The following is a 57,671-nucleotide window of genomic DNA, read 5'->3' as shown; positions in this document are numbered from 1 at the left end:
AAGCACCTGCATTATCTTCCGAACCGTCAATGCCGTCCGTGTCGGCGGCGAGCGCGTGGATATTGTCATAGCCATCGATATCGAGTGCGAAAGACAGCAAGAACTCGCTGTTGCGCCCTCCTTTGCCCCCCTTGCCGCGAATGGTAACGGTCGTTTCACCGCCTGATAGAATGACCACCGGCTTCTGGAAGGGGCGGTCACGGTCGGCCACCTCACGGGCAATTGCCGCATGAACATGCGCTACTTCCCGCGCCTCGCCTTCCATCGCATCGGACAGGATCACCGCTTCGACGCCATGGCGCGCGGCTTCCTTCACCGCCGCTTCCAGCGAAACGGCGGCGGAAGCGATGACGCGCACTTCATTATTTGCAAAAACCCTATCACCCGGCTTCGGCGCATGGGCGGCTTCACTCCTGATGTGGGCAAGTGCTGCCTCTGGCAGATCGAGCCGATAGCGTTCGATGATTTTCAAAGCCTCATCGCGGTCTGTCTCGTCCGGCACGGTCGGGCCGGAAGCCACAAAAGCCGGATTGTCGCCCGGAATATCCGAGACAACGAGCGAGAACACCTTTGCCGGATGGGCGGCTGCAGCAAGCCTGCCGCCCTTGATGGTGGACAGGTGCTTGCGGACTGCATTCATCGCCGAAATCGGCGCACCGGAAGCAAGCAGCACCTTGTTGACGGCGATCTCGTCCTCAAGCGTCAACCCTTCCGGCGGCGACGGTAGCAAGGCAGACCCACCACCGGAAACAAGCGCCACCACGAGATCATCTTCCGTCAGGTTCGACACTGCATCGAACAGCCGCTTCGAGGCGGCAAGCCCCGCCTCGTCGGGAACCGGATGCGCCGCCTCGATGATCTCTATGCGCTCGCAGGGTGTGCCATAGCCATAGCGTGTCACCACAAGGCCTTCGAGCGGAGCGTCCCACGCCCTTTCGAAAGCGGCCGCCATCTGTGCCGAGCCCTTGCCCGCACCGATGACAATCGTCCGTCCCTTCGGTTTGGCCGGAAGATTGGCGCGGATCACCAGTTCAGGATCGGCAGCCGCAACCGCGGCATCGAAAAGGTTGGTCAGAAACTTCTTGGGATCGGTGATGGCTGTCATGAGATTCCCGATATTGATTATTGTTGGGCGGCACTATTCCCCGCCCGAGGTGTAAAATCAATGGAGCCGGCCACTTCCTCCAAGCAGCCAGCTCCACCCTCTCCCTCCAGAGAAATCAGATTCCCGAATTAGGCGACGTCGTGGTTCGCCATCCGCTCCAGAGCGCGCACCAGCCCCGAATGGTCGAGACCATCATCGCCATGCGCAGCGCATGAATTGAACAGTTCCTGTGCCGTGGCCGTGTTCGGCAGCGAAACACCGAGCGCCTTTGCGCCCTGCAGTGCAAGGTTCAAATCCTTCTGGTGCAGCGAGATACGGAAACCAGGATCGAAAGTGCGTTTGATCATGCGTTCGCCATGCACTTCGAGAATGCGGGACGATGCAAAGCCGCCCATCAGGGCTTCACGCACCTTCGCCGGGTCGGCCCCTGCCTTGGAAGCAAAAACCAGCGCTTCGGCTACGGCCTCAATGTTGAGCGCGACGATGATCTGGTTTGCGACCTTGGTGGTCTGGCCATCGCCGCAATCGCCGACGAGCGTGATGTTCTTGCCCATGAGCTTCAAGAGCGGCAGAGCGCGGTCGAACGATTCCTGCGAGCCGCCAGCCATGATGGAGAGGCTGGCATTCTTCGCGCCGACCTCGCCGCCGGAAACCGGCGCATCGACATATTCACCGCCGGTTGCGCGGACCTTCTTTGCGAACTCTTTTGTCTCGATAGGGGAAATCGAGCTCATGTCGATGAGCAGCTTGCCTTTGCCAAGACCACCGATTGCGCCACCTTCACCGAAGATGACTTCGGCCACCTGCGGCGTGTCCGGAAGCATGAGGATGATGGTGTCGCACTCTTCGGCAACAGCCTTCGGCGTTTCCAGAATTTGCAGACCGTTATCGATCAGCTCCTGACGCGGTGGAGGATTGAACCGGGAGGTGAAAAGCTGATGTCCCGCATCCTGCAAATGACGCGCCATCGGCGTGCCCATGATCCCCAGTCCGATGAAGCCTATCTTGGCCATGTCGTTTACTCCCTAATCAAACCTATGCAGTCAGCCGTTCGGCTTCGTATGAAAGTTTTTCCTCACGCATTATCCAACGCAAAACCGCTTCGCACTTTTGCTGGAAATGCTTTGAACCAGCCCAGACCTTCCTCAGTGGTGGTCTTCGGCTTGTATTCGCAGCCGATCCAGCCCTTGTATCCGGCGTTTTTCAGTGCTTCGAACACGTTCGGATAATTAATCTCACCGGTGCCCGGCTCGTTGCGGCCCGGATTGTCGGCAAGCTGGATATGGGCAATCAGCGGCTTGTAACGTTCATAAGTCGCAACCAGTTCGCCGCGTGTCCGCTGCTGATGGTAGAGGTCGTACTGGATGAACAGGTTGTTGCTGCCCACTTCATCGATGATCGAAACCGCCTGCTCCACCGTGTTGAGGTAGAAGCCCGGAATGTCATAGTGGTTGATCGGCTCGATCAGCAGGCGAATGCCGTGCTTGCCCAGTTCCTTTGCGGCCAGACGCAAATTGCTGACGAAAGTGGCGCGCAAGACGTCTGGGTCCACGCCCTGCGGGGCAATCCCCGAAAGACAGTTGACCTGCGAACAGTTGAGCGTCGTGGCATAATCGATGGCATCGGCCACACCGCGTCGGAAATCATCGACGCGATCCGGCAGAACCGCAATGCCACGCTCGCCGCCAGCCCAATTGCCCGCAGGCAGATTGTGCAGGACCTGCGCCAGATTATGCTTGGTCAGCGCCGCCTTCAGCTCATGCCGGTTGAACTCATAGGGGAAGAGATATTCCACCCCGGTGAACCCGGCTTTTGCGGCCAGCGCAAAGCGATCCATGAAAGGCGCTTCATTGAAAAGCATTGTGAGATTGGCTGCAAATCTCGGCATTTTCGCCTCCTTATAATTCTCTATTTGCGCAATTGCGGACAAAACCGGGAATTGCTCTTAATCCAACAACGCTGCGATAGCTGTCGGCGCATCTTCGCCACGTTCGGCCAGTTCCTCGAATTCGACAACCTGATCGATGTCGACACCCATGGAAATATTGGTAACGCGTTCCAGGATGAATTCCAGAACCACCGGCACCTGATGCTCAGCCATGAGCGCTTTTGCCTGTTCAAAACTTTCGGCAAACTGGTTGGGGCTGCGAACCCGGATCGCCTTGCAGCCGAGGCCTTCGGCGACGGCCACGTGATCGACGCCGTAACCCTTTTCCGCATCGCCATCGGCATTGATGTTATCGAAGGCGAGACTGACCTCGAAATCCATGTTGAAGCCGCGTTGTGCCTGCCGGATGAGGCCGAGATAGGAATTGTTCACGACCACATGAATGTAGGGCAGCTTGTGTTGTGCGCCGACCGCCAGTTCCTCGATCATGAACTGGAAATCATAGTCACCGGAAAGTGCAACAATCGGACGGTCTGGATCGGCAGCACGCACGCCGAGCGCTGCTGGCAGCGTCCAGCCGAGCGGACCGGCCTGACCGCAATTGATCCAGTTGCGTGGGCGATAGACATGCAGGAACTGCGCGCCTGCAATCTGGCTGAGGCCAATGGTCGTGACATAGCAGGTATCGCGACCGAACGCCTTGTTCATCTCTTCGTAAACGCGCTGCGGCTTGAGCGGCGTCTGGTCGAAATGCGTCTTGCGCAGCATGGTGCGCTTGCGTTCGCCACATTCCTTGGCCCAGTCCGACCAGTCGCGCAGCTTGCCTGCAGACTTCCATTCGGTCGCAACGTCCAGCAGCAGCTTCAGCGCCTTGCCTGCATCCGAAACGATACCGAAATCCGGTGCGAAGACGCGACCGATCTGCGTCGGCTCAATGTCGATATGGATGAACTTGCGGTCCTTCCTGTAGGTATCGACATTGCCGGTATGACGGTTCGCCCAGCGGTTGCCGATGCCGATCACGACATCGGAGGCCAGCAGATTGGCATTGCCATAGCGGTGCGAGGTCTGGAGACCGCACATGCCCGCCATCAGGCGATGGTCGTCTGGAATGACGCCCCAGCCCATCAGGGTCGGGATGACCGGAATGCCGGTGATTTCAGCGAATTCGACCAGAAGATCCGACGCATCGGCATTGATGATGCCGCCGCCCGCGACGATCAGCGGACGTTCCGCCTCGTTCAGCATGGCCAGCGCCTTTTCGGCCTGCGCCCGCGTGGCAGCAGGCTTGTAGGCTTCCATCGGCTGATAAGTGTCGATGTCGAATTCGATTTCGGCAAGCTGGACATCAATCGGCAGGTCGATCAGAACCGGGCCGGGACGACCCGACTTCATGATGTGGAACGCCTTCTGAAAGACATAAGGCACCAGTGCCGGTTCCATGACCGTGACCGCCCACTTGGTGACGGGCGCTGCGATCTTGGCGATATCGACCGCTTGAAAATCTTCCTTGTCCAGACGTGCACGTGGTGCCTGACCCGTGATGCAGAGGATCGGGATCGAGTCGGCTGACGCCGAATAGAGACCCGTAATCATATCCGTTCCGGCGGGGCCGGAAGTGCCGATGCACAGACCGATATTGCCATGCTTTGCCCGCGTATAGCCTTCGGCCATATGCGAAGCGCCCTCGACATGACGCGCCAATATGTGGCGGATCGAACCGCGCGCTTTCATCGCTGAATAAAACGGATTGATCGCTGCGCCCGGCACACCGAAGGCACAATTGATCCCTTCTCTTTCCAGCACAAGCACGGCTGCATCGACTGCACGCATTCTGGCCATGGCCCATCCTCCTCAAGCGGCGTCCGTTCCTGCGGAACGGCTATTGCCGCTTTGTTTCTTTTTCTCACGCATTTCCAGACGCAAAAGGCTTACGCACCTTTGCTGGAAACGCTTTGTGGAATTCATCTCCATTTACAAATGCTAATATCAAAAAATGGAAATGCATACCATTATATGGAAATAAAGATTTTCAACGGAATGGAGATAATCCGCCGCGCCCTTTCCGAGTGGCAATGGATGCGATAGTGATAATTCCTGAGTTTAGGTGGGATTCGGAGACGGTGATGGAACAGGAAAAGGGAAAGCGGGGCCGCAAGGCGGCAGAAAACGCCGCGCCCTCATCTGTGCAGGTTCTGGACCGAAGCCTGAAGCTGCTGGCGCTGATTGCCGAAAATGACGGCTCGACACTGACCGACCTTGCCGATGAAAGCGGCATGGCGCCTTCCACCGTGCACCGGCTTCTATCGTCGCTTGCCAATCATGGTATGGTTTCTCACGATCTGGAAAGTGGAGACTGGACCATCGGCGTCAAGGCTTTCGAGATCGGCAATGCCTTCCGCCGCTTTCGCAAGCTCGGCATTCTGGCGCGGCCCTATCTCAAGACATTGATGGAAACGACAGGCGAAACCGCCAATATCGGCGTCGAGGATGGCGGCGATGTGGTGTTCATTTCGCAGATAGAAAGCCATGCTCCGATGCGCGCCTTTTTCCGGCCCGGACGGCGCGGCCCCATTCATGCATCCGGCATCGGCAAGGCCATATTGTCCACTTGGTCGGACAAGGAAATCGCGCACGCTCTCTCGGGCCGCACGCTTGAACATTTCACGCAGCGCACCCTTGATACGCTGCCCGCGCTATTGAAAGACATTCAGGCAACCCGCACCCGCGGCTGGTCTATCGATGATGAGGAACACACACTCGGCATGTGCTGCATCGCCGCTCCCATCTTCAACGAATATAGCGAGGCGATTGCCGGCATTTCCGTTTCCGGTCCTGCCGTGCGCCTGCCGAAGAAGAAGCTCGAGGAATTCGGGCCGCTGATCCGCGCAACCGCCGATGAGCTGACCCGCGCCATAGGCGGCAAGCGACCGGAAGAGTTTTAACAAAAAGACCCGCAGCAGATCGCTCCGCCACGGGTCATCCTCCTCCAAGGATTGGGTATCAGGCCAGTTCAGCCTTGAGCGGCTTGCCAGCCACATAGGTTTCGACAATGGCGCGGTCATCGCCCAGCGTCTGCAGCAGAAACAGCTCCTGCTCCAGCGTCGCGCCAGCCGCCATGCGCAGCCGCATCGGCGACGTGGCGGACGAATCCAGCACTACGATATCGGCTTCCGTACCCTCGTCGAGCGTGCCGATCCTGTCTTCCATGGAGAGGGCGCGGGCGTTGCCGAGCGTCATCATATAGAAGGACTGGAACGGGTTCAGGCGCTGTTCGCGGAGCTGGAGGACCTTGTAGCCCTCATCCATGGTACGCAGCATGGAGAAACTTGTGCCCCCGCCGACATCGGTCGCCACCGCCATGCGCACGCCCGATGCCTTCAACCGGTCGCGGTCGAAGAGGCCTGAACCAAGAAACAGGTTGGAGGTCGGGCAGAAGACGGCAATCGAACCGGTTTCCGCCATGACACGCACTTCGCGTTCTTCCAGATGGATGGAATGGCCGAGCAAGGTCTTGTCGCCCAGAAGGCCGTAATGCTCGTAGATGCCGAGATAGTCCGGCGCATCCGGATAAAGCGACTTGGTGAAGGTGATCTCGTCGTGATTTTCGGAAAGATGCGTCTGGATGTAGCTGCCGGGATGCTCACGGACAAGCGCCTGGCTTGCCTCAAGCTGCTCCGGCGTGGATGTAATGGCAAAGCGCGGCGTGATCACATAATCAAGGCGACCCTTGCCTTGCCAGCGCGCAATCAGCGCCTTCGTATCGTCATAGCCCGACTGTGCCGTGTCGCAGAGTGCAGGCGGCGCATTGCGATCCATCATCACCTTGCCGCCAAGCATGCGCATGTTGCGATGCTGCGAAGCACGGAAATAGGCATCGACACTCTGCGGATGCACGGAGCAATAAGCAACCGCCGTGGTGGTACCGTGGCGGATCAGCTCGTCAAGAAAGCGCTCCGCAATGAATTCGGCATGCTGCTCGTCGGCGAATTTCTGTTCCGCGACGAATGTATAGGTGTTGAGCCACTCCAGCAGATTGGCTGCATAGGAAGCAACTACCTGTGTCTGCGGATAGTGGATATGCGTGTCGATGAAGCCCGGCAGGATCAGGTGCGGGCGGTGGTCGGCGACGTTGACGTCGCTGCCCGCCTCGGCACGGACTTCGGCATAGTCTCCGAGGCGCAGGATACGGCCATCTTCGACAAGAACTGCGCCGTCTTCGATATAGCGATAAGCAGCATTGTCATCGAGGCTTTGCGGTTCGTTACGAAAGGTTAGCACGCGGCCGCGAATTAGAAGCTTGGTCATCGAATTGGTCCTTATTTCGGGCCTTGCGTGGCAGACTGGTACCAGGAAGCAAGAAGCTGGCGCTCTTCCTCGCTCACGCCGGTGACATTGGCAGGCGGCATGGCATGCGAGCGACCGGCCTGCAAATAGATTTCACGCGCATGTGCGGCAATATCCCGGTCGGTGTCCAGCACGACGCCCTTCGGTGGCGCAATGATGCCTTCCCAGCCTGGTTCCTTGGCGTGGCACATGGCGCAACGCCCAAGAACGGTATCCCGCACTTTTTCAAAGTGCGGGTCCGAGATGAAAGATTGCTGCAATGCCGAGACCTTCTGTTCCTCCGGCTCACCGGTCAGAACCTTCGGCACCGTAGAGAGCCAGATGATGATGATGAACAGGATCACCGTTACCAGCCAGGTCCAGGTTGGGCTGCCCTTGCGGGCATGCTGCGTGTTGAACCAGTGACGGATCGTGACCCCCATCAGGAATACCAGCGAAGCGATGATCCAGTTGAACTCGGTCCCGAAAGCCAGCGGATAGTGGTTCGACAGCATCAGGAACAGAACAGGCAGCGTGAGATAGTTGTTATGCGTCGAACGTTGCTTGGCGATCTTGCCGTATTTCGGGTCCGGCTTGCGGCCTGCGATCAGATCCGCCACCACGATCTTCTGGTTCGGAATGATGATCATGAACACGTTGGCAGACATGATCGTTGCTGTGAAGGCACCGAGATGCAGGAAAGCTGCACGTCCTGTAAACAGGTGTGTATAGCCCCAGGCCACCACTACAAGGATACAGTAGAGAATGACCATCAGGAGCGTATCGCTCTTGCCGAGCATCAGCTTGCAGATCGTGTTGTAGGCAATCCAGCCAAAGGCCAGCGAGGCAATAGAAATGCCGATGGCGACCGGTACGGAAACATCGAGAACATTCGGATCGATCAGGTAAAGATCAGCCCCGGCATAGTAGACAATGCAGAGCAGCGTGAAACCCGACAGCCAGGTGGCATAGGATTCCCATTTGAACCAGGTCAGGTGTTCCGGCATTTCGGCGGGCGCAACCAGATATTTCTGGATGTGATAGAAGCCACCACCATGGACCTGCCATTCCTCGCCATGCGCACCTTCCGGCAAGCCGGGACGCTGGCGCAAGCCCAGATCAAGCGCAATGAAGTAAAAGGACGAGCCGATCCACGCAATCGCGGTAATCACATGCAGCCACCGCGCTGCGAAGCCTAGCCAGTCCCAGGCTACGGCAAAATCATACATCAGGGACTCCCATTTCTTAGCCCGTTTCTTGGGCCAATTCTTAGCCCATTGTTCGTTGTTGCATTATGTGCCAAAGGAATCAGGTTCAGGGAACGTCACATCACGACCAGCACTTTCAAAAAAATCTAGACAATCGTGGAGGGGACGTATGTCATATCTTGATAATCTGCGCGTTTTTGTGCGCGTTGTCGAATTGGGAAATCTATCTGCGGCGGGTCGCGATCAGCGCGCATCGCCGGCAGTTGCAAGCAATCGAATCAAGGAGTTGGAGAAGCATCTGGGGGTCAGGCTCTTCAACCGGACGACGCGCAAGCTTACACCGACCGAACATGGTCGCGTATTCTATGACGGAGCATTGAAAATCCTCGAAGCCGTGGATGAGGCGGAAGCGGCCGTAGCGGAATTGGCGAAGAATCCGAAGGGATCGATTCGCATCACCGCCCCGCTTGGCTTCGGGAGACGGCTGATTGCATCGGGGATTCCGGAATTTCACGACAAATATCCGGACATCGAAGTACGGCTTCGTCTGTCCGATCATGAAGTCGATATCATGAGTGAAGGCGTCGATGTGGCTTTCAAGCTCGGTGTTCTGGAAAATTCGAACCTGCGTATGCGCGGTATCATGAATTGCGAGCGCGTGATCTGTGCAGCGCCTGAATATCTGGAAAAACATGGGGTTCCGCAGTCACCGGACGAATTGCTTGGCGACAAGCATGACTGTCTTCTGCTGCGCTTTCCAGGTTCGAAGGAATATTACTGGTCGCTGCAGACGGCGGAAGGCTTGCGCAAGTTTGAAGTCACCGGGCCATATGACTCGGATGACGGCGACGTATTGACGCAATGGGCGCTCGGCGGGCGCGGCATCATCAACAAGCCGCTATTCGAAGTGAAGGAATATATTCGCGACGGGCGGCTGGTTCCCATTCTCGAAAGCACGCCGCCAGCGCCGATCCAGCTTGCTGCGATTTACCCGCACAAGCGCTTTCAGGACCCGAAGGTGCGTCTCATCATCGATTTCATGACGGAACGGTGCCAGAGATTGATACGGGAAGCCCTGGCATAGAGCGGCTCAAACCGCTCTATACTTATTTGCAACCTTGAGAGTTCCAAAAGAAAACCCGCCGGATCAGGCGGGTTGCGATACACGTACCGAAGTCAGAACCGCCGTCAGAACTTCGGCTGCGGCCAATGCCGCAATGACTTCTGGCCTCTTGTCTTTTACAACGGCTCCACCGACGGGGCAGACAAGATTTTCAAAAAGATTCTCGCTACCGATTTCCCGTTTCAACCAATTTTTGAAAGTGGCCTTTTTGGTCTTCGAGCCGATCATGCCGACATAGACAGCATCACGCCGCTGCAATGCCTCCGTGACGATGAGAAAATCAAGCGCGTGGTCGTGGGTGAGGATGATAAAGGCGCTGCCCGGCGGCGCGGAACGCACCACCTGTTCAGGCATCGCCGAAAGGCAGGTTTCGACGCCCGGCACATCGCAGGCCATCAGTTCCGCTTCGCGGGTATCCACCAGAATGACGCGCACCGGCGTCAGCGAAAGCGCATGCGCCAGCGCATCGCCAACATGCCCCGCACCGAAGATATAGACATGTGGCCGCGTGGCTATTTCAGCATCGACCTTGCCGACAAGCTCGTCGGTGAGTCCGCGATTGACACGTCTGAAGCTTAAGCCCACCCGTCCGCCGCAGCACTGGCCGATTTCAGGACCGAGAGGAACATCCATCGGTGTGTCCCTGCCGCCAGCCAAGATTTTCCGGGCATGGTCAATCGCCATATATTCAAGCTGACCGCCGCCGATGGTTCTAAAGATTATGTCGCGGGCAACCAGCATCCACGCCCCCGCATCGCGGGGCGCAGAGCCTTTCACATCTGTAACTTCAACCAGTACACTGTCCGGACGCCGGTTGAGAAAAGCCCGGATATCGTCGCGTGCACCCGGCATCTTTCTAGCCCTTTTGCTTGCGGAGCCGTTCGATGGCCATCAGCACACGTTCCGGTGTTGCGGGCGCATCGAGGCGCGGGCAGACCTTGTGATCCGCCACGCTGGCAACGGCATCAGCCAGAGCATGCAGCACCGACAGACCAAGCGGCAGCGGCGGTTCACCGACAGCCTTGGAGCGATGGATTGTCGGCTCATAGGCCTCGGACCAGTCGGTCAGCGCGACATTGAAGATCTTGGGCCGGTCGGACGCCAATGGAATCTTGTAGGTGGACGGCGCATGGGTACGAAGCCGTCCCTTGTCGTCCCACACAAGCTCCTCGGTCGTCAGCCAGCCCATGCCCTGCACGAAGCCGCCTTCAACTTGACCGATATCGATGGCGCGGTTCAGGGAACGCCCGGTATCATGCAGAATATCGGTGCGCTCCACCACATATTCGCCAGTCAGAGTGTCGACGGAAACTTCGGAACAGGCTGCTCCGTAAGCATAGTAATAGAAGGCATGGCCCCGGCCCTTGGCACGGTCCCAGTGAATCTTCGGCGTCTTGTAGTGACCAGCCGCCGACAGCTGCACGCGACCGATAAAGGCCTGCTTTACGAGGTCGTTGAAGCTGATTTCCTGATTGCCGACGCGCACCCGGTTGGGAAGGAACACGACCTGATCTTCCGGCACCTGATATTGCTGCGCCGCAAAATGGATGAGGCGTTTCTTGATCTGGCGGGCGGCATCCTGTGCAGCCATGCCGTTGAGATCGGCACCGGAAGAAGCCGCCGTCGGCGCTGTGTTCGGCACCTTGGCAGTGGTGGTCGCAGTGATCTTCACCCGATCAATGTCGATCTGGAATTCCTCGGCCACAACCTGCGCCACTTTCATATGGAGCCCCTGCCCCATTTCTGTGCCGCCATGGTTCATATGCACCGAGCCGTCATTATAGACATGCACCAGAGCGCCAGCCTGATTGGACTCCGTCTTGGTGAAGGAAATACCGAATTTCACCGGCGTCAGTGCCATGCCGCGTTTTACATAGCGGCTTTTCGCGTTGAATTCTCGGATCGCTTCGCGGCGCTTTGCATAATCGGAACTTTCCTCAAGTTCCGCAACGATGCGCTGAATGATGCAATCTTCGACCTTCTGATGGTAGGGCGTGACGTTGCGCGTCCCATCCTTACCCATCTCGTCGTAGAAATTGCGCTTGCGGATTTCGAGCGGATCCTTGCCGACAGCGAAAGCCACTTCATCGATCACGCGTTCCGCACCGACCATGCCCTGCGGGCCGCCAAAGCCGCGAAATGCAGTGTTGGAAACCGTGTTCGTATAAAGCGGCGCCGACTGCGCATGAACAGCCGGGAAGAAATAGGCATTGTCGCAGTGGAACAGCGCGCGGTCGCCAACGGGTCCCGAAAGGTCAGCCGAAAAACCGGCGTTGAGGGCGAAAAGATAATCGACGCCCAGAATATTGCCGTCATCGTCGAAGCCGACTTCATAATCGATGACAAAGCCGTGGCGCTTGCCGGTCGAGGTCATGTCCTCATCGCGGTCGAGCCTAATCTTCATGGCGCGCTTGTGCTTCTTGGCCGCAATGGCTGCAATGGCCGCCCACTGGTTGGCCTGCGTTTCCTTGCCGCCGAAGCCGCCGCCCATGCGGCGCACTTCCACCGTCACGGAATGGCTCGGCACGCCCAGCGCATGGGCAACCAGATGCTGCGTTTCGCTCGGTCCCTGCGTTGAGCAATAGACGGTGACGTCTTCATCCTCGCCGGGAATAGCCAGAGAAACCTGGCCTTCCAGATAGAAATGATCCTGCCCGCCAAGATACATGCGGTTCTTGATACGATGCGGCGCGGCGTCGATGGCCGCGCGTGCATCGCCGCGCTTCAGCGTCAATGGCGTGGTGACAAGCCGGTCCTTCAGACCGTCCAGCGCATCGATGGAATAAATGCCCGCTGCTTCCTCATATTCGATCTTCGCCAGACGGGCAGCGCGGCGCGCCTGATCGCGGGTTTTCGCGATAACCGCAAAGATCGGCTGGCCATGAAACTCGACCTTGTCGACGGCAAAGATCGGGTCGTCATGCATGCCCGATGGTGAAACATCATTTTCGCCGGGCACGTCCTTGTAGGTCAGCACGTCGATTACGCCGGGAGCGGCGCGCACTGCCGACAAGTCAATCGACTTGAATGAACCATGTGCAACGGACGAACAGCCGACCCCGATATGCAATGTGCCTTCGGGCTCCGGTATATCGTCGATGTAGACAGCCGTTCCGGTCACATGCTTGTGGGCGGAATCGTGTTTCTGGTCGGTCGCGACGCCACCCACAATGCGGGCGGCTTTCAATGCGTTTGCAGGATGCTTGTTCATGATTGCCTCCTCACGCCGCCGCGATTTCAGCCGCACGCAGCGGCGTGTAACTGCCTTCCGTTTCGGCGAAGAAACGCCGCAACAGATTGCGCGCCGCGAGCAGCCGGTAATCCGCTGTCGCGCGCATATCGCTCAAGGGCGTATAGTCTTCAGCATAGGCTCCCAATGCCGCTTCAACCGTGGCCTCGGTCCAGGGCTTGCCCGTCAGTACCGCTTCCACCGCACGGGCGCGCTTTGGCGTTGCCGCCATGCCGCCATAGGCGATGCGAATTGTTTCCACATTGCCGGCCGTATCGAGCGTCAGGTGGAAGCTGCCCAGCGTCGCCGTAATGTCTTCCTCGAAGCGCTTCGATACCTTGTAAATGGCAAAATGGCTTCCTTTCGCCGGAACCGGTACATGCACGGCCTCGACGAACTCGCCGGGCTGGCGATCCTGCTTGCCATAAGCAATGAAGAACTCTTCCAGCGGTATGGTACGGCGCTCCGCCCCCTTGCGCAGGGTCAGCCTGGCATTGAGCGCGATCAGCGGCGGCGGCGTGTCGCCAATCGGCGAACCATTGGCGATGTTGCCGCCGATGGTGCCCATATTGCGCACCTGCTCGCCACCAATGCGGTTGATGAGGCTCCCCAGCTGCGGAATGCGCCGGGCAAGAAATCCGAACGCTTCCGTGTAGGTGACACCTGCGCCGATGGTAACAACACCATTTTCCTCACGGATGGAGCGCAATTCCTCCAGATGGCCGATAAAGACGACCGGGGAAATATCGCGCATCATCTTCGTGACCCACAGGCCCACATCGGTGGAACCGGCAACGATGGTTGCCTTCGGCTCTGCCGCCAAAATGGTCGCGAAATCATCGATATCACCGGGCACGATCAGGCGGTCCTTGCCTTCACCCACTTCCACCCGCATGCCATCGCGCATGGCGGTCAGCTGTTCAAGAACATGGGTGCGCTCGGCTGCGAGCGGATCTTCCATGACTGTGCCATAGTCAGAAATGATGCGGGCGGCGCGCATGATCGCCTCATAGCCCGTGCAGCGGCAAAGATTGCCCTGCAAGGCTTTTTCGATCTGCGCATCGGCAGGCTTCGGCTCGCGCATCCACAAAGCGTAAAGCGACATGACAAAACCCGGCGTGCAGAAACCGCATTGCGAGCCATGGAACTCGATCATCGCCTTTTGCACCGGATGCAGATCGCCATCGGCCCCGCGCAGATGCTCGATGGTCACAACATGGCAGCCATCCAGCGAACCCATGAAACGGATGCAGGCATTGACGCTCTCATAAACGAGCTTTCCGTCGGAAATCTTGCCGACCAGCACCGTGCACGCTCCGCAATCGCCCTCGCCGCAACCTTCCTTGGTGCCACGCAGCTTGGCGGACAACCGCAAATAGTCGAGCAGCGTTTCGGCCGGGGAAACGCGGTCGAGTTCGACCTTTTCACCGTTCAGAAGAAAGCGGATCGTGTGTCGCACAGACTGGTGCACAGGCTGATTCATGGCGCTTAGCTCCCGCGATAGGTGGAATAGGAAAACGGCGAAACGAGAAGCGGTACATGATAATGCGCTTTTTCATCGGAAATGCCAAAGCGCAGAGGGACGACATCAAGGAACGGTACAGCATTTTCGGTCTTGCCGAAATATTCGCCGACATGGAACAGCAGCTCGTAAGAACCTGCCCGCAAATTCTCGCCCGACAGCAGCGGCTCGTTGCAGCGGCCATCGTCATTGGTGCGAATTTCCCGGATTGGTTCGACCTGCTGATTCTCGACGCGGCGCAATTCGATGCGCAGATTTGCAGCTGGTTTGCCGCTTACCGTGTCGAGGACATGCGTCGTCAACCGGCCATTACCGCTTTTTTCCTGACCCATTTGCACTCCTGCAGCTTGCTGATTCTCTAACCACGTGGGTTGGAAAATGCTGCAAGCTTTTGATTTCTGGTAGTTTATTTGAGCCCAACGTCGCCATTGGCTGTGGGGGCCGCAAACCACACCATGTTCCCAGCATTCAGTATTTCGCGATCCTCCTCATTGCGAAAGATGGTTATCGTTGGATGTCTTTCAAATTTTTGAAGGGGAATAATAGCGATAAATCTTTATTATCATGAGTAAAACGAACGAAATGAGGGAAAACCTGCAATGAAATATCCGCGCAATCTCGTCGGCTATGGACGCAACACGCCAGATCCGCGCTGGCCAGGGGGAGCCAATATCGCTGTTCAGTTCGTCGTCAACTATGAGGAAGGCGGCGAATGCAGCATTCTCGACGGCGATGCGGCCTCCGAATGCCTTCTGTCCGAGATTGTCGGCGCGCAGCCCTGGCAGGGCCAGCGCAACCTCAATATGGAATCTATCTACGAATATGGCGCGCGCTCCGGCTTCTGGCGTCTGTGGCGCGCATTTACCCGCCGCAACATGCCCGTCACCGTCTATGGCGTGACGCTCGCCATGGCGCGCAACCCCGAAGCGGTTGCAGCGATGAAGGAAGCCGACTGGGAAATTGCCAGCCACGGATTGCGTTGGTGGGAATATAAGGACGTGCCGGAAGAGGTGGAACGCAAGCACATCCGCGATGCGGTTCGCCTTCATACGGAGATCACCGGCTCGCGCCCGCTTGGCATCTATCAGGGCAAGCCTTCCGACAACACGCTGAAACTGGTGATGGAAGAAGGCGGTTTTCTTTATTCCGCCGACTCCTATGCCGACGAGCTGCCTTACTGGGTTGAAGGCCCGAACGGACCGCATCTGATCGTGCCATATACGCTTGATGCCAACGACATGCGTTTTGCAACGCCGCAGGGTTTTAATTCCGGCGACCAGTTCTATACCTATCTGAAGGACACGTTCGACGTGCTCTACCGTGAGGGTGCGGAAGGTTCACCGAAGATGATGTCCATCGGCCTGCATTGCCGCCTTGTCGGCCGTCCCGGTCGCGTGGCCGCACTCGAACGGTTCCTCGACTATGTGCAAAGCCATGACAAGGTCTGGGTGGCGAAGCGCGTCGATATCGCCCGCCACTGGCATGAAAACCATAAGCCGGTCACAGCCGACGTCGTGCCGTCGAAAGCCGACAAGGATGCATTCGTTGCGCGCTATGGCAGCATTTTCGAGCATTCGCCCTGGATCGCCGAACGCGCATATGAAGCCGGTTTCAACCGAGAAGAAGACACCGCATCTGGCCTTGCGGCCGCGATGACGAAGGCATTTCGTGCCGCTTCGGCAGATGAGCGGCTTGCGGTCTTGAAGGCGCATCCGGATCTTGCCGGCAAGCTTGCGCAGGCCAGACGGCTCACGGCGGAATCGACCGCCGAACAGGCAGGAGCCGGTCTCGATGCGCTAACCGATGCCGAAAAACAGGCTTTCACCGAACTGAATGACGCTTATACCGCGAAATTCGGCTTTCCGTTCATCATTGCCGTGAAGGGCCGTAACAAAAAGGAAATTCTCGACGCTTTCCAGCGCCGGGTTTCCAATGACCGCGACACGGAGTTTGAAACGGCCTGCGCTCAGGTGGAGCGTATCGCCCTCCTGCGCCTCAAGGATATTCTGCCGGAAGCGCTCTACTGATCCTGCCGCCTGGAAGGTCGGCTTCTCACATAAGGAATTCCCCATATGGGCAACGACAAGAACAATCGCAGCTATTACGCACCGACAGGCGGATTGCCGCCGCAGACCCAGCTTCTCACTGATCGCGCCATGTTCACCGAAGCCTATGCGGTGATCCCAAAGGGCACGTTCAGCGATATCGTAACGAGCTTCCTTCCCTTCTGGGACAAGACGCGGCTTTGGGTGATTGCGCGCCCCCTTTCTGGCTTTGCCGAGACCTTCTCGCAATACATCATGGAAGTGCAGCCAGGCGGCGGCAGCGACCGTGCCGAGCTGGATGAAAGCGCGCAAGGTGTGCTGTTCGTTGTTGAGGGTGAGATTGCCGTCACCGTGGCAGGCAAGACACACACGCTGACCGAAGGCGGCTATGCCTATCTGCCACCGAAGAGCGGCTGGACGCTCCGCAACAATGGCGCGGCAACAGCGCGGTTCCATTGGGTGCGCAAGGCATATGAATATGTCGACGGGCTTGATGTTCCCGACCCCCTATTCCTCAACGAAAAGGATATCGCGCCCAACCCGATGCCGGACACCAACGGCGCCTGGGCGACGACCCGCTTTGTCGACCCGAACGATCTGCGTCACGACATGCATGTCACCATCGTGACCCTGATGCCCGGCGGCGTCATTCCATTTGCAGAAACCCACGTCATGGAACACGGGCTTTATGTGCTGGAGGGCAAGGCAGTCTATCGGCTCAATCAGGACTGGGTGGAAGTAGAAGCAGGCGACTTTATGTGGCTGCGCGCATTCTGCCCGCAGGCCTGTTATGCGGGTGGTCCCGGCAAGTTCCGATACCTGCTCTACAAGGACGTTAATCGGCATATGAAGCTCTCGCGATAGGCCACACCCGACTCATATAAGGGGTCGATCTTGAGGCTTCTGACATGATTACAACTTGCCTGAAAATCACTCCACGGTCTTGAGTATCTGCATATAACGAAAAAGGCCGGATCACTCCGGCCTTTTTCCTATCTGGGGGAACAACCGCGCGCTCAAGCCCGCAGTTCAGATATTCTGGAGGAGGTATCCCCCAGTGCGGTTCCTGTTTTACGGAACCGCACAATCCGTTTGCTTTTACGCGGCTCTGAACGCAAAATCGCTTCGCACTTTTGCTGGAAATACCTATTGCGGTTCCGGTTAAAAGGGAGTCGTCGGAACCGCTCTGGGTATTTGTTTCGCCGCATTATCCTACGCAAAACCGCTTCGCACTTTTGCTGGAAATGCTCCAGCGGTCTGATTCCGATATTTGCATCCCTCGGATATGAGCGCTGAGCAAATATCGGAGTCAAAAAGACTACTAATAACTTTATGAATCTAGTGGATTTTTCGAATTTGAAGTTTGAAATGGGATTAGTATCGGACGGGTATCAAACGTCAAATTCAATCCACTAGAAAGAACGCTGAAAGCGGACCATTCCCTGCCAAGCGTCCTTACCATCCAGTACCGACTTCTCGTCGCTCCATTTTGTGTAAGAGACTTCGGGTGTGACAGTGAAACCCGAAACGACTTCGTAAGCGACATTTGCAGTTGCCGCGAAAGTTGAAGTTCCATCGTAAGCGGCCTGGAGATTAAACGTCGCCTTCTGGCTGGCACGGAAGGAAGCGCCGCCCCAAACAGCCCAATCGCCACCCCAGGTACCGTAGAAACTGTTGATAGCACGAATTCCACCGATAACAGTCCCGTCGTTACCCACCACGCGGATATATTCATCATCGATATTCTTATAGCCGCCCATAACCCATAAGGAAAAACGGTCGGTCACATTGACATCGGCGCGGATTTTTCCGGCCCAGCCTTCATTAAGTGAGTCATATGCAGCTACAGCCGTCAAAGCGCCCCAGCCCTGTGCAAAACGAAGGCCACCAACGACATGAGGCGTATAATCGTCAATCGTGCCGTAATAACCATATCGCGAATCGGTATCCACGTTGTTGCCCTGTTCGAGCGACAGGATTGCGGAGAACCCGTTACCACTCGTGAAAGTGTAGCTGATGAGGCCTGTGCGGTAGCCACCCGCCAGGATCACATCGTCGTTGATGACGTTACCCAATTTGCCTGGAAATGTGACGAAAGCCGATTCATCGAGACCAACGCGCAGGCCGCCGAGCTGGATATAGGCAAAACGAAGTGCGCCCGAAGCGCCTTCATAACCATCAGCCCAGTCATAGCGCGTTTCCGCAAAGGTCGTCAGAGTACCGAGTTCCGTTTCCGAAGCCGTACTCAAGCGTAACGTAAACCGTGCAAGCTTTCGCCAAGTCTTATTGCCATCCACATCACTTGCGAAGGCACCGTCGACACTTCTGTAGAAGCCCCGGCCATATACATTGTCGCCGCCAGCTGCATCGTAACGCACGTAACCTGAAATGCGCAGGCAGGTTTCCGTGCCGGGAATATAGAAGTAGCCCGCTCCATAAGCATCACAGACGCGTACATATTCGACAGCTTCAGGTTCCGGCGCAATTACCGCGTCGGCAGCATAAGCACTTGATATGCTCACCAACGTCGCCGCACATCCACATAATATATTCTTCAATTTCATGCCTACCTCCTGTTGATCTGGTGCCAGCCCATTTAGCTACAACCGGCAGCCCTCATCAACACTATAAAACAAATATAAATATGTATTATTTACAATGTTGCATCTTTAATACTAATTATTATTTAGTAATTTTCTTTGAAGATTATAATAATTTAATTAAATTATAAAATATTATGCGGAATATTATGAATATATATTCCAAATAATACCTCTAAATTACTTTATAATAAAACTGGAAGGCGCAACCAAAACAAAAACGGCGAGCCGAGGCTCGCCGTGCCATTCTTTCGACTGGAGATCAAAATTGAAAATAGCGCAGTCCTTCTACACTATCGAATGGCTCTTTCAATGTAGTATAGATACATTGAAATGAAAAGTTAAATTTAGTGTATAAATTATTATATAATTTATACACTATTTAACTCAAATAAACACTGATTTAATTGGGTGCAATACAAGTAAATATTTATATATACTAACGCAACTCCCGAAAGTGGGGACCAGGTTAGGGAGTTATGCGTGAAAACAAATAGATAGAGCCGTTCCAGCGACTCCATTTTAACTGGCAACGCTCTAAATACCCATCCACTTACCCAAGGCGGCAGAGGGATTACCTTCTGAGATAGACAGGGGGGGGGCACGCCCCCCCCAACCAACATCAGAACGAGCGCTGGAAGCGGACCATGCCCTGAACAGCATCTTTCCCGTTAAGATAAGACTTGCTGTCACGCCATTTGGTATAAGAGACTTCCGGCGTAACTGTGAAGCCCGGAACCATTTCGTAGGCCACGTTGGCAGTGGCTGCGAAAGTACTGGTGTCGTCATAGGCAAGCTGCGCGTTGATGACGGCCTTGTCGGTAGCCTTGAATGCCGCACCGCCCCATACAGCCCAATCCCCGCCCCATGTGCCATAGAAGCTGTTGATCGCACGAACAGGACCAAGCACGTCGCCATTGCCGTTGGCCACGTCAATATATTGGTCTTTCATGGACTTATAGCCGCCCATCGCCCAGACAGAGAAACGGTCCGTAATGTTTACGTCGCCACGAACCTTGCCGGCCCATTCTTCATTGCGCGCGTCATATGCTGCAACAGCGGCAATCTTGCCCCAGCCGCCTTCATATTTCAGACCACCAACGACATGCGGGGTGTAATCCTTGATGACGCCGTTGAAGCCGTATTTGTTATCCGTATCTTCATTATTGCCCTGTTCGAGCGACAGGATGGCAGAGAAGCCGTTGCCACCGGTGAAGGTGTAGCTGATCAGGCCCGTACGATAACCGCCGGCGAGAATCACATCATCGTTGATGACATTGCCAAGGTAGCCCGGAAAGGTGACGAAAGCCGATTCATCAAGACCAACCCGGAGTCCACCAAGCTGGATATAGGCAAAGCGCAGCGAACCGGAGGAACCTTCAACGCCATTACCCCAATCATATCGGGTTTCGGCAAAGGTCTTCAAAGTGCCGAGCTCGGTTTCCGAAGCCGTCGAGAGACGCAGCGTAAAGCGGGCTTTGTTATCCCACGAGTTGCGGCGCGTATCGACGCTGCCGTCACGGTCAACGAAACCGCGTCCATAGACATTGTCACCGCCAGTGGCGTCGTATCGGACATAGCCGGATACGCGAAGGCAGGTTTCGGTGCCCGGAATGTAGAAATATCCAGCACCATAGGCATCGCAGACGCGAACATATTCAACGGATTCAGGCTCAGGCGCCACGACGGCATCGGCAGCATGGGCACCTGTAATAGCGGCCAGCGATGCCGCGGAGCCGAGAAGCAGGCTCTTGAGTTTCATTTTCATTGTCTCCAGAAATTTTTCAGACGAGGCTTCTTAGAAGATATCTATCAAATACATCAATTCCAATTTTAAGCATAAATAGAACACATATTGATAAGTGTGCCAATTAAGACACTAATTATAGATTGCTTTCCTTTGTCGCAATTAAATATTACTTAGACATCACTGGCAATTAATATGAAACTACTTACAGTTAGCAATTACATAATCTCCCTTACGGCATAGCTAATATGACATCACAAAAAGAAAACGGGGCTGAAACAGCCCCGTCCATCTCGTAACCCCTTATAAAATCGCCGCTATTTTCCTGCAGCCTGCTGCGCATAAACATAGCTGTCATAGGTGTATTCAGCGACCCGGAACCACTCGAAGCCCTCATCGCGGAACTTTTTCCATGACGGATAAATTTTCGCCCAAGCCGGATTTTTCTCATTGTATTCGGCATAAAGCTCGAATGCGACTTTATAGGCAGCATCCAGAACGTCACGCGGCAAGGGCTGCAATTTGACCCCTTTCGACACCAACGAACGGATCGCAGCGGTGTTCTTCACATCGTAAAGCGCGATCATGTTCTGAGTCGCGGCTTCGGCCGCAGTGTTCAGCGCCACCTTGTATGGCTCCGGCAGGCTCTCATATTGCTGCTTGTTGATGAAGAAATGCACCGAGGCACCGCCTTCCCAGAAAGCCGGATAATAATAGTATGGTGCGATCTGGTAGAAGCCGAGCTTCTCGTCGTCATATGGGCCGACCCATTCAGCCGCGTCGATCGTGCCGCGTTCCAGCGACGGATAGATGTCACCGCCGGGAAGCTGCTGCGGAACGACGCCGAGACGTGACATGACCTCACCGGCCACGCCCGCAATACGCATCTTCAGACCCTTCAGATCTGCAAGGCTCTTGATTTCCTTGCGATACCAGCCACCCATCTGGGCTGCCGTGTTGCCGCCGACAATGCCAACGATGCCGTAATCGGCGAGGAACGTATTATAAAGCTCGTTGCCACCGCCGTGATAGAGCCAGGCGTTCTGCAGGCGCGTGTTCATGCCGAAGGGGATCGCCGTGCCGATGGCGAAAGCCGGGTTCTTGCCAGTGAAATAATAACCGCATGTATGGGCCATTTCGACGGTATTGGCCTGAACCGCGTCGATAGCCTGCGGACCCGGCACGATTTCACCAGCCTGGAACACCTGTATCTGGAACTTGCCCTCGGTCATTTTCGATACGGCATCAGCCATGAAGACCGCGCCGCCATAGATGGTGTCCAGATTGTTCGGAAAACCCGAGGTCAAGCGCCAGCGCAGCGTCGGCAATTCCTGCGCGATTGCAGGTGTCGCCAGAGCTGCTCCGCTTGTCGCCGCGGCGGCGCCGATTGCGGCTCCCTTTGTCAGAAATGTCCGGCGGCTCAAATCCTGTTTCATGTGTCTCCTCCTAAGATTATTCCGGTTTTATCGGGACTTACGCAATGCTCGTTTTCCCCTCACTGCGCAGGTTTTTGCTGTTGGTCGTTATCCTGTCCGAAGCTCGGCTGAGGTGAACCAAAAGAAGGTGCGGGCAAAGGCTCGTTCGATGGCGAAGGCGCGCCGAAAGGTGCTGGCGCGGTGCCAAACGGATTGCCGCCTCCGGCATCGGGCATCGGTACATTGATCTGGATCGATGCCGGATCGGCCTGCGGATGGCCGCTCTTGTAATGTGTAACGATACCCGGGAAGCTGATGATGATACCGACCATGACAAGCTGGATTATCAGGAACGGGATCGACCCCAGGTAAATCTGGCCAGATGTCACGGGCTGGATGGTCGCGCCCGTCACCTTGTCCTTATAGGGGCGGGATGGGGCGACCGAGCGCAGATAGAAAAGCGAGAAGCCAAATGGCGGATGCATAAAGGATGTCTGCATATTGACCGCCAGCATGACGCCGAACCAGATCAGATCTATGCCAAGACTGTCGGCCACCGGGGCCAGAAGCGGGATGATGATGAAAGCCAGTTCGAAATAATCGAGGAAGAAGGCCAGAAAGAACACCAGAAGATTGGCGACGATCAGGAAGCCGACTTCACCGCCGGGAATCGACGTCATCAGATGCTCGACCCAGACGTGGCCGTTGACACCATAGAAGGTGAGCGAGAAGACGCGTGCACCGAGCAAGATGAAGATGACGAAGGATGACAGCTTCGCGGTCGCATAAAGCGCCGAAGTCAGAATCGCCATGTTGAGGCGGCGGTTGATAATCGCGAGAAGCAGAGCACCTACTGCGCCCATGGCGCCGCCTTCCGTGGGCGTGGCTATGCCGATGAAGATCGTGCCGAGCACGAGGAAGATCAGAACGAGCGGTGGGACGAGTGAAAGCACCACGCGCTGCAGCAGCTTCCACCCTTTCAACGTGCGGGCTTGAGGCGGCAATGCAGGCACTGAATCTGGCCGCAGGATCGCCATGCCGATGATGAAGGCACAGTAAAACCCGACGAGCAGAAGGCCGGGGACCAGCGCGCCCTTATACATATCGCCGACCGAGCGGCCCAGCTGATCGGCAAGAACGATCAGAACGAGGCTGGGCGGAATGATTTGCGCCAGCGTGCCCGATGCAGCAATCGTGCCGCTCGCCACTTTGCGATCATAACCGTAGCGCAGCATGATCGGGAGTGAAATCAGCCCCATGGAAATGACGGAAGCAGCCACTACGCCCGTCGTGGCCGCGAGCAGCGCACCGACGACAATGACAGCGAAGGCAAGGCCGCCGCGCACCGGGCCAAAAAGCTGCCCGATCGTATCGAGCAGATCTTCCGCCATGCCGCTTCGCTCCAGTATCAGCCCCATGAACGTGAAGAACGGAATGGCCAGCAATGTCTCGTTCGACATCTGCCCAAAGATGCGATCCGGTATCGCTCCAAACAAATTGACCGGCAGAAGCCCTATCTCGATGCCGACGAAACCAAAGGCAAAACCGACAAAGGCCAGCGCGAAAGCCACCGGGTAGCCAAGCAACAACACGACCACCAGCGAAAGAAACATCAGCGGCGCGAGATTTTCCGCAATAAAAGCAACCATATCCGTTCCCCTCAGAGCGCCCTGGCTTCAGCGTCTTCAATGGCGACCGTATCCGGTATGCGCCCTTGCAGAATAGCGATGCGCTTGATGAGTTCGGAGATGCCCTGCAACGCAAGCAGCCCGAAGCCGATGGGTATCAACACCCAGACCGGCCAGAGAACGAGCCCGCCCGTATTGTTGGAGGTTTCGCCACTTGCGATCTTGGCTTCCACGATGGGCCACGACAGATAGATCGTGATGAGGCAGAAAGGCAGGAGGAAAAAGATCGTCCCGAAAATCTCGACGAGGAGCTGAGTCCGGCGCGAATAGCGGCTGTAGAGAAGATCGACCTTTACATGCTCGCTATGCAGCAGTGTATATCCGGCGGCGATCAAAAAGACTGCCGAGAACAGATACCATTGTGCTTCCAGCCACGCGTTCGAGCTGGCATTGAACAGCTTGCGCGAAATCGCATTAATGGCGCTGATAAGCACTGCCAGAAGCACCAGCCACGATACGGATTTTCCGATGAAATTATTGGCCGCGTCGATAGCACGCGACAACGCCAGCATAACCGACATCGCTCCTCCCCTTCTGTTCCGCCTCCTCAAGCGGTTTTGGAGCGAATGATAGGACTGGCGATTCCACGCCGCAAGCGGACGAAAGTTCTAAGAAACAGAGCGCTACCCATTAGTGGGTAAGGCGATATCGGGAGATGAAACTGGATATATGTTATTGCGAAGACAGGCGTAGCCGGTTTTCGATAGCATAGCGCGTAAGCCCGGCAGTGCTGGCAATTCCAAGCTTCTTCTTGATGTTCTTGCGGTGAGTTTCGACTGTCGCTTCCGAAATACCGAGCCGCGTCGCAATCTCGCGATTGCTTCCACCTTCGGCAACCAGTACGAGTACGTCATTCTCGCGCGTGGACAAGCCTTCCGACTTTCTTTCTCCGCTATCGAGTAGAGCTTCCGAAACGCCGGACGAGAAATATGTTCCGCCCGACGCAACCGCGTGAATGGCAGCAACGATTTCAGTCGTGGACACATCCTTTAGCACATAGCCCGACGCGCCGCGCATGATGGAAGTCGAGATGTATTCGCGGCTATCATGCATCGAAAGCATGAGAATACGAATGCCGGGCAACTGCTTCTTGAACAGTTCGATAGCGTCGATACCGTTGAGAAGCGGCATATTGATGTCCATCAGAACCACATCGGGATTGACGGAAAGCGCCAATTCAAGAGCAGCTCGCGCATTGGAGGCCGCTCCTGCAATATCGATATCATCATAGGTTTCGAGCACAGCTCGCAGGCCATCCAGCACCAGCGGATGATTATCCACGAGCAATACGCGAATCTTGCATTCGTTCGTCATGCGACTTCCGGTTCCCGCCTTCTTTCTGTTGCCGATTTCGGCAAACGCGCGGTGAGTTGCGTACCATCTGTGCTGGTTTCAACCAAGAGTACACCGCCGAAATGTGCCATTCGCTCCTGCATATTACGCAAGCCCAAACCCGACAGCTCGTCCTTCAGATCCCGCGCGGTGAAACCATTGCCGTCGTCCGCAACGGTCATTGTTACCTTGCCATTAGCACCCCACAGCCGGATTCCAACATGGCTTGCACCAGAGTGACGCTCGACATTGGTGAGCGCCTCCTGCACGACGCGATAAAGTGCAGTGCTTGCCTCCGGCTTCAGCGTCTCGTTCAGCCCGCCTGCTTCCAGCTGCGTTTCAATGCCTGTTCGCTCCGAAAAATGCTCACACAGGGCTTTAAGAGCTACCGTCAGCCCAAGATCGTCCAGAATGCGCGGGCGCAAATCGTGTGAAAGCCGCCGCACTTCCTTGATCGCACCATTGAGCGCATCCGATGCTTTCTCGATTGCAAGCGGTGCACCTCCGCTGCCCATTCTCACCTGACGACTTGCAAGATCGATAGCATAGCGAACACCGACGAGATTTTGGGAAATACCGTCATGAAGCTCGCGCGCCAGACGCGCTCGTTCTTCTTCCTGCGTGTCGATGATGCGCTGCGCCAGCTCCTTCAACTTGTTGTCGGCCATGCGCCGCTCGCGCAGATTGAGCAGCATACAGGTCGCGAAGACGAGCATTACGGCAGGCACGGCTATCAGGCTGACGATGAGGAAGGTTGTACGGATATTGGCACGAAAATCCGCATTTGCGGCGGCAGTCTGTGCATAGACGTCATCGAGATAGACGCCCGTTCCGAGCATCCACTTCCACTTATCCAGGCCAACAGCAAATGAGAGCTTGTCGGCCATTTCGCCGCTCGACGGCTTTTCCCATTTATATTGGTGCAGTCCTCCGCCTTCCTTGGCTTTGCCAATCAGATTGGCGATAACGCGGTCGCCGTCGGGATCGACAAGATCGAGCCAATTATGGCCGGGCCGGAATGTCTGACGGGGATGAACGACATTGTTGCCGTCGTAGTCATAGACGAAGAAATAGCCATCGCGACCATAATCGAGCGACGTCAGGATCTTTCGCACCTTTTCCATGGCTGCAGTATCGGCGGGACCAGCCTCGTCGTAAATCTGCTGTATGGAGGAAAGCGCCAGATTGGTAAGATTGAGAAGTTCTGTCTCCTTGGCTTTCAGCATATTCTTTTCGAAAGTCGCGATACTGCTTTGCACGAGATTTGCCGATTGCCAGGTAATAAAGGCGGTCACCGTCAGAATGGCCACGATAAGAGGCACAATCGCCAAGGCAACGATCTGATAGCGTAGCGTCACGTTCTCTCCTCCCGGCACCACAGGCAGGCCCGTCAACCAGTGACTTTAAAGTTCCCACCCCGCAAGGAAAAGGGGTGCGGAGAAAAACCTTGCGCTGTAGAAAATACAGTTTATAGGGATTAAATTGTATTAACATCTACTTATATAGCAAATATACAAACAATAATCCGTCGTTGAAGACATGGATATTTTATGCTCAATAGAGTTTTCCTGGACGCCGCGTCTTATTATACGGCTCCAGGACTCATTAGTTTCAGAGAGAATCTATTTATGAAAAACTATCGCTCAATCGGTCTTGCATTCACGCTCGCTTCCATTATCGGCACACCAGTGCTGGCGGCTCCTCTTCCCGGTGGAGCAAGCACTCTTCAGGAGACCTATCAAGACTGGACCGTTTCCTGCCAGACCCAAAAGGAAACAAGCATCTGTGTCATGCGTCAGGACCAGAGCAGTACACAGACCGGCCAGCGCGTCCTCACTGCAGAATTGCGCAATACCGACGGCAAGGTCGAAGGCGTTTTCCTGATGCCCTTCGGTCTCGACCTGGCAAAAGGCGCGGCACTCAAGATCGATGAAGCCGCAGGGCCTAATCTGGCTTTCTCCACCTGTCTGCCCCAAGGTTGTCTGGCGCCGGTAAGTTTCGACGCGAAGCAGGTCGCAGCGCTTAAAGCCGGCACCAATATCAATGTCACCACGACGGCCTTGAGCCCCAGCCAGCCTGTCGCCTTCAAGGTTTCGCTGAAAGGCTTTGGTGCCGCGCTCGACCGCATCACCGCGCTGACGAAGTAAGTCTCGGAGTTGCAAATCAAAAGCCATACGACGCGATGTCGTATGGCTTTTTTTTGTTAGGCCGGATGGGCCGAGACATGCGCGAGATGCCTGCGCCACCGCAATGTCATCAACACCGCAACGATGCCGAGACCGGCAGCGAGACCGAGCCAGATACCCACACCGCCGAGTTCGAACTTGAACGCAAGCAAGGCGCCGAGCGGCAAGCCGACACCCCAATAGCCGAATAGCGCCAGGAACATCGGTATCCGTGTATCACGCAGGCCGCGCAGCATGCCCGCAGCGACCGCCTGGGCACCATCAACAATCTGGAACAGGGCGGCAAGCGCAAGGAACGTAACGGCAAGTTCCATCACCGGCTGATTTTGCGGATCGTGCAGATCGAGAAAAACACCGATGAACAAGCGCGGTATGAGAACCATCAGGAGGCCCATCACAGCCATGAAGCCGACACCGAGGAAATAAGCGCTCCAGCCGGCATAGGCAATCGCTTTGGGGTGGCCAGCGCCATAGGCTCTGCCTACGCGCACGGTTGCAACCTGTCCGAAACCGAGCGGCACCATGAAGCTCAGTGATGCGATCTGGATCGCCACCGCATGGGCCGCCATGGCGGTGGGTCCGATACGACCCATCATGACGACGGCTGCATAGAAGATGGACGTCTCGAACACGAAAGTCAGCGCCATCGGGATACCAATCCGCCAAAGTTCAAGCAGGCGCGGCCAGTCAGGACGCCAGAACCGACCGAACAGATGATAGCGACGGAAGCGGCGATGACGCAGTGTGATGAACGCAAGTCCAAGGAACATCATTGTACTTGACGCTGTAGTGGCGATACCAGCGCCGTGCAGTTCCATGCGCGGAAAGCCAAAATGGCCGAAAATCAGCGTCCAACCGGCGAGCGCGTTGAAGCCGATAGCGAGTGCTGCAATCAGCAGTGTCCACATCGGCTTTTCCATGGCCGCAAAGAACGAGCGCAGGACGATATAGCCGAGATAAGGCAGCAGCGCCCATTGCAGCGTGTGCATGAAGTCGGTCGAACGAGCGGCAATATCAGGGCGTTGGCCGAGAAACAGAAAAATCTCCTCGCAATGCCAGAGCACAATCCAGATCGGGATCGCGATCATGATCGCGGTCCAGAATCCCTGACGCACGGTGCGGCGCACATCGCGGACTGAATGGCGGTTCTTGCCGAGCGCAATGGCGATCATCGGCATCACAGCTGAAACAAGCCCCATCGAGAAGATCATCAGCGTATGATAGAAGCTTGTCGCCAGCAGCGCCGAAGCAAGCGTGTCCGCGCCGAGACGGCCGATGAAGATGACATCGGTAGCCGTCAGCGCTGCCTGCGAGAGATTGGTGAAGATCAACGGCCAGCCAAGCTTCAGCGCCGCCGCCATCTCCCGGCCCCAGCGCTGCGTGCCGGATTCATGGGGTTGCTGAAAACCCGCATCAATTGTCCTGTCCATAGTTCGCTCCCCGAAGCATCCAGGGCCGTCAATCCGCCGGATGTTCCATTTTTACTGAGGCCGCACCTCGGAACATCAGAGACCAAGTCAATCTGAGAAGAGGCGTGGAAATACGATCATCGACCGTCCCATGCCGGCTAAGGATGTCCGTCGCTCGTAAAGCGACTACATCCCATTTTTCGGGTTGTTCAATTTCTATTGGGAACGTTGTGTATGTTCCAGAAACTGATCCGGAGCCAAGCGGGCTGCGCATCGATTTGCACAAAATTAGAGCATCATGGATAGCAGACTTGTTCAAAGAAGCAACACGTCTCGAAATGGATTTTTCATCTCCTGCCACTGAGAGGAATGAAATCCTCATTCTGACGCGAAAGCGCAATTGGCCGTCCGATAAATGATTGACGCTGACACCCTAACCGATAGGAATGATTGCAGGAATTGCAGGAGGCATCATGCGCAGCACCAAGGTCATCCATATTGTCGGCTGTCACGCAGAGGGCGAGGTCGGCGATGTCATCGTCGGCGGTGTCGCGCCTCCTCCCGGCGATACCTTATGGGAACAATCGCGCTTCATCGCCCGCGACGAGACCTTACGCAATTTCGTGCTGAACGAACCGCGCGGCGGCGTCTTTCGCCACGTCAACCTGCTGGTGCCGCCGAAAGACCCGCGCGCGCAGATGGGTTTCATCATCATGGAACCCGCCGATACACCGCCCATGTCGGGTTCGAACTCGATCTGCGTTTCGACAGTGCTGCTCGACAGCGGTATCATCCCGATGCAGGAGCCGGTGACGCGCATGGTACTGGAAGCGCCCGGCGGAATCATCGAAGTGGAAGCTGAATGCCGCAACGGCAAGGCCGAGCGCATTTCGGTGCGCAATGTGCCGTCTTTCGCAGACAGGCTCGATGCTGCGCTTGAAGTCGACGGGATCGGCACAGTCACGGTCGATACGGCCTATGGCGGCGACAGTTTTGTCATTATCGACGCGGCGCAGATCGGCATGAAGATCGAGCCGGGTCAAGCGCGGGAACTGGCCGAGATCGGGGTGAAGATCACCAAAGCCGCCAATGAACAGCTTGGCTTCCGCCATCCTGAAAAAGACTGGAACCACATTTCCTTCTGCCAGATCACCGAGCCGGTGACGCGCGAGGGTGATGTCCTGACCGGCGTGAATACCGTGGCCATCCGTCCGGCCAAGCTCGACCGCTCGCCGACCGGCACCGGCTGTTCGGCCCGCATGGCCGTGCTGCACGCAAAGGGCCAAATGCAAGCCGGTGAAAGATTTATCGGCAAATCGGTGCTGGGTACGGAGTTTCATTGTCGGCTGGACAAGGTGTTGGAATTGGGCGGCAAGCCCGCCATCAGCCCGATCATTTCCGGCCGCGCATGGGTGACGGGAACCTCGCAGCTCATGCTCGATCCGAGCGACCCGTTTCCCGGTGGATATCGGCTGTCTGACACCTGGCCAAAGATGCCTGAATAGTCGCATCCCCTCACCCTGAGGTGCGAAGCGAAGCCTCGAAGGGCGATCCTTCGATCCTTCGAGACGGCCCTGCGGGCCTCCTCAGGATGAGGATCGAGAAAATGAAAAACCCCGCCAAAGCGGGGTTTTTCGATAGTGCTAAGCTAGAACCTTACGCGAAATCGAGTGCGCGGTCGCCGTTTTCATCCTTGATACGGGATGGCAGGCCGATATGGTTCAGGATGTTGAGGAAAGGCTTCGGGTTCAACTCTTCCACATTGACCATCTTCTTCACATCCCATTCGCCCGAAGCGATCAGGATGGCGGCAGCGACAGGGGGTACACCAGCGGTATAGGAAATACCCTGCGAACCCACTTCGTTGTAAGCGTCCTTGTGGTCGGCAACGTTGTAGATGAAGACTTCCTTTTCCTTGCCGTCCTTGGTGCCCTTGACGAAATCGCCAATGCAGGTCTTGCCGGTGTAATCCGGTGCCAGTGACGACGGATCAGGCAGAACGGCCTTGACCACCTTGAGCGGCACGACTTCCAGACCTTCAGCGGTCTTGACTGGCTGCTCGGACAGGAGGCCCAGATTATTCAGCACCGTGAAGACATTGATGTAGTGATCGCCAAAGCCCATCCAGAAGCGGACATCCGCGTTCGGATAGTTCTTGGAAAGCGAATGCACTTCATCATGGCCGGTCATATAAGCCTTGCTCGGGCCGACGACAGGCAGGTCGAACGTGTGGCCGACTTCGAACATCTTGTTCGACTGCCAGGCACCCTTCTGCCAGGAATAAACTGTGCCGGTGAATTCGCGGAAATTGATTTCCGGGTCGAAATTGGTCGAGAACCAGCGGCCATGCGAACCGGCATTGATGTCAACGATGTCGATGGATTTGACTTCATCGAGATAATCATCGGCTGCCAGACGCGCATAGGCATTGACCACGCCCGGATCGAAGCCGATACCGAGAATGGCGGTGATGCCCTTCTCTTCACATTCCTTGAGGTGCTTCCATTCGTAATTGCCATACCATGGCGGCGTCTCGCAGATCTTCTTCGGATCTTCGTGAATGGCCGTGTCCATGTAAGCAACGCCCGTGTCGATACAGGCGCGAAGGACCGACATATTGAGGAAGGCCGAGCCGACATTGATGACGATCTGAACGCCCGTCTTCTGGATCAGAGCCTTGGTGGCCTCAATATCCATTGCGTCCAGCGCATGCGCTTCCAGCTTCACCTCGGTCTTGAGGCTCTTCTTTTCATGCACGCTATCGATAATCTTGCGGCATTTCTCAACCGTGCGGGACGCAATATGGATATCGCCCAATATGTCAGAGTTTTGCGCACATTTATGTGCAACAACCTGTGCCACGCCCCCGGCGCCGATAATGAGAACGTTCTTCTTCATTTTCTGTCGATGCTTCCTCTTCCAGCGGTTCCCCGCCATCTGTTTCTCGTCCCCGGCGCCCTCAGCCGTAGAACCTGTTTAAGTTTTACGCCGCTAATTAATACTGCGGCGCAGGGCTCAGGAGAGCGAACCCTCAAAATCCGCATAATCAAATTCGCGGACAAGTTTGACCGTGCCATCCAGCTCGCGCACGGCAATCGCAGGCATTTTCACGCCATTGAACCAGTTCTTCTTGACCATCGTATAACCGGCCGCATCTTCAAATGAGAGGCGGTCGCCGATGGAAAGCTCCTTGTCGAACGTGAACTCGCCGAAAATATCGCCTGCAAGGCAGGATTTGCCGCAGACCATATAGCTGTGCTCGCCATTGTTTGGCGCCATCTTCGCCTTTTCGCGATAGATGAGCAGGTCAAGCATATGCGCTTCGATGGAACTGTCGACGATGGCAAGGTTTTTGCCGTTATAAAGCGTGTCGAGAACCGTGACTTCCAGAGTCGTGGTTCTGGTGATCGAGGCCTCGCCCGGCTCCAGATAAACCTGAACGCCGAACTTTTCCGAGAACGCCTTCAGGCGTGCGCAGAATTCATCGACCGGATAATCGTCGCCGGTGAAATGGATGCCGCCGCCAAGGCTCACCCATTCAACGCGATGGAGAAGCGAGCCGAATTTTTCTTCAATGTCGGTCAGCATCTTGTCGAAAAGACCGAAATCGGAGTTTTCGCAATTGTTATGGATCATGAAACCGGTAACGCGATCCATGACCTTTTCCACCTTCGCCACGTCCCACTCGCCAAGACGGCTGAACGGACGCGCCGGATCGGCCAGATCGAAGCCCGAGGACGAGACACCCGGATTGAGGCGCAAGCCGCGCCTGATATGCGCTGCCTTGTCGGCGAAGCGTTCCAGCTGTCCGATGGAATTGAAGATGATCTTGTCGGCATGGCTGATAACGTCGTCGATCTCGTTATCGGCGTAGGCCACGCTGTAGGCATGGGTTTCGCCGCCAAATCTCTCGTGACCGAGACGCACTTCATTGAGCGAAGACGATGTCGTGCCATCCATATATTCGCTCATCAGATCAAATACCGACCACGTGGCAAAGCATTTCAGCGCCAACAGCGCCTTGGCGCCGGATTTCTCGCGCACATATGCAACCTTTTCCATGTTGCGCTTCAGCTTGGTCTTGTCGATCAGATAGTAAGGCGTCTGGATCATGAGAGTTCCGGGTCGTCCAAAAGGAGAAATCTGGCCTCGCCAGCAAGGCTGGTTTGCCAAGTTGAGGAAACATACAAGTAGTTTCCCAAATTATTTGAAGGCTTATAGGAAGCTTGTGACAGAAACACAAATCCGCCACAGCATTATCGGGAAAAATTTCCCCACAAGCTATCGCGGATTGCTTCTCCACCTCCGGCGGGTGAGCTTCATATAGAGCTTTTTGCGAGGATTTGAACCCCGTCCCTCTTACTCGCCCCCTTGCCCCCGTCATTTTCATTGAAAGTCTTTGCCTGGACAAATGGCTTCAACCCGGCAAGACAGCTTGCTACAGTTTCATGAGTATCATCAATCCGATTAAACAAGCGCTTGCTTGACAAATTATAGGCACGGGCGTAGCCATTATTTCCATGTTCGGATCGGCCTTATTCGGGCTTTCGACCGCTTAATGACAGTCAGAGGAAAATGAAATGCAGGATCACAAGCCGACCGCCGGTTGGGGAGATCTGTTCGCAGGTAGAAACGGCATTGTTTCGCTGACGCTTGTTGGCGGCGTGGCGCTTCATGCCATCAACGTGTTCATCGCGACAACCATCCTGCCAACAGTCGTCGCCGACATTGGCGGCATGGATTATTATGCGTGGAACACGGCGCTGTTCGTGACTGCATCCATTCTCGGCTCAGCCCTCGTGCCGCGCCTGCTTTCACAGGCAGGCCCGCGCAGCGCCTACCTGATCGCGGCGGTCATCTTCGCTGCCGGAACCCTGACTTGCGGTCTGGCCCCATCCATGCCCGTCATGCTGGCGGGGCGCGCCATACAAGGCCTTGGCGGCGGCATGATGCTGGCGCTCTCCTATTCCATGATCCGCATCGTTTTCGACGAAGCACTATGGCCGCGCGCCATTGGTCTCGTTTCCGGCATGTGGGGCGTCGCCACCCTTGTCGGCCCAGCCATCGGCGGTGTTTTTGCGGAGCTTGGCGTCTGGCGCGCCGCTTTCTGGTCACTGGCGCCAGTGATTGCCCTGTTTACCGTCATGGCCATGATTATCCTGCCGCGTGAATCCGGCGCTGCCGCCAGCAATGACCGGCTTGCCTGGCCGCAACTCATCCTTTTGGCTGCTGCTGTCCTTGCCGTCTCTGCCGGGAGCATTTCATCTGAGCTGGCGCTGAATGCCGGTGGTGTCGCGGTTGCCATTGTCCTGCTGCTTCTCCTTGCCGCAGTGGAAAAGAAAGCCGGCAGGCGCATCCTTCCGAAAGGCTCGTTCAGTATCCAGAAACTCGGCGCGCTCTATCTGACGCTTGCCTTCCTCAGCGCATCCGTTACCAGTGCTGAGGTCTTCGTGCCGCTGTTCTTTCAGGTATTGCACAACCAGTCGCCGCTTGTTGCGGGGTATCTGGCAGCCATCATGGGCGGCAGCTGGACCCTTGGCTCTATCGGATCGTCAGGAGTTGCCGCCGGGCGCACTGACCGTGTGATTCTCGCCGCCCCCGTCATGGGGGTGGCAGGCATGGTAACGCTGGCTGTTCTCATTCCCGCAGGCAGCGAAGGACATTGGTATGATCTGCTGCCGATCTGTATCGCGCTGGCGGTCATCGGTTTCGGCGTCGGCCTGACATGGCCGCATCTGCTGACCCGCATTTTCAAGCGCGCCGACACAGAGGATCAAAATCTGGCTTCCGCGTCCGTGACGATGGTACAGCTTTTTACGACCGCCCTTGGTGCCGCACTTGCCGGAATGGTTGCCAATATGGCTGGCCTCACCAATCCCGGTGGCTTTGCCGGCACCGCACATGCCGCACTTTGGCTCTTCTCCGGTTTTGCCATTCTGTCTGCACTGGCGTTCGTATCAGCGCTTGCTCTGGTCCGCAGCGCGAAACAGCCGCAACCGGCACAATGCTGAAAGGGTGGTTAGGGCTGAAAGGATGGTTAGGCGGTTGGCGCAATAACGTAAGCACAGCGCCGTGCACCGGCCAGAATATGCTCGGTGCGGTTTACAGAAACATCAGGGCCAAGCACGGCCCTGAATACCTGAAGCTCCGACCTGCAAAAGCCCTGACAAGCATCGGCAGCGGCACAGATCGGACAATGGTTTTCTATGAGCACCCAGGAACCGTCTTCCCGCTTTACGGCATCAGCCATGTAGCCCTCGGCGGAACGAATATCGGCAAGTTCCTTCACTCGCTGGTCAAGAGGCAAATCCTTCAGGCGTGTCTGATATTGACGTCGCGTCTCGGTCTCGCGATGGGCGATCAGCGTGTCCAGCGCATCGTCACCAAGAATGGCGCGTACCGAATGAAGAAGCTGAACAGTCAAATCGGCATGTGTATCGGGAAAACGTTTGTTACCGGCTTCGGTTAAATCCCAGAACAATGAGGGTCGACCAACGCCCTGCGACACGGAATGTGAGGAAACAAGCCCCTCCTCGGCAAGACGCACCAGCTGTTGGCGAACCGCCTCACCTGTGGTTCCCAAATGCTCTCCGATGGTCGCCGCGGTCTGCGCTCCCCGCATCTTGAGCGAGAGCATGATCCTTCCTGCGGGAGAACGTGCTCCCAATTCATTGGTATTTAGAAAGTCATTCCTTGACATATGTGCCGTTTTCTATTTAAAGAAGGATTATCTTGTTAAATAGGCGATCAGACCTGTCAAAGCAAGATAATTCTGAATTTTCAATATTCAAACCGGCTTTCGTCAAAGCCAGAGTCGACACCGGAATCGATCCTCAGGATGCCGACCGGTGATCATGCTCAAGCGATCAGGAGTTTTAAAATGAGCTTCACTTTGCCACCACTTCCCTTCGCAACCAACGCACTTGAAGGCGTCGGAATGGGTACGGAAACGCTCGAGCTGCATCACGGCAAGCACCATCAGGCCTATGTGACGGCACTCAACGGTTTCGTTGAAAAGAATGACGCGCTCAAGGATAAAACGCTCGAAGAAATCGTCCTCTTCGCCAAGGACAAGGCCGATCTCGCTCCGGTGTTCAACAATGCTGGCCAGCACTGGAACCACAATCTGTTCTGGCAGAACCTGTCGGCAACCGGTGGACGCCTGCCCGGTTCTCTGGAAAAGAAGATCGTCGAGGATTTCGGCAATGTCGACCAGTTCAAGGAAGCCTTCAAGACTGCAGCCGTCGGCCAGTTCGGTTCTGGCTGGGCGTGGTTGGTTCTTGCCAATGACGGCAAGCTGAAGGTCACCAAGACACCAAACGGCTCCAATCCGCTGGCAACCGGCGAAGGCAAGGCGCTATTAGGGCTTGATGTCTGGGAACATAGCTATTATCTCGATTTCCGTAATCGTCGGCCTGACTATGTAACGAATTTCCTCGACAAGCTGGCCAATTACGAATTCGCGGAAGCCACCCTGAAGGCAGCATGACGCGCTTACATTGATTGCGATCAAGGCGTTTTGCCTGCAGCGGATGCAGTCTCCACGGAGGTGCATGGTTGCGGGCAAAATGCAGCAATGACCGATAAGACCGAACCAACCAATCCAATTCCCTGGACGCCGTCCTCCCAAGCGGTGCAGGAGCAAGACAGAGACAGTTCCGAAAATGAGCAGCAACTTCAATCAGGAAACCGTCACCGACATCCATCACTGGACCGATACGCTGTTTTCCTTCCGCACGACGCGCGACCCCGGTTTTCGCTTCCAGAGCGGTCAGTTCATCATGATGGGCTTGGAAGTGAACGGCAAGCCGCTCACGCGTGCCTATTCGATTGCCTCTAGCCTTTATGAAGACGGCTTGGAATTCTTCTCGATCAAGGTGCCGAACGGTCCGCTCACTTCCAAGCTCCAGCATTTGAAGGTTGGCGACCAGATCATCCTGTCCAAGAAGCCGGTCGGCACGTTGCTCTACGACAATCTGAAGCCTGGAAAAAATCTCTGGCTGCTCTCGACCGGCACCGGCCTCGCACCATTCCTGTCGATCATTCGCGATCTGGAAGCATACGAACGTTTCGAGAAGATCATTCTCGTTCATGGCGTGCGTCAGGTCGCCGAACTCGCCTATACGGATTTCATCGCCAGTGAACTGCCGCAGGATGAATTCCTCGGAGAAATGGTGCAGAAGCAGCTCATCTATTACCCGACCGTCACGCGTGAGCCCTACAAGAACCGAGGTCGCCTGACCGATCTCATCCGCTCGGGCCAGCTGTTCACCGATGTCGGTCTGCCCGAGTTTAACCACGACGACGACCGCATGATGCTCTGCGGCAGCCCGGAAATGCTGGCCGAAACAAAACAGATTCTGGAAGAGCGCGGGTTCACCGAAGGCAGCCAGAGCGAAGCCGGACATTACGTCATCGAGAAGGCTTTCGTCGAGAAATAAGCCCAGCATTCGTGCCAGAGCCTATCTCCTGAAAGTGGGAACCGGTTTCGAGATCAACACACTTGTGAAAACAGATGGATAGAGGGAGGCACCCAGCCTCCCTTTTTCTTTGGGGGTAACTGCTATGCGCGAACTGCCTGCAGGAAAAATGCTTTCACTCCGGCGACCATTTCGACACGATCCATCATATCCGGATTGGAGATGATCTCATCGACCGCACCGTGCAACGCATTAAACAGAAGCACGGCGGTCAAACGTGTATCGGCTATTTTCCACGCGCCTGCAGCATTACCGTCGGTCAATAGGGCATCAAGCCGGATGATTGCCGGATTTTCCTGTTTCATGCGGCGCATGGGTGGATGGAAATCGTGAAACACCATGTCGTGGAGCTTATAATTGTCGAGATAGCCGGCAATGCCGGTTTCGGCCCAGACAGCCAGCTTTCCCTGCCAGTCATCGACTGGACATTGTTCCAACTGCTGCTCCAGCCCTTCGCAGAACCGGTCGATAAAGCGCTGCCGCAAGGCGATCAGCATATCGTCCTTGCTGCGAAAATGCAGATAGAACGTACCTTTGGCGACATCCGCCAGACGCACGATTTCATCCACGCTTGTCGCCGCGAAGCCCTTCTCGAGGAAGAGGGCTTCGGCTGCCGCCATCAGTTCGTTGCGACGTATTTCCGCTGGTTTGGTGCGAGGTTTGGGCTTGATGGCGGTGGACGGCAAATCAATCTCCGGAACTTCAGGACGGTGCCAATTTATCCCGGATCGCCGCCCTGTCAAAATCAAGCTGGTTTGGTCGAACAACCCGATCCTCCAACCAATGTAACGCCGCGTCGACATTGGAGAATGTGCCCGCCGGAACGCGAAACAGCTTTTCAGCATCCATGCGGCTCGCCTGTTCATAAACAGATTCCGGCACGATGTTCACCATGCCCAGCACCTGTGCGCGAATGCGCTGTGCATTCTGCTGAAACCACTGTTTGACTTCACGCGCCGAGCCTTCGGGATGCGCAAGAGCATCCTCATCCAGAAAACGGCGGATCGTGACAAAGGGTGTTCCTGCATCAAGCCAACGGTTCCAGACATCAAAGAATTCACGCGTTTCTTCCGCGGTCGATACGCCCCTCGAGAGGGTGACGACGTAAGGCCAGTTTTCCGTATGGTGAAGCATCACGCTTCCCTCCTGCTCGATGTTCCTCATTCTGAGCGGTACTGCCGTGACGGCGATCCGGCAGTCGGCACGCACACAAGCAAGCTGCCAGACCGCCACACGACTCATGACTGACTATCAGTCAGTGACTTTGTGACATAAAAATATGAATAATTCAATCATGTTTTTATGTATGGAATTCTCGCCTCAAATACGCAAGACCAAGCCTCGCGAGGTGAACAAACCCTGATAGCAGAACACGTTTGAAATTTGGTGATGCAGGAGGGGCCATCTCCCATATTACTCAAAGCGTAATGCCTCAGTTACTCAGTTCAAAATCGAGCCCAATATCGAGGTTTGGCGCGCTGTGCGTTGTCCAGCCAACCGAAATCAGATCAACCCCGCTGGCGGCAACCGCCGCCACCGTTTCAGGCGTGATGCCGCCGGATGCTTCCGAAATGGCGCGCCCGGCGATCACCGACACCGCCTCGCGCAACTGCGCAGGCGACATATTATCGAGCAGCACCGCATCCACACCCGTCTCCATGGCTTCATCGAGTTGTTGCAGCGTATCGACTTCGACTTCGATCTTGACCATGTGACCGGCACCAGCCTTGGCGCGTTCGATGGCCTTGCGCACGCCGCCAGCGACTGCGATATGATTATCCTTGATCAGCACCGCATCATAAAGCGCGAAACGGTGGTTCATGCCGCCGCCTGCCCTGACGGCATATTTCTGCAAGGCGCGCAGCCCAGGTGTCGTCTTGCGCGTGCAGACGATGGAGGCCCTGGTGTCTTGGACCGCCTGCACCAAGCCGGCGGTGGCTGTGGCAATGCCGGACAGATGGCCGAGGAAATTCAGCGCCGTGCGCTCCCCCGCCAGGATCGAGCGCGACGAGCCGGAAACGCGGGCAACATCCGCCCCCTTCTCAAGAGACTGACCGTCCCGCGCCAGACGTTCGAATGTGACTTCCGGATCGACCAGACGAAACGCCATTTCGGCCACATCCAGCCCGGCGATGACGCCCGGCTGGCGCAGGCTGAACAGCATGGCCGAGCGGTGATCCTCCGGCACCACCGCATTGCTGGTAATATCGCCAGCAAGCCCCAGATCTTCCAAAAGTGCGGCGCGCACCATCGGTTCGACGACAAGCGGAGACAGGCGCGGCAGGTTCATCATGCAATCCTTGCAACAGGGTGAGACGCGGCTATTTCGCGAGCCAATGCGAAAGCTGCCGGAAAGGTGAGAAAGCTGCGGGCTGGGGCCGCATCTTTGGCGGGATAATCGGTGCGGGCATGGCTGCCGCGGGACTCGCGCCGTTCAAATGCCGCAACTGCAGCGACCAGCGCCACAGCTGCGGCATCGTCGGTCTCCGCGAGGAGGAGAAGGGTGGTGATTGCAGAACGCAAACCTTCTTCATCACGCAGCAGGCCAAGATGGTTGGAAACAATGCGCCGTACCGGTTCGGGATCGGCATTTTGCGGCGGGCTGACCGGCACGGGATGCCGAACGGCGACCGCGCTTTCATCACCGAGCGCGCGTGCGGCGCGCAGCCCCATCGCGGCGGCTTCAAGCAGCGAATTGCTGGCAAGCCGGTTCGCGCCATGCAGGCCGGTGCAGGCCGCTTCGCCCACCGCCCAGAGACCCGGCAGACTGCTGCGCCCATTGCCGTCGGTCCTGATCCCGCCCATATGGTAATGCGTGGCCGGTCTGACCGGGATCATATCCATGGCCGGATCGATGCCATGCTGTCTGCAAAGCGCGTCGATACCCGGAAACCGGCTCGCAAACCGCGCGCCCAGAGCCGCGCGCGCATCGAGAAAGACCTTGCGCCCTTGCGCAATCTCGCTGCCGATAGCGCGCGCCACCACATCACGGGGTGCAAGCTCGCGGCCCGGAATATCGCCCATGAAGCGCTCGCCGCGATCATTGACAAGTTGAGCACCCTCCCCGCGCACCGCCTCGCTGATGAGCGGCAGGCGCGGCGCAGAAACGGCAAGCGCCGTTGGGTGGAACTGCACGAATTCCATATCGGCAAGCACAGCGCCCGCGCGGCCTGCCAATGCGGCTCCCTGCCCAAGATTGCCGAGCGGCGTGGTCGTTGCCTGATAAAGTCCGCCGATCCCGCCCGTCGCCAGCACCACGGCGCGGGCTACAACCGGCCCGACATTTTCAAGGCTGGCACCCACAACACGGTCGTCCTGCCTGAGGAGCCGCAGGGCGCGAGTGTTTTCCATGAGGGTGATGGAAGGCGTCGCCAGAACCCTTTCGATCAAGGCGCGCACGATGCCCGCGCCCGTCGCATCGCCATCCACATGCACGATGCGATGGCGGCTATGGGCAGCTTCCAGACCGAGCGAAAACGAACCGTCCGCCTTGCGGTCGAAGTGCACGCCATGCGCTTCGAGCGCGGCCACGACCTCCGCGCCCGCCGCGATGATTTCTGCCGCCACGCCTGCGTCACACAGGCCGTCGCCCGCCACAATCGTATCGGCCAGATGCAGCGCCGTGCTGTCGTCCGCGCCAACACTTGCGGCAATGCCGCCCTGCGCCAAGGTGCTGGAACCGGACAGGCCGAGGTTTCCCACCGTCACCAACAAGACCGGCTGCGGAGAGAGCGTCAGCGCCGTCATCAGACCGGCAAGGCCGCTGCCAATGACGAGGACCGGGAGCGTATTCATACCGCCAGCATCCGCTCGACGGCGCGTCGGGCAGGTTCCATCAGTGCGGCATCGACGGTCACTTCATGGCGGTTGTTTTCCAGCGCATCGCGAATATTGGCGAGCGTGATCCGCTTCATATGCGGGCAGAGATTGCACGGGCGGATGAACTCGACATCCGGGTGGTCGACGGCAACATTGTCGCTCATCGAGCATTCGGTCAAAAGCACGACACGCTGCGGCTTCTTTTCGCCGACATAGTCCGACATGACCGCCGTGGAACCGGCGAAATCGGCAACTGCCACCACGTCCGGCGGGCATTCGGGATGGGCCAGAACCACCACGCCGGGGTGGCTTTCGCGCAATTCGCGGATATCGTCGGGCGTGAACCGCTCATGCACCTCGCAATGGCCATGCCAGGCGAGAATTTCGACATCGGTTTCGCGGGCCACATTCTGCGCCAGAAACTCGTCGGGGATCATCAGCACGCGCGGTACGCCAAGCGATTCCACCACCTTTTTCGCATTGCCCGAGGTGCAGCAAATATCGGATACCGCCTTCACGGCAGCAGATGTGTTGACATAGGTGACGATCGGCACGCCGGGATGCGCCTCGCGCAACAGCGCCACATCTTCCGGCGTGATGCTGTCGGCCAGCGAACAGCCCGCAGCCATATCGGGGATCAGCACCGTCTTGCCGGGATTGAGCAGCTTGGCCGTCTCGGCCATGAAATGCACGCCCGCCAGCACGATCACATCGGCATCGACCTCCGCAGCCTTGCGCGCCAGCGCCAGACTGTCGCCGACAATATCGGCCACGCAGTGGAAGATTTCCGGTGTCTGGTAATTATGCGCAAGGATGACGGCATTACGCTTTTTCTTCAGCTCGAGAATGGCTGCGACGTCGTCTTCGAAGCCCAGCCACTCCGCCTTGGGCAGCACCTTGGCCACGCGGTCATAGAGTTGCGAAACGGAAACATGATCGTTCATGGTTGGACCTCCAAGGTCACCTACGCATTGTCCCGCGCAAAACCGCTTCGCACTTTTGCTGGAAATGCTTGTCTACCCATTTATACTCAATATGAGTATTTAATGTTTATGAACTTATACTCGATTCGAGTATATTGTCAATCGCGGGAGATTGGCAGCTTGGCTCCAGCCAGATGGCGCTCGGAAAGGGCGCGTTCCTCGACAATCGAGTAGCGGAAACGGAACAGTTTTGCCGGGCGACCGCCGGTTTCGCTGTCGCTTTCGCCGGTTTCTTCGACGAGATCCTGCTGCTCGATCAGGCGGCGGAAATTCTGCTTGTGCAGGCGCAGGCCCGCCAGCGCTTCGACAGTCCGTTGGAGTTGCAAAAGCGTAAAACTGTCCGGCATCAGCTCGAACACTACCGGGCGGTATTTGATCTTGGCGCGCAGCCGCGCAATCGCCGTGGCAAGGATGCGGCGATGATCGGCAAACATGGAACGACCGTTCTCGTCTTCCTTCATCCCGGCTTCCGCCACCAGCCCGGCCTCGTAAAGAAGCTCATAGCGCTGCAACACGAGGTCTTCGTTCCAGCGCCCGCCCCACTCGCCGTTTTCAAAGCCGAAAGTGAAGGCGATGCGCCGCATGCGCTGCGCGGTCAGTTCCGGCGTTTCGGCCCGATAGGCCCAGACAAGGAGCGCATTGTTGAGATGCTCCATGATGGCCGGTTCGCCCTGACGGTGATCTTCCCATGGCAGATAATCATACCAGCCGCGCCAGCCCGCCTGCCCTGCCGCCGCATCGCTTTCGCGCACGAGGCCGAGATAGCTGATCGAGATGATGCGTTCGCCCTGCGCGTGACGGTCACGGTCGGCAAAGGTGTAGAGCTGCTCCAGATAGCCGACCGGATGCGCGGTTTCCGACTGCACCCAGGCGCGCAGACCCGATTGCAACGAACGGTGCTCGCTTTCGAATGGGCCGGATGGCAGGGCTTGCCCCTGCCGCACGGTCATGACGCGCGGCTGTTCGCTGGTCACGGCGGCCAGCACGGCAATCAGTTCGGTATGGGCAATATCGTCGGTCACGGCAACTCCGGAAAATACTTCCGACATTGAACGCGATTGACGAATAATTACAAGGCGCTACCGCCATACGGCACAGAATTTAAGGGTTAAGTTTTCGGTTTAGCGCCGAAAACATGCTCCGGCCCCGGGAATGTACGCGCCCGCACCTCCTCGGCATAGGCTTTCGCCGCATCGGACACTTGCGGCGCCAATTGAGCAAAGCGCTTCACAAAGCGCGGTGTGAAATCCTGAAACAGCCCCAGCATATCGTCGGAGACCAGTATCTGCCCGTCGCAGGCTGCCGAAGCCCCGATGCCGACCGTCGGAACGGAGAGCGATGCGGTGATCGCGCGCGCCAGCGGCTCCACCGTGCCTTCAATGACCAGCGCAAAGACACCGGCATCGGCGATAGCCTGCGCATCGCGGCGAATGCGGTCGGCCTCATCGTCATCGCGTCCGAGCGAGCGGAAGCCGCCAACCGTATTGACCTGTTGCGGCATCAGGCCGACATGACCGAACACCGGAATGCCCCGCCGAACCAGAAAATCGACCGTTTCGGCCATTTCCTCCCCGCCTTCGAGCTTGACGCCGTCGCAGCCGGTTTCCTGCATCACGCGGGCGGCATTGCGGAACGCCTGTTCCTTCGATTCCTGATAGGAACCGAACGGCATATCGACGATGACACAAGCCGTCTCCGCTCCGCGCATCACCGCCTGTCCATGGGCGATCATCATGTCGAGCGTCACGGCAAGGGTGGAATCCATGCCGTAAAGCACCATGCCGAGCGAATCCCCCACCAAAAGCAGGTCGCAATGCGGATCGAGCAGACGCGCAATCGGTGTCGTATAGGCGGTGAGGCTGACAATCGGGCGTTCACCCTTCAGGGCCGAGATAGCCTTGGGCGTCAGTCGCTTCTGTTTGACGGGCGCGCTCATCTCACGCCGCCTGTTCCTGCGCGACATGCGCAATCACGCGATTATCGAGGAGCCGCGTCGTGCCAAGCCGTACGAACAGCGCAATCAGCACCGGGTGCCCCTGCACCGCCGCCAGGCGCTCCAGCGTTTCGGGGTCACGCAGCGCCACAACTTCCGGCATCGCCAGCGGCTCTGTGGCAATAAAGGCGCGAATTGCCGCTTCCAGCGCATCGGGATCGTCCAGACCGGACCGATAAAGCCGCTCGGCCTCATCAAGCGCCTTCGGCACGATGATGGCAGCGGCGCGCTGTTCGGGCGTCAGATAGACGTTGCGCGACGAACAGGCGAGCCCGTCATTCTCCCGCACCGTCTCAACACCGACCACGCGTACGGGTATCGCCATATCCTCCACCATGCGGCGGATGATCACGAGCTGTTGAAAGTCCTTTTCGCCGAAATAAGCGGTATCAGGCCCAACGATATTGAAAAGCTTGCTGACCACCGTTGCGACACCGGCGAAGTGGCCGGGACGCGCCTCACCTTCCATCTGGTTGCCAAGGGCTGGCACATCCACCACGGTCTGCATTGGGCGCGGATACATCTCGCTGACGGCTGGTGCGAAGAGGTAATCGACCTCTGCCCCGCGCAATAGAGCCGCATCGCGTTCCAGATCGCGCGGATATTTGTCGAGGTCTTCATTCGCGCCAAATTGCAGCGGATTGACGAAGATCGACACGACAGTCACGTCATTGTCGGCGCGCGACCGGTGAACAAGTTCCAGATGGCCTTTGTGAAGATAGCCCATTGTCGGCACGAAGCCGATGCGCTTGCCCGCACGACGCGCAGGCGCCAGCACCTGCCGCAACTCCTCGATGGTGCGGATAATCTGCATGAGGTCCTCCTCGCGGCCCGAACTTTCTGGCCGCGAGTCCTACAGCGTCAGCTTAAATAAGACAACTGCAGAGGCAAAGCGTTCTACTGCGTCGGGATCGTGACTGCGCCAACCGTATTGCCGACAGCACGGCCGAAACGATCAATCTGCTCGTCATAGGTTTTGCGCGTGTTCGGATCGAACACGGCAATCGGCGCTGTTACCACCAGCGAAGCCGCCGTACCGACACCTTGGGCCGTACCGATCGCGACTGCACCCAGACGATCACCGAGACCGACCTGCGAATCCGTGATGGTCTGGCCTGCAACAAGGCGCTGACCGATCAGCTGTACGACCTCTGGACTGGAGGCGAATTTGCCATGGTTGAGCCTATCGCCCGACTTGAGCTTGGTGAGATCGATGACACTAATGCCTGCTTTTTCAAGCTCGGAGCGATACGGCTCGATTGACGGATCGATCTGGCCGAGACGGTCGATATTGCCGGAAATACGCCGTGACAATGCAAGTGCCTTGTCATCTCGCGACGTGAACAATGTGAAGCGCGGATGCTGCTTGCCCATCGCCAGAAACTGTTTCGAGAACACATCGACGTCGAGATCGGGCGATGCGAGAATGACGTCTGTTATCTTGGCATTCACGCGACCGTCGCGGATAGCCATCTGCCGCAGAGCCTCGACCGTCAGCCAGCTGCCCATTGAGTGGGCCATGACCGTGATATCCTTGACTTCGGGTTCGCGAACGATGGCGCGCAATATCTGTTCCAGCGCGTCGCGGGAATAGTTGGTGCTTTCCTTATCGTAATTATAGTCGAACACGCTGGCACGCGACGGCCAGGTGAAGATCACCGGCGCAACATCGGCTCCAGAATCGTGCACGATCTGGGCAAAGCGATAGACGGAATCCTCGAACGTATTGTTGAAGCCGTGCACGAAGACCATCACGCGGCGACTCTTGGTCAGATGCGGGCGAACCCAGCCTGCCATTTCCACATCTGTCTTGAGCGGCGTCACGCTGACGGTGGTGAAATCCTTCTGCGGATTGGGTGGCAGCTTCTTGGGCCACTGTACTTCACCCGCCTTGCGGTTTTTTTCCGGCGGAATGGACACAACAATCTCGTTGAGCGACACGAGCTTGTCACGCTCGCCGGAGAAAAGAATGCCCGGTTTGTCGGATGGACGGCGCGTGGTCGCCACGACAAGATCGACCTTGGTGGTACCGGGAGAAGCGGCATCGCCAACGGGTACAAGCACACCTTCAGGCCGGCTGGCGCAACCGGCAAGCAGAGACATCAGAACAAGCAACGCAGGGGCAGTCCGAGAAAAAATGCGCCGCAAAACCAAACTCCCTAAACGCTACGCCAGCAGGTCTCTTATACCAGAGCGCTGCGATACTGACGCATCACGCCCTGAAAATGCTCAATCGCCGCACAAGCTCAACCAAAACTCGATGGGTCAAACTCATCTAGTTTTGGTATTACACCCGAAATTTGAGGGTTAATATATTCTTTACGTGAAAGGTTCTGCCAAGCCCCAATTATCCACCGTTGTCGGAACGCAAGACGATTGCGGCTTATTGGTTACACACTGTTCAACAGGTGATACTTTCCTCGCGGGCTGCCCCGACCGATATAACCGCCAACAGCAACTCCGTATCTGAAGGAGGCACATTATGGCATCGGAACTGACAGGGCTGCATCATTTGACAGCCATCACCGCCGACGCGCCCGGCAACCGGCGCTTCTACACCGACACGCTCGGACTTCGGCTCGTCAAGAAAACCGTCAATCAGGACGACACCAGCGCCTACCATCTGTTTTACGCAGACGGGCTGGCTTCGCCCGGCACGGACGTTACCTTTTTTGACTGGCCGGTACAGCGCGAACAGCGCGGCACCAATAGCGTTATCCGTACCGGCTTGCGTGTGAACGGTGTGGAAAACCTAGAATGGTGGCGAAAGCACCTGAACGATAAAGGCGTCCAGACCGGCGATATTTTCGAAGTTGCAGGACGGGCCGTTCTCGACTTCGAGGACCCGGAGGGGCAGCGTCTGCGTCTGACCGATGACGGTGGCGCGGGGGAAGCACACAGTTGGGACCGGAGTCCTGTGCCTGCAGAAAAACAGATCAGGGGCCTCGGACCGATTACGCTCAGTGTTCCCGAACTGGCGCCCACCCAGATCATTCTGGAAAAGGTCATGAACATACGCCAGACCGGCGATTACGTTTCGCCTGACGGTGAAGGTCATGTCCATGTCTTCTCCATGGGTCCGGGCGGAGCTGCAGCCGAACTGCATGTCGCGGTACAGCCGAACCTCCCCACTGCATGGCAGGGTGCGGGCGCTGTGCACCATGTGGCATTCCGCACGCCGGATCAGGAAGGCATGCAGGAATGGGTCGACCGCCTGCGGTCTGTGCGTATGCCGTCAAGCGGCGAAGTCGAACGCTACTATTTCCGCTCGCTCTACTTCCGCGAGCCGAACGGCATCCTGTTCGAGATCGCGACCGATGGTCCCGGCTTTGCAGTCGACGAGCCACTTGAAAGCCTTGGCGAAAGCCTGTCGCTTCCGCCTTTCCTCGAAGGAAAGCGCGAAGCGATCGAGCGAAACCTGAAACCGCTTGATTAATATAGTAAAAGGGCTGCGGAACTCTCCGCAGCCCTTTTACTTATATCTTGTCTCGAAGCCAGTCGCTTACGATGCGGATATCTTCATCTATGAGCGCATGCCCGGCCTCGACCTTACTGATCGTAAGATCGGCCCCGTCTTCTCTCAGGGCTTTTTCCAGTGTTCCGTTCCCATCTCCAAAAGGATCGGAAGCGCCGTTCATCAAAAGCACTGAAGCATCCGACAAATCCGCGCCATCGGGCTGCTCCTCCAGAACCTCCTGACCACGCAGAAGAACCGCCGTGCGAACCACATGCGGATGCAGGCGCATGAAAGCCGCCAGCAGATTTGCGCCGTTGGAGTTCCCGATAAAGGCCGTCCGGTTCAGATCGATGCCATAAGCAACGGCGGCACCTTCAACGAAAGCCTCGAATGCCTGCGCTTCAAACTGAATATCGGCCTGATCGAACTTTTTCAGGTCGAAGCGACGGAACCAGCGCTGGATACCCTCTTCCGTACTGCGTCCACGTACCCCCAGCAGGATTGCGCGTGGCGCAACCTTGCGGGCGAAAGGCATCAGGTCATTTTCGTTCCCGCCAGTACCGTGCAAGAGCACTAGCGTACTGCCATCCGGGTCTTCCGGCTGGTGTATCCGATGAACGAAAGGCAGGTCGCGATAGATGACGCGCTCTTCGCCCGGCAGGGCAAATTGCGGCATCCGTGCCCGGATGGCATCGGCCTTTTCTTCATTGCCCGGCGGCACGAACAGGAACTGGCCCAGTTTCTCGACCGGCTCGTCTATTGCGAAGCCCGGCGCATCGGTTGCAAATTCGAACAGCGTTCCACCCGGCTCGCGAACATAGAGCGACGTGAAATATTTGCGGTCGTGCACATTGACGGCACTAGAGTTGAGCTTCGACAGTTCCTTCTCCGCCTTTTCCACTTCACCAGTATCGGCGGCACGAAAAGCGACATGATCGGCAATGCCCGTGCCAGGAATACCCGGCCAGAAGCCGCCCGCATCACGCACATCAATGGCATCGCCGGAATCTGACAGAAGACGATCTATCGTGCCCTCTTTCGCCGAAGGCCTGAAACCAAAATGGCGTTCGATGAAACCAGCCGTCTGTTCCGGCGCTTCGGACAGAATGGTCGTGGCACGCAAACGCCTGACGGCGAAAGCTGCCGGAATACCTTCGCTTTCCCACGCATCGTTAGCGGCAAGATCGCAACCGACAAGCTTGACGATCACACCATCGGGATCGCGCAGGCGCAGAACAGGCTCGCCAAACTCCTGAACCGGTCCTTCGGATGGCACATGATAGCGCAAGGCGCGCTCCAACCAGAAACCGATGGCAGTGCGATCAATGGCAAGTGCGATTTCGCTAACCTGACCATGGCCGACACGGCCCCTGGCACCATCTTCCCACACCAGGAACGTAATTAACGATCCGGGCGTACCCGAACGGTCGCCATAGAACAGATGGAGCTGCTCGGCATCTTCAAACCCGCCCGTCTGCTTGACGATACGCAATCCCAGAAAACCGGCATAGAAATCGACATTCGCCTGCACTTTTCGGGTGATGAGGGTAATGTGGTGGATGCCGCTTGTCATGGACGCTGTCTCCCCGATTCAGAACTTGAGTCAAAAATAGAGTAGATATCGCAGCTTGCCTATGGGGCTGTGCGGTTACGCATTGTCAATGCATGGAGACGAAAGCGAAGCAGGATTGCAGTGAGCTTAAAAAAGAAAAAGGCCGCGCGGGAGGAGGATGCGCGGCCTGATCTTGAATACGGCTTGGGAGGAGGAGTGCCGTATTCCTTATCGAGTTCTGGGAGGAGGAGTGAACTCGATAAAGAGACGTTTACCCGCTCCCCTTTTCTGCAGCAACGGTCATTAATGCATATCAGTTATGCAAAGACGTTGACGCTCAAGAAAAAGGCAGATTCACGCATACAGAAAACGCCCGAAAACCGGGCGTTTTAAAGAATCACCTGTAAAATTAACCCCTTACAAAAAGTGGGCAATCAAAGGTGCGGCAAGCACGTTCACCAGACCGACAAGCACCATGACCAGCCCGGCAATCGAACCTTCCTCACTGCCGATCTGGTGAGCTTTGGCCACACCAGCTCCGTGTGCGCCCATGCCGAAAAGGGCTCCGCGTGCCAGTGCGGAGCGTATCGGCAGCCAATTGAGCATGACTTCACCGAGAGCTGCACCGAACACACCAGTTAGTACCACGAAGATCGCTGTCAGGTCAGGCGTACCACCAATGTCGCCCGAGACAGTCATGGCAAAAGGTGTGCTCATCGAACGCGGCATGAGGCTGAGGCTGATTGCCTCGTTGAGGCCCAGCAGATGCGCCAAACCCCACGCAGACGCCATAGCCGAAGAACTTCCGACGACCACGCCCGCCAGAAGCACCGGCCAATAGCGGAGGATCGTTGCGCGCTGCTGATAAATCGGGATCGCGAAGGCAACCGTTGCTGGTCCAAGCAGCGCTACCAGCCAATGGGTTGCGCTGAAATAGCCGCGATAGTTCTGATTGAGCCCAATGACCAGCGCCATCAGCAACAATGGCGTAACGGCGAGCGGCGTCAACCACCACATGGGAAAGCGGCGGTAGACGCGCTTGGCAGCAAGATAAAGCAGGATCGTTGCGGCAGACCAGAAAAGTGTCGCTATAAACGGGTTACTTAGCAACATAACGCAAACTCCAACGGTAGCAGAGATCAACCGTCAATGCGGTGACACTCATGACCGTCAACGTACCCAGCAAGATCACAGCCATGATTTTCAGGCCAAGCAAACCGATCAGTTCTTGATGTTCGAGAACGGCAAGCACTGCGGGAACGAAGAAAAGCAGCATTTCAGCCAGAAACCATTCGGCACCGCGCTTCATGCTGAACAGGCTGATACGGCCACTCAGAAGCAGGGCCAGCACCAGCGCCATGCCGACAATGCCGCCGGGAAGAGGCAGACCGACGAGACGGACGAAAAGCTCACCCGCCAGCCAAAAGCCAACCAGCGTCGCAATCTGCATCAGACGGCTGTGATGCAGTGCGTAACGAAACCGGATTAAAAGGCTGTGGGCGTTCATGTGCTTTTCCAATGGGGACTAATGTATTTTCATCGGTGAATATAGGCCCTCGTACGCTATTCTAGAAATGAATTGATTTCATTGCAGCTATTCCGTAATAGAATGGCTCATGAACTTGCGCAGCTTCCAGGCCTTTGTCGAAGTGGTGCGGCAAGGCGGTTTTTCCGCTGCCGCAAAAACCATCAACGCGACCCAGTCGACCGTCAGCAAGGCGGTCAGACAGCTTGAGGACGAATTGGGGTTGGTTCTGCTGGATCGCGAAATCTGGCCCTCTCGCCTTACGACAGCAGGTGAAATTGTCTTTCGTCGCGCGATCACCATGCTGGCAGAAAAGGACGACATGCTGGCTGAGCTGGGCGAGTTGCGCGGCCTCAAGCGCGGCCTGCTGAAACTGGGCCTGCCCCCGATCGGGTCCAGCGTGCTTTTCGCTCCCGTCTTCGCGGCCTATACGAAGCTCTATCCTGAAATCGATATTCAACTGGTTGAGCATGGCAGCAGACGGCTGGAAGAACTGCTGCTGGCCGGTGATGTGGAACTTGCGGCTTCGCTTCTGCCGGTCGAGGACAGTTTCGAATGGCAGGATGTGCGATGCGAACCGGTTGTGGCGCTTCTCCCGACCGATCATGCACTTGCACACGGGAGCGGCGTCTCGCTGCAGGACATTGCCAGCCTGCCGTTCATTCTTTTCGAGAGCGGTTTTGCCCTCAACCACATCATCCTCGACGCATGTCGTTCGCATGGATTTTCTCCAAGTGTTGCGGTCCGCTCCAGTCAGATTGACTTTATTGTCGAACTTGTGTCGGCAGGCATGGGTATCGGATTTCTGCCGAAAATGATTGCGGAACAGCGGCATCACCCGGGCGTTCGTATCCACCGGATCAAAGGCGCTGATGTGAACTGGCATCTGGCGCTGATCTGGCGAAAAGGCGCATTCCTGTCTCACGCAGCTCGCGCATGGCTCGAGCTGAGCAAAGCCGGAACCAGCACCGCATCATCTTGAAACGCACACCATATCGCCTATCTCAAATAGATATACCGACTGGATAAGTGCTCTTGGCACCTCTTCAGCCATAGGCCCGTGTGTAGAACATTGCTCTACCCACCCGTTTCAAAGCGCGCGACGCCTGAAACCGCCGACGGATTTTCTGCTCTGCGCGTCATCAGAAGGAGGCTATGATGGAAGGTCAGGTTATATTCTATAAGGACGACAGAATCCTCTATCGGCACCATATCGACGTGCAGGAAGACGATTTTTCAAAGGGCGTCAACGACGCGCTCATTGCCTTTCAACGTAACTATGCGGGCTTCGATCTCGCAAGCGACAACATCCACATCCGCTTCAAGAAGCCGGGAGACGTGTAGTTGAAGCAGGGCTGCTTGCCAAAACGGTAAACCGGCCCTGATTTGTTGCATCAGGCAAAAGCGGCTTCGTATGCGACGCGATGGAAATCGGTGCGAAGATTCTTGGCGATATCCTCTTTTCATCTTGCTCCCACCAATGAGCTTCCGTCTTTCTCCGATTTTGAGAAGTGATCCTGCATGGCCGCTGTGATTGCAGCGAAATCCCGGTGTTTCACTCGAGCTTCCCGCCTCTCGAAGAAATAGCCTCCAACTATTGTAATCATTATGTAATTCTAATTTAGATATACCTGCCGTCTCAAAAACCGGCACAGGTTCATTCTAATTAGAGTTGGAGTGCATGAAAAAGACATTGATCATCGTCGGCAACGCGCCTTTACCGCGTGATCTTTCTGCCGAAGTGGATGCAGCGGATTTTGTCGTCCGTTTCAATGAACCCAAACAATCCATCGGCATGAGCGGCACCCGGACAGATCTTCTGATGCTGGCAACCTCCAGCAAACCAATGCAGCGACGGCTTCGCGATCCGGGCTTCGTACAGACACCGACTTTCAAGGCGGCCAAGGAAGTAATGCTCGCTTATCATCCAAGCATCATCCGCAAATATCACCCTGGCCCGAATTTCCTCTCCCGTCTCAAGGGCAGGCGCGGCGACTGGACGATGCAGACCATTGAGGTCGTCGGTTCAGCTGGCAAGGAAATCCGGATCATGCCGCCCCAATTCTATCTGGCCGGATGTAAAGAGCTGGGTGTAACCGACGAAAATATAAGCAAAGCCTTTCCAAGTACCGGCTTTTTTGGCATCTGGTACATGCTCGGAAAATGTCCAGAGGAAAGCTGGGACGTAAAAATCTGCGGCTTCACCTGGGAAGGCTGGAAACGCCATACCTGGGGAGATGAGCGCAATTGGGTTGAGCAGAAGGTCAAATCCGGACGCATCAGCCTCATCCAGTGATCCAGCGCCATCATTATGTTTCCAGCGGAAAACGTGGGGACGATCACGACACAATCTCTTTAGAGGAGCCTATGAATGAGTGAACCGTTACGCATTTTCATCGGATGGGATTCTCGCGAACCCATCGCATATGAAGTCGCCAAGGCATCAGCACTGAAACATTCCTCTATCCCGCTGGAGATTGTGCCGATCAAGTTGCAGGACCTTGTCGATGAAGGGGTCTACACGCGTGAAGTCGATCCGCTGGCATCGACAGAGTTTACCTATTCGCGTTTTTTCACGCCATGGCTTGCGGGCTATAAGGGATGGGCGCTTTTCTGCGATTGCGACTTCCTTTTCCTTGGCGATATTGCTGGCCTGCAATCCTATAATGATCCGTCGAAGGCCGTTTATTGCGTTCAGCACGATTACCAACCCAAAGACAGTGTGAAGATGGACGGCAAGGTGCAGACCAGCTATCCGCGCAAGAACTGGTCGTCCTGCATGTTGTTCAACTGCGAACATCCCGCCACACGCCAATTGACACCGGAGCTGATCAACAGCGAAACCGGCGCTTATCTGCACCGCATGCAATGGGCTGCCGATGATGAAATCGGTGCGTTGCCGACGGATTACAACTGGCTGGAAGGCTGGAACGAGAAGCCGGAAACCGGACTGCCGAAAGTCGTACATTACACGCGCGGCGGCCCTTGGTTCAAGGATTGGCAGAACGTCGACTATGCCGATTTGTGGCGGACAGAAGCCGATATTGTCGAGCCGGGCTGGAAGCCTGTCTGACCTGCAAAATTCCTGGAGCTTTTTTATGCGCTCCAAGGTAGATAAGGACCATGAACGAAACGCGTCCTGACATCACTGTGAATGACGGCCTGCAGAGGGCCGTCAAGGCTTTTATCATCCACCTGGAGCGCGCCGCCGACCGGCAGTCGCAAGTTGAAGAACTCATTCGAAAGCTGCCCGTAGAGACGGAAGTAGTGAACGCCGTCGACGGGCGTACGCTCGATATGCAAACGATCGGCCGTGTCTATCGGCGGTCGGCGCACAAACCCCGCTATCCATTCCAGCTCAGTACCAACGAAATTGCGTGTTTTCTGTCGCATCGAAAGGCCTGGCAGGCGATTGTCGATCAGGGACTGGATGCCGGTCTCGTCTTGGAAGACGATGTGGAACTGACACCCGAATTTGCCGCAGCCTATTCCGCGGCTTGTCAAATTCTCGAGGCCGATAGCTTTATCCGCTTTCCGTTTCGCGAGCGGGAAAGCGGGCATGTAGTGCTGACGAGGGGAACTTCGCGGATCATCGAGCCGGTACCGGTCGGCCTTGGCATGGTGGCTCAACTTATCGGACGCGGAGCTGCGCAGCGGTTGCTGTCGGCAACAGAAGTTTTCGATCGTCCAGTGGATACAACAGTACAGATGAACTGGGTTACCGGGCTCAAACCGCTGTCGGTCCTTCCAGGCGGAGTGAAGGAAATCTCGGTGCAGCTTGGCGGCAGCACAATCCAGAAATCGCGTACCCTGCCAGACAAGCTGAAGCGTGAAATTCTGCGCCCGCTTTATCGCTGGAAGATAAAATCGCGCTCGCGCGCAGCTGTTTGAGGTTTCCTGTGCCTGTTCCGATTCTTCTTTACCACCAGATTGACGTACCTCCGGCACACCGCGCGCCCTATCGCAGCATGACGGTGCATCCAGACCGCTTTCGCCAGCAGATGTCCTGGCTCAAGCGGCTGGGTTATCGCGGCCTGTCGGTACGGGATGCAATGCCTTACATTTATGGCGACAAGCAGGACAAAGTGGCCGTCATCACCTTTGACGACGGTTTCGAGAATGTTTTCCGCAACGCCCTGCCGGTGCTGCAGGAATTCGGTTTCACCGCCACGAATTATTTCGTCGCCAATCAGATCGGCGGCTTCAATCTGTGGGATCAGAAGATCGGCGTTGCGCGCGCCAATTGCATGAGCGTCGCCGAATTACGCGAATGGGCGGATCTTGGTCACGAAGTTGGCTCTCATACGCTCGACCACATCCTCCTGCCGGAAGCAAGCGAGCAGGAAGCCATATCGCAAATCCAGCAATCGCGCATAAAGATCGAAGACCTGCTCGGCGGCGAAGTCACGTCTTTCGCCTATCCTTATGGCGGAGAAAACGCAGCAACACGCAAAATTGTCGAAGCGGCGGGCTATACAAACGCGACGACGACGGAAAAGCGTCGCGCACGATCAACTGACGATCCGTTCGGCATTCCGCGCCTCACGATCAGGCGCAATGACATATTGCTGCAGTTCCTGCGCAAGACGTTTACGCGCTAACTCGACACGTCGGCCTGCTTCCACGCTCCATGTCGCCCAATTCGGCCATGAAGCCGCGCTTAACCAGACAATCAGAACCTGTGTACTGGACCGAACCTTCATAGACAAGCGACAGTTCGTCTGAAAAACGCTCGTTTTCGATAATAGCGCGGTAGTGCTCAGCGCCGCCTGCATGGCTCTTTTCCGATGCAATGCGTTTGAACTCACCAACTGAAAGTGACGAAAAGCGGTAATGAAGAAGAGCGCCTGTTGCCGGAAGGAAGTTCCGGAAACACGGCCCCGGCCCATGAATGCTGCCCCGGCGATAATCTGTCTTCTTGTCGACCCACATCAGCGGAAATTTGGAAAGCCGCATGCTGCGTCCGAACAAGCGTAAACGCGGCCCGCCGCGCACCGCGACGCCAAATTTCTCCGGTGTCGCCGTATAACCATCGCCGTCGAAATGGGATGAAACCTCAAACGGATATTTCGTCCCATCATCAACGAAGATCCCGTCGCGCAACAAACCGCCAGGATACATGTCGATCATCGGGGCCAGACACCGACGGATTCCGTTTTGATCGAGTTCATTGATAAAGGAGCGAATATCCCGCTGCTCCATCCTTGGAAACACGAAAAACTCGTCGGCATCGACAGACAGATACCAGCGCTCACGTCCGTAAAGATTGAACAGGGCATCACGCCAAGCCCGTCCCCGGTCAGCCTCCGCATAACGCACATTTGAACCGAACAGGTCCACATCGGGTGCAGCTGACAGAATTTCCGTCGTGCCGTCATCTGATCGGTCGTCCACGACGATGAAACGCGTAACCCCTAACTCACGGTAGTAGCGGAGGAAAGATTTCATGTAGGGGGCCGCATTGCGAACAACGCAGACAAGCGGCAAATCACTTGGCCGTAAAGCTATGAAACTCCCGGACATGGCGACTAGGTTTGCCTTGTTCTTTCGGTTCGGAAGCGAAAGCTGGACATGCCGCCAGTGCAATTGAAGGTGTCGTATCGGTGAAGTGCGCCAATAGACTTTCCAATCCGCCGATGCTGAGGCCGGATAGTTCATCACCGTTTGTGCTGGTTTCATAAGGGAGCCGGACTTTTAACAAAGTATCGCCCCCAATCCCAATTTCTTGCGGTTCATTTAAGCAATTCTGTGTCAAGGCCGATCACTCTGGGCGCGCTCCCGATACAGTCTGTGATGAAAACTGGCCGTCACCAATTTTTTGGCGTCGAGTGATTTGCTTGATTTCAATCAATGCTGCTTCATGCGAACGTGGCAAATTGTCAACAATGCGCGGTGGACGGCCAGTGCCAAAAGCGCTAGTTAGGGAACAGACTAAGGAGCGCATTATGGACTATCGCCGTTTTTTTGAAGAAGCGATCGACCAGTTGCACGCCGAGAAGCGTTACCGCGTTTTTGCAGATCTTGAACGTATTGTCGGACGTTTCCCCCGAGCTATCTGGCGCAACAATGGCACTGCCCGTGAGATCACCGTTTGGTGTTCCAATGATTATCTTGGCATGGGACATCACGCCGACGTAATCAAGGCTATGTGCGATACGGCTGGCAATGCGGGTTCAGGTTCCGGCGGTACACGCAATATTTCCGGCAATAACCATCCGCTCGTCGAACTCGAAACGGAACTTGCCGATTTGCATGGCAAGGAAGCGGGCCTCGTTTTCACATCGGGCTTTGTTTCTAATGAAGCCTCGATTTCCACGATTGCGCGGCTGTTGCCGAACTGTCTCATCCTTTCCGATGAGCTGAACCATGCTTCGATGATCGAAGGCGTGCGCCGCTCGGGCGCGGAGAAGAAAATTTTCCGTCACAATGATATCGAGCATTTGGAACAGCTTTTGAAGGCTGCCGACCCGGCGCGCGCAAAGCTGATCGTGTTCGAATCCGTTTACTCGATGGATGGCGACATCGCGCCAATCGAGAAGATTGCCGATCTGGCCGATAAATATAATGCCATGACCTATATCGACGAAGTTCATGCTGTTGGCATGTACGGCGCGCGCGGCGGCGGCATTACCGAGCGCGATGGTCTGGCGCATCGCATCGATATTATCGAGGGCACGCTTGCGAAAGCCTTCGGCGCTCTTGGCGGGTACATTACTGGCTCGCGCGCAATTGTTGACGCGGTGCGCTCCTATGCACCGGGCTTCATCTTCACTACCTCATTGCCACCAGCGGTCGCCGCATCCGCAACGGCCGCCATCCGGCACCTGAAGGCCTCACAGGTGGAACGGGACGGCCAGCAACGCCAGGCCCAGCGCGCCAAGGATGTGCTCTCCGCAGCGGGTTTCCCTGTCATGGCATCGGAAACACATATCGTGCCGATTCTGGTGGGTGACCCTGAACTGTGCAAGAAGGCCAGCGACCGCTTGCTGGAAGTACATGGTATCTATATCCAGCCGATCAATTATCCGACCGTACCGCG

The 57,671-nt window shown here is 56.5% G+C and carries 52 protein-coding genes (2 of these 52 cut by a window edge); 17 read left to right on the top strand and 35 right to left on the bottom strand.

Translation table 11 applies throughout. The features are described from left to right. From JNC70_RS06795 to gcl, 4 genes are all read right to left on the bottom strand, one after another. Positions 1 to 1,105, bottom strand: partial view of a glycerate kinase type-2 family protein gene (locus JNC70_RS06795; RefSeq protein WP_104756502.1) — the 5' portion only. The gene continues 170 nt to the left of window position 1, outside the view; the window shows 1,105 of its 1,275 coding nt (coding positions 1–1,105); the start codon lies at positions 1,103 to 1,105; its stop codon lies off the left edge, out of view. Positions 1,106 to 1,233: 128 nt separating this feature from the next. Then, the gene (locus JNC70_RS06790; protein ID WP_029925676.1) at positions 1,234 to 2,118 is read right to left on the bottom strand and encodes a 2-hydroxy-3-oxopropionate reductase; all 885 of its coding nucleotides are present in this window, start codon (positions 2,116 to 2,118) and stop codon (positions 1,234 to 1,236) included. 62 nt (positions 2,119 to 2,180) lie between these two features. Then, on the bottom strand, positions 2,181 to 2,993 hold the full coding sequence (gene hyi / locus JNC70_RS06785; protein ID WP_104756503.1) for a hydroxypyruvate isomerase: 813 nt from the start codon (positions 2,991 to 2,993) through the stop codon (positions 2,181 to 2,183). Positions 2,994 to 3,050: 57 nt separating this feature from the next. Next, positions 3,051 to 4,835, bottom strand: coding sequence for a glyoxylate carboligase (gene gcl / locus JNC70_RS06780; protein ID WP_104756504.1), 1,785 nt, complete (start codon positions 4,833 to 4,835; stop codon positions 3,051 to 3,053). A gap of 284 nt (positions 4,836 to 5,119) precedes the next feature. Here gcl and JNC70_RS06775 point away from each other — a divergent pair, with 284 nt between their 5' ends. Next, complete coding sequence (locus JNC70_RS06775; RefSeq protein WP_104756505.1) at positions 5,120 to 5,938, top strand: IclR family transcriptional regulator; 819 nt, start codon at positions 5,120 to 5,122, stop codon at positions 5,936 to 5,938. Between the two features lie 58 nt (positions 5,939 to 5,996). On the opposite strand, the gene guaD is transcribed toward JNC70_RS06775, so the two are convergent. After that, the gene (guaD, locus tag JNC70_RS06770; protein WP_104756506.1) at positions 5,997 to 7,301 is read right to left on the bottom strand and encodes a guanine deaminase; all 1,305 of its coding nucleotides are present in this window, start codon (positions 7,299 to 7,301) and stop codon (positions 5,997 to 5,999) included. Between the two features lie 11 nt (positions 7,302 to 7,312). Next, positions 7,313 to 8,548, bottom strand: coding sequence for a urate hydroxylase PuuD (locus JNC70_RS06765; protein WP_104756507.1), 1,236 nt, complete (start codon positions 8,546 to 8,548; stop codon positions 7,313 to 7,315). Between the two features lie 148 nt (positions 8,549 to 8,696). On the opposite strand from JNC70_RS06765, the gene JNC70_RS06760 reads away from it, so the two are divergent. Next, entirely contained in the window at positions 8,697 to 9,611 is a 915-nt protein-coding gene (locus JNC70_RS06760; RefSeq protein WP_104756508.1) for a LysR family transcriptional regulator, read from the top strand. A gap of 63 nt (positions 9,612 to 9,674) precedes the next feature. Here JNC70_RS06760 and xdhC read toward each other — a convergent pair whose 3' ends face one another. The 4 genes from xdhC to uraH are packed head-to-tail and all read right to left on the bottom strand — an operon-like array spanning position 9,675 to position 14,733. Beyond that, a complete protein-coding gene (gene xdhC, locus JNC70_RS06755) occupies positions 9,675 to 10,502 on the bottom strand; it encodes a xanthine dehydrogenase accessory protein XdhC (RefSeq protein ID WP_104756509.1) in 828 nt (275 codons plus the stop codon). A gap of 4 nt (positions 10,503 to 10,506) precedes the next feature. After that, positions 10,507 to 12,861: a xanthine dehydrogenase molybdopterin binding subunit gene (gene xdhB, locus JNC70_RS06750; protein ID WP_104756510.1), complete on the bottom strand. Its 2,355-nt coding sequence runs from the start codon at positions 12,859 to 12,861 to the stop codon at positions 10,507 to 10,509. 10 nt (positions 12,862 to 12,871) lie between these two features. Continuing rightward, a complete protein-coding gene (gene xdhA, locus JNC70_RS06745) occupies positions 12,872 to 14,350 on the bottom strand; it encodes a xanthine dehydrogenase small subunit (RefSeq protein ID WP_208623472.1) in 1,479 nt (492 codons plus the stop codon). A 17-nt stretch (positions 14,351 to 14,367) separates the two neighbouring features. Next, a complete protein-coding gene (uraH, locus tag JNC70_RS06740) occupies positions 14,368 to 14,733 on the bottom strand; it encodes a hydroxyisourate hydrolase (protein WP_104756512.1) in 366 nt (121 codons plus the stop codon). Between the two features lie 267 nt (positions 14,734 to 15,000). On the opposite strand from uraH, the gene puuE reads away from it, so the two are divergent. Beyond that, entirely contained in the window at positions 15,001 to 16,428 is a 1,428-nt protein-coding gene (gene puuE / locus JNC70_RS06735; RefSeq protein WP_104756513.1) for an allantoinase PuuE, read from the top strand. A 45-nt stretch (positions 16,429 to 16,473) separates the two neighbouring features. After that, positions 16,474 to 17,310: a bifunctional allantoicase/(S)-ureidoglycine aminohydrolase gene (locus JNC70_RS06730; RefSeq protein WP_104756514.1), complete on the top strand. Its 837-nt coding sequence runs from the start codon at positions 16,474 to 16,476 to the stop codon at positions 17,308 to 17,310. Positions 17,311 to 17,858: 548 nt separating this feature from the next. Here JNC70_RS06730 and JNC70_RS06725 read toward each other — a convergent pair. From JNC70_RS06725 to mctS, 7 genes are all read right to left on the bottom strand, one after another. Next, complete coding sequence (locus JNC70_RS06725; RefSeq protein ID WP_104756515.1) at positions 17,859 to 19,010, bottom strand: porin; 1,152 nt, start codon at positions 19,008 to 19,010, stop codon at positions 17,859 to 17,861. Positions 19,011 to 19,668: 658 nt separating this feature from the next. Continuing rightward, positions 19,669 to 20,808: a porin gene (locus JNC70_RS06720; RefSeq protein ID WP_104756098.1), complete on the bottom strand. Its 1,140-nt coding sequence runs from the start codon at positions 20,806 to 20,808 to the stop codon at positions 19,669 to 19,671. A 302-nt stretch (positions 20,809 to 21,110) separates the two neighbouring features. After that, the gene (locus JNC70_RS06715; protein ID WP_104756099.1) at positions 21,111 to 22,229 is read right to left on the bottom strand and encodes a TRAP transporter substrate-binding protein; all 1,119 of its coding nucleotides are present in this window, start codon (positions 22,227 to 22,229) and stop codon (positions 21,111 to 21,113) included. A gap of 59 nt (positions 22,230 to 22,288) precedes the next feature. Next, positions 22,289 to 23,857 carry a TRAP transporter large permease gene (locus JNC70_RS06710; RefSeq protein ID WP_104756100.1) on the bottom strand — a complete coding sequence of 523 codons (1,569 nt, stop codon included), beginning with the start codon at positions 23,855 to 23,857 and terminating at the stop codon, positions 22,289 to 22,291. A gap of 11 nt (positions 23,858 to 23,868) precedes the next feature. Continuing rightward, the gene (locus JNC70_RS06705) at positions 23,869 to 24,417 is read right to left on the bottom strand and encodes a TRAP transporter small permease subunit (RefSeq protein WP_104756101.1); all 549 of its coding nucleotides are present in this window, start codon (positions 24,415 to 24,417) and stop codon (positions 23,869 to 23,871) included. A 151-nt stretch (positions 24,418 to 24,568) separates the two neighbouring features. Continuing rightward, complete coding sequence (gene mctR / locus JNC70_RS06700; RefSeq protein WP_104756102.1) at positions 24,569 to 25,210, bottom strand: two-component system response regulator MctR; 642 nt, start codon at positions 25,208 to 25,210, stop codon at positions 24,569 to 24,571. Then, the gene (gene mctS / locus JNC70_RS06695; protein ID WP_104756103.1) at positions 25,207 to 26,586 is read right to left on the bottom strand and encodes a two-component system sensor histidine kinase MctS; all 1,380 of its coding nucleotides are present in this window, start codon (positions 26,584 to 26,586) and stop codon (positions 25,207 to 25,209) included. Before mctS ends, mctR begins: the two co-directional genes overlap by 4 nt. Positions 26,587 to 26,856: 270 nt before the next feature. On the opposite strand from mctS, the gene JNC70_RS06690 reads away from it, so the two are divergent. Next, entirely contained in the window at positions 26,857 to 27,375 is a 519-nt protein-coding gene (locus tag JNC70_RS06690) for an invasion associated locus B family protein (RefSeq protein WP_104756104.1), read from the top strand. Between the two features lie 56 nt (positions 27,376 to 27,431). Here JNC70_RS06690 and JNC70_RS06685 read toward each other — a convergent pair whose 3' ends face one another. Then, positions 27,432 to 28,844 carry an MATE family efflux transporter gene (locus JNC70_RS06685; protein ID WP_104756105.1) on the bottom strand — a complete coding sequence of 471 codons (1,413 nt, stop codon included), beginning with the start codon at positions 28,842 to 28,844 and terminating at the stop codon, positions 27,432 to 27,434. Positions 28,845 to 29,296: 452 nt separating this feature from the next. Between JNC70_RS06685 and JNC70_RS06680 the strand changes: the two genes are divergently transcribed. Continuing rightward, positions 29,297 to 30,328 (top strand): trans-3-hydroxy-L-proline dehydratase, encoded by a 1,032-nt coding sequence (locus tag JNC70_RS06680; RefSeq protein WP_104756173.1) that lies wholly within the window; start codon positions 29,297 to 29,299, stop codon positions 30,326 to 30,328. Positions 30,329 to 30,479: 151 nt separating this feature from the next. Here JNC70_RS06680 and JNC70_RS06675 read toward each other — a convergent pair whose 3' ends face one another. Beyond that, positions 30,480 to 31,721, bottom strand: a complete 1,242-nt coding sequence (locus JNC70_RS06675; protein ID WP_104756106.1) for a saccharopine dehydrogenase family protein — start codon at positions 31,719 to 31,721, stop codon at positions 30,480 to 30,482. Positions 31,722 to 31,838: 117 nt separating this feature from the next. Further along, positions 31,839 to 32,936 carry a carboxynorspermidine decarboxylase gene (gene nspC / locus JNC70_RS06670; RefSeq protein WP_104756107.1) on the bottom strand — a complete coding sequence of 366 codons (1,098 nt, stop codon included), beginning with the start codon at positions 32,934 to 32,936 and terminating at the stop codon, positions 31,839 to 31,841. A gap of 467 nt (positions 32,937 to 33,403) precedes the next feature. Between nspC and JNC70_RS06665 the strand changes: the two genes are divergently transcribed. After that, the gene (locus JNC70_RS06665) at positions 33,404 to 34,834 is read left to right on the top strand and encodes an MFS transporter (protein ID WP_104756108.1); all 1,431 of its coding nucleotides are present in this window, start codon (positions 33,404 to 33,406) and stop codon (positions 34,832 to 34,834) included. Between the two features lie 26 nt (positions 34,835 to 34,860). Here the strand turns inward: JNC70_RS06665 and JNC70_RS06660 are convergent, their stop codons facing one another. Next, a complete protein-coding gene (locus JNC70_RS06660; protein ID WP_104756109.1) occupies positions 34,861 to 35,460 on the bottom strand; it encodes a helix-turn-helix transcriptional regulator in 600 nt (199 codons plus the stop codon). 243 nt (positions 35,461 to 35,703) lie between these two features. On the opposite strand from JNC70_RS06660, the gene JNC70_RS06655 reads away from it, so the two are divergent. Together JNC70_RS06655 and JNC70_RS06650 are read left to right on the top strand one after the other, a co-directional pair. Continuing rightward, positions 35,704 to 36,312 carry a superoxide dismutase gene (locus JNC70_RS06655; protein WP_104756110.1) on the top strand — a complete coding sequence of 203 codons (609 nt, stop codon included), beginning with the start codon at positions 35,704 to 35,706 and terminating at the stop codon, positions 36,310 to 36,312. 175 nt (positions 36,313 to 36,487) lie between these two features. Then, entirely contained in the window at positions 36,488 to 37,264 is a 777-nt protein-coding gene (locus tag JNC70_RS06650; protein WP_104756111.1) for a ferredoxin--NADP reductase, read from the top strand. 122 nt (positions 37,265 to 37,386) lie between these two features. Here JNC70_RS06650 and JNC70_RS06645 read toward each other — a convergent pair whose 3' ends face one another. The 9 genes from JNC70_RS06645 to JNC70_RS06605 all read right to left on the bottom strand — a co-directional run bounded on the left by JNC70_RS06645 (position 37,387) and on the right by JNC70_RS06605 (position 46,252). Continuing rightward, positions 37,387 to 37,989, bottom strand: coding sequence for a TetR/AcrR family transcriptional regulator (locus JNC70_RS06645; RefSeq protein WP_104756112.1), 603 nt, complete (start codon positions 37,987 to 37,989; stop codon positions 37,387 to 37,389). A gap of 16 nt (positions 37,990 to 38,005) precedes the next feature. After that, on the bottom strand, positions 38,006 to 38,437 hold the full coding sequence (locus JNC70_RS06640; protein WP_104756113.1) for a hypothetical protein: 432 nt from the start codon (positions 38,435 to 38,437) through the stop codon (positions 38,006 to 38,008). A gap of 298 nt (positions 38,438 to 38,735) precedes the next feature. After that, positions 38,736 to 39,593 carry a carboxylating nicotinate-nucleotide diphosphorylase gene (gene nadC, locus JNC70_RS06635; RefSeq protein ID WP_104756174.1) on the bottom strand — a complete coding sequence of 286 codons (858 nt, stop codon included), beginning with the start codon at positions 39,591 to 39,593 and terminating at the stop codon, positions 38,736 to 38,738. Then, entirely contained in the window at positions 39,593 to 41,098 is a 1,506-nt protein-coding gene (locus tag JNC70_RS06630; RefSeq protein ID WP_104756114.1) for an L-aspartate oxidase, read from the bottom strand. Before JNC70_RS06630 ends, nadC begins: the two co-directional genes overlap by 1 nt. Then, entirely contained in the window at positions 41,095 to 42,066 is a 972-nt protein-coding gene (nadA, locus tag JNC70_RS06625; protein WP_104756115.1) for a quinolinate synthase NadA, read from the bottom strand. The genes JNC70_RS06630 and nadA overlap by 4 nt, the downstream gene beginning before the upstream one ends. 137 nt (positions 42,067 to 42,203) lie before the next feature. Continuing rightward, positions 42,204 to 43,154 carry an NUDIX hydrolase gene (locus JNC70_RS06620; RefSeq protein WP_104756116.1) on the bottom strand — a complete coding sequence of 317 codons (951 nt, stop codon included), beginning with the start codon at positions 43,152 to 43,154 and terminating at the stop codon, positions 42,204 to 42,206. A gap of 59 nt (positions 43,155 to 43,213) precedes the next feature. After that, positions 43,214 to 44,041, bottom strand: coding sequence for a 3-methyl-2-oxobutanoate hydroxymethyltransferase (gene panB / locus JNC70_RS06615; RefSeq protein ID WP_104756117.1), 828 nt, complete (start codon positions 44,039 to 44,041; stop codon positions 43,214 to 43,216). Position 44,042: 1 nt separating this feature from the next. Beyond that, entirely contained in the window at positions 44,043 to 44,912 is an 870-nt protein-coding gene (gene panC / locus JNC70_RS06610; protein ID WP_104756118.1) for a pantoate--beta-alanine ligase, read from the bottom strand. An 83-nt stretch (positions 44,913 to 44,995) separates the two neighbouring features. After that, the gene (locus tag JNC70_RS06605) at positions 44,996 to 46,252 is read right to left on the bottom strand and encodes an alpha/beta hydrolase (protein WP_208623461.1); all 1,257 of its coding nucleotides are present in this window, start codon (positions 46,250 to 46,252) and stop codon (positions 44,996 to 44,998) included. Between the two features lie 328 nt (positions 46,253 to 46,580). On the opposite strand from JNC70_RS06605, the gene JNC70_RS06600 reads away from it, so the two are divergent. Beyond that, positions 46,581 to 47,534, top strand: a complete 954-nt coding sequence (locus JNC70_RS06600; protein WP_374788559.1) for a ring-cleaving dioxygenase — start codon at positions 46,581 to 46,583, stop codon at positions 47,532 to 47,534. 40 nt (positions 47,535 to 47,574) lie between these two features. On the opposite strand, the gene JNC70_RS06595 is transcribed toward JNC70_RS06600, so the two are convergent. The 3 genes from JNC70_RS06595 to JNC70_RS06585 form a co-directional block, all read right to left on the bottom strand. Then, a complete protein-coding gene (locus tag JNC70_RS06595) occupies positions 47,575 to 49,128 on the bottom strand; it encodes a VOC family protein (protein WP_104756121.1) in 1,554 nt (517 codons plus the stop codon). Between the two features lie 396 nt (positions 49,129 to 49,524). Further along, positions 49,525 to 50,220 carry an LrgB family protein gene (locus JNC70_RS06590; protein WP_104756122.1) on the bottom strand — a complete coding sequence of 232 codons (696 nt, stop codon included), beginning with the start codon at positions 50,218 to 50,220 and terminating at the stop codon, positions 49,525 to 49,527. Continuing rightward, positions 50,207 to 50,614 (bottom strand): CidA/LrgA family protein, encoded by a 408-nt coding sequence (locus JNC70_RS06585; protein ID WP_104756123.1) that lies wholly within the window; start codon positions 50,612 to 50,614, stop codon positions 50,207 to 50,209. Before JNC70_RS06585 ends, JNC70_RS06590 begins: the two co-directional genes overlap by 14 nt. 109 nt (positions 50,615 to 50,723) lie before the next feature. Between JNC70_RS06585 and JNC70_RS06580 the strand changes: the two genes are divergently transcribed. The 6 genes from JNC70_RS06580 (at position 50,724) to JNC70_RS06555 (ending at position 55,233) form a co-directional block, all read left to right on the top strand. After that, positions 50,724 to 51,614, top strand: a complete 891-nt coding sequence (locus JNC70_RS06580; RefSeq protein ID WP_104756124.1) for a LysR family transcriptional regulator — start codon at positions 50,724 to 50,726, stop codon at positions 51,612 to 51,614. Positions 51,615 to 51,790: 176 nt separating this feature from the next. Next, on the top strand, positions 51,791 to 51,976 hold the full coding sequence (locus JNC70_RS06575; RefSeq protein ID WP_104756125.1) for a hypothetical protein: 186 nt from the start codon (positions 51,791 to 51,793) through the stop codon (positions 51,974 to 51,976). A 337-nt stretch (positions 51,977 to 52,313) separates the two neighbouring features. Beyond that, a complete protein-coding gene (locus JNC70_RS06570) occupies positions 52,314 to 52,928 on the top strand; it encodes a glycosyltransferase family 29 protein (protein ID WP_104756126.1) in 615 nt (204 codons plus the stop codon). Between the two features lie 75 nt (positions 52,929 to 53,003). Beyond that, positions 53,004 to 53,705, top strand: coding sequence for a glycosyltransferase (locus JNC70_RS06565; protein WP_104756127.1), 702 nt, complete (start codon positions 53,004 to 53,006; stop codon positions 53,703 to 53,705). A 50-nt stretch (positions 53,706 to 53,755) separates the two neighbouring features. After that, on the top strand, positions 53,756 to 54,523 hold the full coding sequence (locus JNC70_RS06560) for a glycosyltransferase family 25 protein (protein WP_104756128.1): 768 nt from the start codon (positions 53,756 to 53,758) through the stop codon (positions 54,521 to 54,523). A gap of 8 nt (positions 54,524 to 54,531) precedes the next feature. Then, entirely contained in the window at positions 54,532 to 55,233 is a 702-nt protein-coding gene (locus JNC70_RS06555) for a polysaccharide deacetylase family protein (RefSeq protein ID WP_104756175.1), read from the top strand. On the opposite strand, the gene JNC70_RS06550 is transcribed toward JNC70_RS06555, so the two are convergent. Together JNC70_RS06550 and JNC70_RS06545 are read right to left on the bottom strand one after the other, a co-directional pair. Next, positions 55,223 to 56,080 (bottom strand): glycosyltransferase family 2 protein, encoded by an 858-nt coding sequence (locus JNC70_RS06550; protein ID WP_245414770.1) that lies wholly within the window; start codon positions 56,078 to 56,080, stop codon positions 55,223 to 55,225. The genes JNC70_RS06555 and JNC70_RS06550 overlap by 11 nt on opposite strands. Before the next feature lie 40 nt (positions 56,081 to 56,120). Beyond that, positions 56,121 to 56,387 carry a hypothetical protein gene (locus JNC70_RS06545; protein ID WP_245414771.1) on the bottom strand — a complete coding sequence of 89 codons (267 nt, stop codon included), beginning with the start codon at positions 56,385 to 56,387 and terminating at the stop codon, positions 56,121 to 56,123. Positions 56,388 to 56,577: 190 nt separating this feature from the next. Here JNC70_RS06545 and hemA point away from each other — a divergent pair, with 190 nt between their 5' ends. After that, a protein-coding gene (gene hemA, locus JNC70_RS06540) for a 5-aminolevulinate synthase (protein ID WP_104756130.1) crosses the window boundary here: on the top strand, positions 56,578 to 57,671 show its 5' portion. The gene runs 184 nt beyond the window's last position; only the first 1,094 of its 1,278 coding nucleotides appear in the window; its start codon is at positions 56,578 to 56,580; its stop codon lies off the right edge, out of view.

The sequence above is a fragment of the Brucella oryzae genome, assembly GCF_041929965.1.
In the GTDB taxonomy this organism is placed as follows: Bacteria; Pseudomonadota; Alphaproteobacteria; order Rhizobiales; family Rhizobiaceae; genus Brucella; species Brucella oryzae.
Note: the sequence above shows the minus strand (reverse complement) of the source record. Positions and strands in the feature narration are given on the sequence as shown.

What these genes read in the sequence shown, in the direction of transcription:
- JNC70_RS06790 (WP_029925676.1), bottom strand. Translation starts at nt 2,118, where the DNA reads ATGGCCAAGATAGGCTTCATCGGACTGGGGATCATGGGCACGCCGATG.
- hyi (WP_104756503.1), bottom strand. Translation starts at nt 2,993, where the DNA reads ATGCCGAGATTTGCAGCCAATCTCACAATGCTTTTCAATGAAGCGCCT.
- gcl (WP_104756504.1), bottom strand. Translation starts at nt 4,835, where the DNA reads ATGGCCAGAATGCGTGCAGTCGATGCAGCCGTGCTTGTGCTGGAAAGA.
- JNC70_RS06775 (WP_104756505.1), top strand. Translation starts at nt 5,120, where the DNA reads ATGGAACAGGAAAAGGGAAAGCGGGGCCGCAAGGCGGCAGAAAACGCC.
- guaD (WP_104756506.1), bottom strand. Translation starts at nt 7,301, where the DNA reads ATGACCAAGCTTCTAATTCGCGGCCGCGTGCTAACCTTTCGTAACGAA.
- JNC70_RS06765 (WP_104756507.1), bottom strand. Translation starts at nt 8,548, where the DNA reads ATGTATGATTTTGCCGTAGCCTGGGACTGGCTAGGCTTCGCAGCGCGG.
- JNC70_RS06760 (WP_104756508.1), top strand. Translation starts at nt 8,697, where the DNA reads ATGTCATATCTTGATAATCTGCGCGTTTTTGTGCGCGTTGTCGAATTG.
- xdhC (WP_104756509.1), bottom strand. Translation starts at nt 10,502, where the DNA reads ATGCCGGGTGCACGCGACGATATCCGGGCTTTTCTCAACCGGCGTCCG.
- xdhB (WP_104756510.1), bottom strand. Translation starts at nt 12,861, where the DNA reads ATGAACAAGCATCCTGCAAACGCATTGAAAGCCGCCCGCATTGTGGGT.
- uraH (WP_104756512.1), bottom strand. Translation starts at nt 14,733, where the DNA reads ATGGGTCAGGAAAAAAGCGGTAATGGCCGGTTGACGACGCATGTCCTC.
- puuE (WP_104756513.1), top strand. Translation starts at nt 15,001, where the DNA reads ATGAAATATCCGCGCAATCTCGTCGGCTATGGACGCAACACGCCAGAT.
- JNC70_RS06730 (WP_104756514.1), top strand. Translation starts at nt 16,474, where the DNA reads ATGGGCAACGACAAGAACAATCGCAGCTATTACGCACCGACAGGCGGA.
- JNC70_RS06725 (WP_104756515.1), bottom strand. Translation starts at nt 19,010, where the DNA reads ATGAAATTGAAGAATATATTATGTGGATGTGCGGCGACGTTGGTGAGC.
- JNC70_RS06720 (WP_104756098.1), bottom strand. Translation starts at nt 20,808, where the DNA reads ATGAAACTCAAGAGCCTGCTTCTCGGCTCCGCGGCATCGCTGGCCGCT.
- JNC70_RS06715 (WP_104756099.1), bottom strand. Translation starts at nt 22,229, where the DNA reads ATGAAACAGGATTTGAGCCGCCGGACATTTCTGACAAAGGGAGCCGCA.
- JNC70_RS06710 (WP_104756100.1), bottom strand. Translation starts at nt 23,857, where the DNA reads ATGGTTGCTTTTATTGCGGAAAATCTCGCGCCGCTGATGTTTCTTTCG.
- JNC70_RS06705 (WP_104756101.1), bottom strand. Translation starts at nt 24,417, where the DNA reads ATGTCGGTTATGCTGGCGTTGTCGCGTGCTATCGACGCGGCCAATAAT.
- mctR (WP_104756102.1), bottom strand. Translation starts at nt 25,210, where the DNA reads ATGACGAACGAATGCAAGATTCGCGTATTGCTCGTGGATAATCATCCG.
- JNC70_RS06690 (WP_104756104.1), top strand. Translation starts at nt 26,857, where the DNA reads ATGAAAAACTATCGCTCAATCGGTCTTGCATTCACGCTCGCTTCCATT.
- JNC70_RS06685 (WP_104756105.1), bottom strand. Translation starts at nt 28,844, where the DNA reads ATGGACAGGACAATTGATGCGGGTTTTCAGCAACCCCATGAATCCGGC.
- JNC70_RS06680 (WP_104756173.1), top strand. Translation starts at nt 29,297, where the DNA reads ATGCGCAGCACCAAGGTCATCCATATTGTCGGCTGTCACGCAGAGGGC.
- JNC70_RS06675 (WP_104756106.1), bottom strand. Translation starts at nt 31,721, where the DNA reads ATGAAGAAGAACGTTCTCATTATCGGCGCCGGGGGCGTGGCACAGGTT.
- nspC (WP_104756107.1), bottom strand. Translation starts at nt 32,936, where the DNA reads ATGATCCAGACGCCTTACTATCTGATCGACAAGACCAAGCTGAAGCGC.
- JNC70_RS06665 (WP_104756108.1), top strand. Translation starts at nt 33,404, where the DNA reads ATGCAGGATCACAAGCCGACCGCCGGTTGGGGAGATCTGTTCGCAGGT.
- JNC70_RS06660 (WP_104756109.1), bottom strand. Translation starts at nt 35,460, where the DNA reads ATGCTCTCGCTCAAGATGCGGGGAGCGCAGACCGCGGCGACCATCGGA.
- JNC70_RS06655 (WP_104756110.1), top strand. Translation starts at nt 35,704, where the DNA reads ATGAGCTTCACTTTGCCACCACTTCCCTTCGCAACCAACGCACTTGAA.
- JNC70_RS06650 (WP_104756111.1), top strand. Translation starts at nt 36,488, where the DNA reads ATGAGCAGCAACTTCAATCAGGAAACCGTCACCGACATCCATCACTGG.
- JNC70_RS06640 (WP_104756113.1), bottom strand. Translation starts at nt 38,437, where the DNA reads ATGCTTCACCATACGGAAAACTGGCCTTACGTCGTCACCCTCTCGAGG.
- nadC (WP_104756174.1), bottom strand. Translation starts at nt 39,593, where the DNA reads ATGAACCTGCCGCGCCTGTCTCCGCTTGTCGTCGAACCGATGGTGCGC.
- JNC70_RS06630 (WP_104756114.1), bottom strand. Translation starts at nt 41,098, where the DNA reads ATGAATACGCTCCCGGTCCTCGTCATTGGCAGCGGCCTTGCCGGTCTG.
- nadA (WP_104756115.1), bottom strand. Translation starts at nt 42,066, where the DNA reads ATGAACGATCATGTTTCCGTTTCGCAACTCTATGACCGCGTGGCCAAG.
- JNC70_RS06620 (WP_104756116.1), bottom strand. Translation starts at nt 43,154, where the DNA reads ATGTCGGAAGTATTTTCCGGAGTTGCCGTGACCGACGATATTGCCCAT.
- panB (WP_104756117.1), bottom strand. Translation starts at nt 44,041, where the DNA reads ATGAGCGCGCCCGTCAAACAGAAGCGACTGACGCCCAAGGCTATCTCG.
- panC (WP_104756118.1), bottom strand. Translation starts at nt 44,912, where the DNA reads ATGCAGATTATCCGCACCATCGAGGAGTTGCGGCAGGTGCTGGCGCCT.
- JNC70_RS06600 (WP_374788559.1), top strand. Translation starts at nt 46,581, where the DNA reads ATGGCATCGGAACTGACAGGGCTGCATCATTTGACAGCCATCACCGCC.
- JNC70_RS06595 (WP_104756121.1), bottom strand. Translation starts at nt 49,128, where the DNA reads ATGACAAGCGGCATCCACCACATTACCCTCATCACCCGAAAAGTGCAG.
- JNC70_RS06590 (WP_104756122.1), bottom strand. Translation starts at nt 50,220, where the DNA reads ATGTTGCTAAGTAACCCGTTTATAGCGACACTTTTCTGGTCTGCCGCA.
- JNC70_RS06585 (WP_104756123.1), bottom strand. Translation starts at nt 50,614, where the DNA reads ATGAACGCCCACAGCCTTTTAATCCGGTTTCGTTACGCACTGCATCAC.
- JNC70_RS06580 (WP_104756124.1), top strand. Translation starts at nt 50,724, where the DNA reads ATGAACTTGCGCAGCTTCCAGGCCTTTGTCGAAGTGGTGCGGCAAGGC.
- JNC70_RS06575 (WP_104756125.1), top strand. Translation starts at nt 51,791, where the DNA reads ATGGAAGGTCAGGTTATATTCTATAAGGACGACAGAATCCTCTATCGG.
- JNC70_RS06570 (WP_104756126.1), top strand. Translation starts at nt 52,314, where the DNA reads ATGAAAAAGACATTGATCATCGTCGGCAACGCGCCTTTACCGCGTGAT.
- JNC70_RS06565 (WP_104756127.1), top strand. Translation starts at nt 53,004, where the DNA reads ATGAGTGAACCGTTACGCATTTTCATCGGATGGGATTCTCGCGAACCC.
- JNC70_RS06560 (WP_104756128.1), top strand. Translation starts at nt 53,756, where the DNA reads ATGAACGAAACGCGTCCTGACATCACTGTGAATGACGGCCTGCAGAGG.
- JNC70_RS06550 (WP_245414770.1), bottom strand. Translation starts at nt 56,080, where the DNA reads ATGAAATCTTTCCTCCGCTACTACCGTGAGTTAGGGGTTACGCGTTTC.